At 60.7% G+C, this 57671-nt stretch carries 51 protein-coding genes and 1 pseudogene (2 of these 52 cut by a window edge); 14 read left to right on the top strand and 38 right to left on the bottom strand.

Annotated features, from left to right (window positions below):
* The 14 genes from tssM to tssB all read right to left on the bottom strand — a co-directional run.
* Positions 1-3299: the 5' portion of a type VI secretion system membrane subunit TssM gene (gene tssM, locus L861_RS21550; RefSeq protein WP_016418782.1), read on the bottom strand. 373 nt of this gene lie to the left of the window's left edge; only the first 3299 of its 3672 coding nucleotides appear in the window; it begins with the start codon at positions 3297-3299; the stop codon falls past the left edge of the window.
* Positions 3300-3360: 61 nt separating this feature from the next.
* A complete protein-coding gene (gene tssA / locus L861_RS21555; RefSeq protein ID WP_016418783.1) occupies positions 3361-4809 on the bottom strand; it encodes a type VI secretion system protein TssA in 1449 nt (482 codons plus the stop codon).
* 10 nt (positions 4810-4819) lie between these two features.
* Positions 4820-5482, bottom strand: a complete 663-nt coding sequence (vasI, locus tag L861_RS21560) for a type VI secretion system-associated protein VasI (RefSeq protein WP_027947760.1) — start codon at positions 5480-5482, stop codon at positions 4820-4822.
* Positions 5479-7080, bottom strand: coding sequence for a sigma-54 interaction domain-containing protein (locus L861_RS21565; protein WP_021029260.1), 1602 nt, complete (start codon positions 7078-7080; stop codon positions 5479-5481). Before L861_RS21565 ends, vasI begins: the two co-directional genes overlap by 4 nt.
* 4 nt (positions 7081-7084) lie before the next feature.
* Complete coding sequence (gene tssH, locus L861_RS21570) at positions 7085-9709, bottom strand: type VI secretion system ATPase TssH (RefSeq protein ID WP_016418786.1); 2625 nt, start codon at positions 9707-9709, stop codon at positions 7085-7087.
* An 8-nt stretch (positions 9710-9717) separates the two neighbouring features.
* Complete coding sequence (gene icmH, locus L861_RS21575; RefSeq protein ID WP_016418787.1) at positions 9718-10560, bottom strand: type IVB secretion system protein IcmH/DotU; 843 nt, start codon at positions 10558-10560, stop codon at positions 9718-9720.
* Positions 10561-10563: 3 nt separating this feature from the next.
* Positions 10564-11898 carry a type VI secretion system baseplate subunit TssK gene (gene tssK, locus L861_RS21580; RefSeq protein ID WP_016418788.1) on the bottom strand — a complete coding sequence of 445 codons (1335 nt, stop codon included), beginning with the start codon at positions 11896-11898 and terminating at the stop codon, positions 10564-10566.
* Positions 11898-12446 carry a type VI secretion system lipoprotein TssJ gene (gene tssJ, locus L861_RS21585; RefSeq protein WP_016418789.1) on the bottom strand — a complete coding sequence of 183 codons (549 nt, stop codon included), beginning with the start codon at positions 12444-12446 and terminating at the stop codon, positions 11898-11900. The genes tssK and tssJ overlap by 1 nt, the downstream gene beginning before the upstream one ends.
* The gene (gene tagH / locus L861_RS21590) at positions 12443-13786 is read right to left on the bottom strand and encodes a type VI secretion system-associated FHA domain protein TagH (RefSeq protein ID WP_016418790.1); all 1344 of its coding nucleotides are present in this window, start codon (positions 13784-13786) and stop codon (positions 12443-12445) included. The genes tssJ and tagH overlap by 4 nt, the downstream gene beginning before the upstream one ends.
* A gap of 5 nt (positions 13787-13791) precedes the next feature.
* Positions 13792-14811: a type VI secretion system baseplate subunit TssG gene (gene tssG, locus L861_RS21595; RefSeq protein ID WP_016418791.1), complete on the bottom strand. Its 1020-nt coding sequence runs from the start codon at positions 14809-14811 to the stop codon at positions 13792-13794.
* Complete coding sequence (tssF, locus tag L861_RS21600; protein WP_016418792.1) at positions 14775-16538, bottom strand: type VI secretion system baseplate subunit TssF; 1764 nt, start codon at positions 16536-16538, stop codon at positions 14775-14777. The genes tssG and tssF overlap by 37 nt, the downstream gene beginning before the upstream one ends.
* Before the next feature lie 38 nt (positions 16539-16576).
* Positions 16577-17008, bottom strand: coding sequence for a type VI secretion system baseplate subunit TssE (gene tssE, locus L861_RS21605; protein WP_016418793.1), 432 nt, complete (start codon positions 17006-17008; stop codon positions 16577-16579).
* 14 nt (positions 17009-17022) lie between these two features.
* The gene (gene tssC / locus L861_RS21610) at positions 17023-18504 is read right to left on the bottom strand and encodes a type VI secretion system contractile sheath large subunit (protein WP_016418794.1); all 1482 of its coding nucleotides are present in this window, start codon (positions 18502-18504) and stop codon (positions 17023-17025) included.
* Positions 18505-18536: 32 nt separating this feature from the next.
* On the bottom strand, positions 18537-19046 hold the full coding sequence (gene tssB, locus L861_RS21615) for a type VI secretion system contractile sheath small subunit (protein WP_016418795.1): 510 nt from the start codon (positions 19044-19046) through the stop codon (positions 18537-18539).
* A 459-nt stretch (positions 19047-19505) separates the two neighbouring features.
* On the opposite strand from tssB, the gene L861_RS21620 reads away from it, so the two are divergent.
* The 3 genes from L861_RS21620 (at position 19506) to fba (ending at position 22886) form a co-directional block, all read left to right on the top strand.
* Positions 19506-20546 carry a type I glyceraldehyde-3-phosphate dehydrogenase gene (locus tag L861_RS21620; RefSeq protein WP_016418796.1) on the top strand — a complete coding sequence of 347 codons (1041 nt, stop codon included), beginning with the start codon at positions 19506-19508 and terminating at the stop codon, positions 20544-20546.
* A gap of 30 nt (positions 20547-20576) precedes the next feature.
* Positions 20577-21743, top strand: coding sequence for a phosphoglycerate kinase (locus tag L861_RS21625; RefSeq protein ID WP_016418797.1), 1167 nt, complete (start codon positions 20577-20579; stop codon positions 21741-21743).
* Between the two features lie 78 nt (positions 21744-21821).
* Positions 21822-22886, top strand: a complete 1065-nt coding sequence (fba, locus tag L861_RS21630) for a class II fructose-bisphosphate aldolase (RefSeq protein WP_016418798.1) — start codon at positions 21822-21824, stop codon at positions 22884-22886.
* A gap of 169 nt (positions 22887-23055) precedes the next feature.
* Here the strand turns inward: fba and L861_RS21635 are convergent, their stop codons facing one another.
* The gene (locus L861_RS21635) at positions 23056-23268 is read right to left on the bottom strand and encodes a hypothetical protein (protein WP_016418799.1); all 213 of its coding nucleotides are present in this window, start codon (positions 23266-23268) and stop codon (positions 23056-23058) included.
* A gap of 414 nt (positions 23269-23682) precedes the next feature.
* Between L861_RS21635 and L861_RS21640 the strand changes: the two genes are divergently transcribed.
* The 5 genes from L861_RS21640 to L861_RS21660 all read left to right on the top strand — a co-directional run bounded on the left by L861_RS21640 (position 23683) and on the right by L861_RS21660 (position 28170).
* Positions 23683-24762: a LacI family DNA-binding transcriptional regulator gene (locus L861_RS21640; RefSeq protein WP_016418800.1), complete on the top strand. Its 1080-nt coding sequence runs from the start codon at positions 23683-23685 to the stop codon at positions 24760-24762.
* Positions 24759-25745: a sugar kinase gene (locus tag L861_RS21645; RefSeq protein WP_016418801.1), complete on the top strand. Its 987-nt coding sequence runs from the start codon at positions 24759-24761 to the stop codon at positions 25743-25745. Before L861_RS21640 ends, L861_RS21645 begins: the two co-directional genes overlap by 4 nt.
* A gap of 42 nt (positions 25746-25787) precedes the next feature.
* On the top strand, positions 25788-26774 hold the full coding sequence (locus L861_RS21650; RefSeq protein WP_016418802.1) for a 2-hydroxyacid dehydrogenase: 987 nt from the start codon (positions 25788-25790) through the stop codon (positions 26772-26774).
* Between the two features lie 14 nt (positions 26775-26788).
* Positions 26789-27466, top strand: a complete 678-nt coding sequence (locus L861_RS21655; RefSeq protein ID WP_016418803.1) for an HAD-IA family hydrolase — start codon at positions 26789-26791, stop codon at positions 27464-27466.
* A gap of 278 nt (positions 27467-27744) precedes the next feature.
* A complete protein-coding gene (locus L861_RS21660; protein ID WP_016418804.1) occupies positions 27745-28170 on the top strand; it encodes a universal stress protein in 426 nt (141 codons plus the stop codon).
* 160 nt (positions 28171-28330) lie between these two features.
* Here the strand turns inward: L861_RS21660 and L861_RS24365 are convergent.
* The 4 genes and pseudogenes from L861_RS24365 to dapA form a co-directional block, all read right to left on the bottom strand.
* Positions 28331-28567 (bottom strand): annotated as a pseudogene (locus L861_RS24365) (hybrid-cluster NAD(P)-dependent oxidoreductase); the annotation flags it as partial.
* 90 nt (positions 28568-28657) lie between these two features.
* The gene (locus tag L861_RS21665; RefSeq protein WP_016418806.1) at positions 28658-30163 is read right to left on the bottom strand and encodes an aldehyde dehydrogenase; all 1506 of its coding nucleotides are present in this window, start codon (positions 30161-30163) and stop codon (positions 28658-28660) included.
* A gap of 25 nt (positions 30164-30188) precedes the next feature.
* Positions 30189-31517, bottom strand: coding sequence for an NAD(P)/FAD-dependent oxidoreductase (locus L861_RS21670; RefSeq protein WP_016418807.1), 1329 nt, complete (start codon positions 31515-31517; stop codon positions 30189-30191).
* Between the two features lie 24 nt (positions 31518-31541).
* Positions 31542-32432 (bottom strand): 4-hydroxy-tetrahydrodipicolinate synthase, encoded by an 891-nt coding sequence (gene dapA / locus L861_RS21675; protein ID WP_016418808.1) that lies wholly within the window; start codon positions 32430-32432, stop codon positions 31542-31544.
* A 658-nt stretch (positions 32433-33090) separates the two neighbouring features.
* On the opposite strand from dapA, the gene L861_RS21680 reads away from it, so the two are divergent.
* The gene (locus L861_RS21680) at positions 33091-34143 is read left to right on the top strand and encodes a proline racemase family protein (RefSeq protein ID WP_016418809.1); all 1053 of its coding nucleotides are present in this window, start codon (positions 33091-33093) and stop codon (positions 34141-34143) included.
* 32 nt (positions 34144-34175) lie between these two features.
* Here L861_RS21680 and L861_RS21685 read toward each other — a convergent pair whose 3' ends face one another.
* From L861_RS21685 to L861_RS21705, 5 genes are all read right to left on the bottom strand, one after another.
* Positions 34176-35171, bottom strand: coding sequence for an Ldh family oxidoreductase (locus L861_RS21685; protein ID WP_016418810.1), 996 nt, complete (start codon positions 35169-35171; stop codon positions 34176-34178).
* Positions 35172-35202: 31 nt separating this feature from the next.
* Complete coding sequence (locus tag L861_RS21690; RefSeq protein WP_021029261.1) at positions 35203-36501, bottom strand: TRAP transporter large permease; 1299 nt, start codon at positions 36499-36501, stop codon at positions 35203-35205.
* 45 nt (positions 36502-36546) lie between these two features.
* Positions 36547-37068 carry a TRAP transporter small permease gene (locus tag L861_RS21695; protein WP_081645931.1) on the bottom strand — a complete coding sequence of 174 codons (522 nt, stop codon included), beginning with the start codon at positions 37066-37068 and terminating at the stop codon, positions 36547-36549.
* A 77-nt stretch (positions 37069-37145) separates the two neighbouring features.
* Positions 37146-38174, bottom strand: coding sequence for a TRAP transporter substrate-binding protein DctP (gene dctP / locus L861_RS21700; protein WP_021029262.1), 1029 nt, complete (start codon positions 38172-38174; stop codon positions 37146-37148).
* Between the two features lie 361 nt (positions 38175-38535).
* Entirely contained in the window at positions 38536-39570 is a 1035-nt protein-coding gene (locus L861_RS21705) for a GlxA family transcriptional regulator (RefSeq protein ID WP_236617193.1), read from the bottom strand.
* Between the two features lie 197 nt (positions 39571-39767).
* Here L861_RS21705 and L861_RS21710 point away from each other — a divergent pair, with 197 nt between their 5' ends.
* Positions 39768-40742 (top strand): LysR family transcriptional regulator, encoded by a 975-nt coding sequence (locus tag L861_RS21710; protein ID WP_016418815.1) that lies wholly within the window; start codon positions 39768-39770, stop codon positions 40740-40742.
* Positions 40743-40746: 4 nt separating this feature from the next.
* Here L861_RS21710 and uxuA read toward each other — a convergent pair whose 3' ends face one another.
* From uxuA to L861_RS21750, 8 genes are all read right to left on the bottom strand, one after another.
* Positions 40747-41943 carry a mannonate dehydratase gene (uxuA, locus tag L861_RS21715; protein ID WP_016418816.1) on the bottom strand — a complete coding sequence of 399 codons (1197 nt, stop codon included), beginning with the start codon at positions 41941-41943 and terminating at the stop codon, positions 40747-40749.
* A 9-nt stretch (positions 41944-41952) separates the two neighbouring features.
* Positions 41953-43431, bottom strand: a complete 1479-nt coding sequence (locus tag L861_RS21720) for a mannitol dehydrogenase family protein (protein WP_016418817.1) — start codon at positions 43429-43431, stop codon at positions 41953-41955.
* 13 nt (positions 43432-43444) lie between these two features.
* Positions 43445-44725 (bottom strand): TRAP transporter large permease, encoded by a 1281-nt coding sequence (locus tag L861_RS21725; RefSeq protein WP_016418818.1) that lies wholly within the window; start codon positions 44723-44725, stop codon positions 43445-43447.
* Positions 44725-45315 carry a TRAP transporter small permease gene (locus L861_RS21730; RefSeq protein WP_016418819.1) on the bottom strand — a complete coding sequence of 197 codons (591 nt, stop codon included), beginning with the start codon at positions 45313-45315 and terminating at the stop codon, positions 44725-44727. Before L861_RS21730 ends, L861_RS21725 begins: the two co-directional genes overlap by 1 nt.
* A gap of 81 nt (positions 45316-45396) precedes the next feature.
* Positions 45397-46365: a TRAP transporter substrate-binding protein gene (locus L861_RS21735; protein WP_016418820.1), complete on the bottom strand. Its 969-nt coding sequence runs from the start codon at positions 46363-46365 to the stop codon at positions 45397-45399.
* Positions 46366-46435: 70 nt separating this feature from the next.
* Positions 46436-47458: a Zn-dependent oxidoreductase gene (locus tag L861_RS21740; RefSeq protein ID WP_016418821.1), complete on the bottom strand. Its 1023-nt coding sequence runs from the start codon at positions 47456-47458 to the stop codon at positions 46436-46438.
* A 15-nt stretch (positions 47459-47473) separates the two neighbouring features.
* Complete coding sequence (gene manD / locus L861_RS21745; RefSeq protein ID WP_016418822.1) at positions 47474-48685, bottom strand: D-mannonate dehydratase ManD; 1212 nt, start codon at positions 48683-48685, stop codon at positions 47474-47476.
* Positions 48686-48755: 70 nt separating this feature from the next.
* Positions 48756-49496, bottom strand: a complete 741-nt coding sequence (locus L861_RS21750; protein ID WP_016418823.1) for a GntR family transcriptional regulator — start codon at positions 49494-49496, stop codon at positions 48756-48758.
* A gap of 276 nt (positions 49497-49772) precedes the next feature.
* Between L861_RS21750 and L861_RS21755 the strand changes: the two genes are divergently transcribed.
* From L861_RS21755 to L861_RS21765, 3 genes are all read left to right on the top strand, one after another.
* Positions 49773-50450: an HAD family hydrolase gene (locus L861_RS21755; protein WP_016418824.1), complete on the top strand. Its 678-nt coding sequence runs from the start codon at positions 49773-49775 to the stop codon at positions 50448-50450.
* Positions 50451-50566: 116 nt separating this feature from the next.
* A complete protein-coding gene (locus tag L861_RS21760) occupies positions 50567-50941 on the top strand; it encodes a translation initiation factor Sui1 (protein ID WP_016418825.1) in 375 nt (124 codons plus the stop codon).
* A 7-nt stretch (positions 50942-50948) separates the two neighbouring features.
* Positions 50949-51350: a YbaY family lipoprotein gene (locus L861_RS21765; RefSeq protein ID WP_016418826.1), complete on the top strand. Its 402-nt coding sequence runs from the start codon at positions 50949-50951 to the stop codon at positions 51348-51350.
* A gap of 2 nt (positions 51351-51352) precedes the next feature.
* Here L861_RS21765 and L861_RS21770 read toward each other — a convergent pair whose 3' ends face one another.
* Positions 51353-52261 (bottom strand): NAD-dependent protein deacetylase, encoded by a 909-nt coding sequence (locus L861_RS21770; RefSeq protein ID WP_016418827.1) that lies wholly within the window; start codon positions 52259-52261, stop codon positions 51353-51355.
* Between the two features lie 93 nt (positions 52262-52354).
* Between L861_RS21770 and L861_RS21775 the strand changes: the two genes are divergently transcribed.
* Entirely contained in the window at positions 52355-53266 is a 912-nt protein-coding gene (locus L861_RS21775) for a nuclease-related domain-containing protein (protein ID WP_016418828.1), read from the top strand.
* A 3-nt stretch (positions 53267-53269) separates the two neighbouring features.
* Here L861_RS21775 and L861_RS21780 read toward each other — a convergent pair whose 3' ends face one another.
* The 5 genes from L861_RS21780 to L861_RS21800 all read right to left on the bottom strand — a co-directional run.
* Entirely contained in the window at positions 53270-54052 is a 783-nt protein-coding gene (locus L861_RS21780) for a ribonuclease T2 family protein (protein ID WP_016418829.1), read from the bottom strand.
* Positions 54053-54055: 3 nt separating this feature from the next.
* On the bottom strand, positions 54056-55393 hold the full coding sequence (locus L861_RS21785; protein WP_016418830.1) for a deoxyguanosinetriphosphate triphosphohydrolase: 1338 nt from the start codon (positions 55391-55393) through the stop codon (positions 54056-54058).
* A 131-nt stretch (positions 55394-55524) separates the two neighbouring features.
* A complete protein-coding gene (locus tag L861_RS21790) occupies positions 55525-57018 on the bottom strand; it encodes a tripartite tricarboxylate transporter permease (RefSeq protein WP_016418831.1) in 1494 nt (497 codons plus the stop codon).
* Positions 57019-57028: 10 nt separating this feature from the next.
* Positions 57029-57502 carry a tripartite tricarboxylate transporter TctB family protein gene (locus L861_RS21795; RefSeq protein WP_021029263.1) on the bottom strand — a complete coding sequence of 158 codons (474 nt, stop codon included), beginning with the start codon at positions 57500-57502 and terminating at the stop codon, positions 57029-57031.
* 11 nt (positions 57503-57513) lie between these two features.
* On the bottom strand, positions 57514-57671 hold the final stretch of the coding sequence (locus L861_RS21800) for a Bug family tripartite tricarboxylate transporter substrate binding protein (protein ID WP_016418833.1). 838 nt of this gene lie beyond the right edge of the window; 158 of the gene's 996 nt are visible here — the last part of the coding sequence; its start codon lies off the right edge, out of view; it ends in the stop codon at positions 57514-57516.

Genomic DNA, 57671 nt, shown 5'->3' on the forward strand with positions numbered 1-57671 from the left:
ACGCTGCGCCGCTTGTCGGAACTCAGGCTCACGGGTTCGAGGCTGAATTCCACGTCGAGCACACCATCGCGATCGAAATAGGCTTCACGAATGCGCTCGGCTTGTTGCATGGCCGCGAACACGCTGTCACGCAGCAACGAGTTGCCGTTGGCGTCACGCAGTTGCTCCGGTGCGCCTTCGATGAACGGACGCAGGTTGTCCTGATAGAAGCTATCGAGAGTGCCGCCAGGGGCAAAGAAGGCCTCGAAGTCCTCGAGGGCAACCTCACGCGAGGCGTCGCGCGCCAGCGGATAACGGCCAGCCAGACGATCCTGGTAAGGGGCGACTACGTCGTCGAGCCACTGCCTTTCGAGATGGCGGATGGCACTGGCCATCAGCACCTGCCAGCTCTGGTCGGCCAGACTCTCGAGCATGCTGTCCACGGGTGCGGGCATGTCCTCGGCAATCCGTTGCAGGTTATGGATGGGATCGCCACCGCTCAACGCCAGGCGATCGCGAGCGCTGACGAAGGCGGCACGCCCCGGATCGCTGGCTCCCTGCACCTGACGCAGGTAATCGCGCAATTCAGCGATGGCGGCCTTGACCTCGACGAGGTCTGACGGTTCGTCATCACGCGACTCGAGCAATTCGTTGAGCGAGGCGAAGTGCTGCTCGATCTCACCGGCCAACTGATAGCGCGGCGATTGTTCCAACGCCCGACGCGCTACTTCGTCGTCGGCCGGAAGCTCTGGATAAAGGCGAGTATGGTGGGCTACCTCGCTCAACAGCCGATCCAGCGGTCGACTGGCACCAAGCAACGTATCCATCACCACCACCGCTTGAGCGATGTCAGGAACGGGTACTAGCTCGACATTGTCCAGCGCCTGGCGCCAGGTAATGTGATAGTCACCGACATAGCGTTCGCGAAGCGCATCACGCAGGCGACGCTGGTCGGTCTCGCTGAAGTCGATATTGTCACGCCGGCCTAGCACCCATAGATCGATCATCGCCAGTTCGGTGGCTTGATCGACCTCCTTGAGGAAGTAACCCTCGAAGCCGTTGCGAGTCACCAGGCTGGGGATGCGCACCTCAGCAGGATCGTCGTGACGCGCCATGAATACCGCACTGAAGGCTGGGCCGACTCCTTGGCGCAGGTCCAGCGTTGCTCCCCGACGTCGATCGCTACCGGCCTTGAGAGTGGCGTAAACACGCTCAGCCATCGGCTGACGACCAAGTTCTTCCTGGGCGGCCTCCAGGCTGCCACGCAACGGCGCCATGGCCACTACGGCACGCTGGTCGCCGGCGACGACATGCCCTTCCAGGTCGGTATAGGCCAGCGCGTAGTCGAGGTGATCGAGCAGACGCTGTTGCACACTGCCACGCTGGGGAAACTGGCGCTGCCAGCGATTGGCCATGAACTCGCGAACCCGTTCCGGCTGGCGGCCGCTGGCGTCGGACATCATGCGCAGGATGCGCAGCAATGCCAGTTTCTCGTTACTCTCCGCCTCGGCACGGTTCATGTCGTCCATGATCCCGACCATCAACGCTGGCAGGAAGTGATACTCGAGCACCGCCAGATAGGCGCCTTCCACCTGACGCCCCACCGAGCGCCCCTGATAGAGCCCCATGTCAGCAAGCACAGGCAGATGCTCACGATAATCACCGAACTCCAAGGTGGCGTTGCGCAGTCGATCCAGCGGCTCGAGCAATGCATACCCGGTGGGGTCGTCACTCTGCAATTCGGCAGGTCGAGCGGCAAGGAAGCCTTCTGCCTTTTCCTCCACCGCCGCCAAGGCAGTGGCGTTCTTCTGGTAGAAATGGCTCCAACCACCGACCACGACTGCGCCGCCAAACAGGCAAGCCAGGACACTGACACGCCGCAGGTGACGCCGGCGTCGTGCGGCACGGGCGTTATCACCGGCCAACCCCGCTTCGGGGTAGATCACCTTGTCGAACAGTTCCTCGGTGAAGTAGAGCGCGCTACGCGCGGCACGATGCGCCGGCTGCACGCTTTCTTCCATGCCATAGCGACGCGCGGCGGCATCGACGAAGGGGTCTTCGGGCACCCCCTGCTGATAGACGGAGGTGAAATAGGTACCGCGTACCATCGCCGCAGTCGAGTAGCGGTCGCTGGCGAGCGCTTCGTGCAGGAAACCAAGCAACACGTCACGCAGGCCGGCCAGCTGACGTACGAAGCGGAATACCGATTCGCGCTCTTCACGGTCGCGGCATTCGGCAAGCAGTGACGGCAGGCTGCGGTTGAGGCGCTCGAGCATGGTGTCGAAGGAGGTCGTGAACTCCTCTTCCCACTGCCCGGGACGGTCAAGCGAGGCAGCGCTGAAGGTGAAGCCCAGGGGAGCGCGGCGCGCAGCACGCGAATAGTGCCGGAAGAAGTCGTCGAAGCCATGCAGCAGGTCCATCTTGCTGAAGGTGATGTAAACCGGCAAGCGCGCGGCATGGCGCTCCATCAACTCACGCAAGCGTGCTCGCAGCAGGGTGGCATAGGCCTTGCGCACCGCCACTCGAGCATCGCTCAAGCGCGCCAGATCGAGGACCAGGATCACGCCATCCAGCGGACGCTGCGGCCGGCGGTTCTCCAGCCACTCGACGAAATGATCCCACAACCGGCTCTGCCGTTCCTGAGGCTTGCCATCGTCAGTTTCCAGCGCGCCTTGTGTCAGCAGCTCGCCATCCGGGTCGATCAATACCGCCTTGTCACCGATCCACCAGTCGAAGCCAAGACTTCCATTCTTGCCGTGACCGGAGGCCTTCATCACATGGGTAAGGGTGAATTCCTGACCTGAGCGGTTGATCAGGCTGGTCTTGCCTGCATTCTCGACCCCCATCACCAGATACCAGGGCAAGCGATAGCGGGCCCCAGGGCCGCCACCCAGACTATTGATCAGCTCGCTCAGGGTAGCGTCGAGAGTGGCCTCCTGCCGCTCGACCTCGGCTTGAATCGGGTCGAGTTGCATCTGTTCGGCCTGCCGACGCTCCGCATCCATCTCACGCAGCCGGCGAGCCAGGCGAATCCCCCACACCAGAGCCACCACCGTAGCCAGTGCCAAGGTCGCCAGCAGGCGGTTGAGCCAGGGGCCGAGCGGATGGCTGTCACGGATTTCCCACATCGGCCCCAGCCACCAGATGGCGACCACCGCAGCCACCACCAGCAAGCCCCACATCACACCTGTCAGCTTGGAACTCTTCTTGCGTAACCCCTGAGCCTTGTTGGCGTGTGCCTTGGCCAGATTGGCGTTGCCTTGTAGACGCGATGCACCGGGCACCACACGGCCCAGCGCGGCCTTGAGTCCTCTCCACATGAGCCTTATCCCTCGTCCCTGTCGATGTCATTGATGAGCGCGATATCGTGCATAACCGGTTTCATGCCTTGAGCGATGCCTCGAGTCGTGCCAGCAGCGCCGGCTCCCACTGGGATAGATCGATGTTGATGACGCTCTGGTGCACGGCTCTATAGTGCTGACGGGCCAGTGCCTCGAGCCCCGCTTCGTGCAGTAAGTCGGCACTTGCCAACCGCCAATAGGTGCTGTCGCGTGGCGAGCGGGCTGCGGCCAGGCCTTGGTCAAGTATCTTCAAGGCCACTTCCAACCCCTGCTCGGCCAGGCACTCGCGAGCCTCTTCCAAGCCCGCCTGCCAGGGATCGCCGCCTATGTGGCTGCCACCCGTGGCGCTGGCCGGAACACTGTGCAACCAACGCTGGGTCTCGCCATCGACAAAGGGAGTGCCATCGTTGAAGGTCAATGCCTCGATGCCGGGCAGGCGCGTCACGAAGCGTGCCGTTTCGTCGCGAATGCTATCGGCGCAGCGGATATGGCCCAGCCGTTTGGCAAGCGTGGCGCTGAGACGGTGCCCTTCCAACCAGTAGGGGCTGACCGCCAGGCTGTTCTCGATACGCCGCCACAAGGCGGTATCGCCTCCCCGTTCCACGGCCTCGCGGTAGTCAGCGGCACGATCGGCGGATACCGGCGCCAACTCGGTACGCTCGCCATCCCGGGTGGCCGGCAGCACCTGGATACCGCTCCAGGTGGCATGACGACGTAGGCGGTAACCCAGCACTTCGCCCGGCGACTGCTCGTTGAGAAAATCCGCCAGTTTCAGCAATGTCTGGCGATTGCCACGCTCATTGCCGGCTTCCAGCCGTAACTCCGGCATTTTCGCCATGCCCCCGGAAGAGGTGGGCGAGGCGCTGCCGTTGTCAGAAACCGTCTCGGCAGTGGAAGCCGAACTGGTTTCAGCAGGTGCCGGGGCGTCGTCCCGGGAACGAGCGTCAACCAGGCAACGCCGCAGTTCGTCCAACTCGCCTTGGGGCAGGCCATGCTCCCGCGCCAGCGATGCCAAGGCATCGAGCGATGCCTGACAAGCCTGGTACTCGTCATCGGCTCCCTTGAAATCCAAGGCCGAAGCCAGCTTCACTGCACGTTGGCTGAACTGCTGGAACAAGCGCGGTCGCATCTTCTCGCCACGTGGCCCCTGGAAGGGGTAGGCCTGGTGCCACCACTGCTCGAGGCTGCCGGCCAACAGCCGCAACGACAGCGCAAAACGCACGCCATCCCCGCTGCGCTGCAGACAGTGCAACAAGTGGCCGAGTACCTTGAGATCCTTACCAGTCTCGCTGAGTAGCCGAACGGCACGGGCTTCGGCCCCTTGCCAATCGACCTCCCCGTGTTGCAGCGAGCCAATCTTCATCATTTCCTCGTCCAGCCAGGCATAGTCGGCGCTATCGGCGACTGGCTGTCCCACTCCCCGGCCTTCCTCCTCCTCCTTCAGAGGCTCCAACAGAGGGGCCAGATGCGCATCGGCAGTGATTTGCATGTGTCCCTCCTTACCAGCGGCAGGTGTCGCGCAGTGGCTGAATCTTCTGGCGCAACCCCGTCAGATCGAAGCGCAGACCGTCGAGCACCTCGAGATCACTGCTCAGCGTCAGTTCCTGGGCATCCAGCAGTTGTCGCAGAGTCGCGATAGCCGGTAACCCGCGGCCACCACTGACCACATGGCCGCCATCACGAATCCGCCACTCCTGTGTCAGCTCGCGGCCGGCACCGATCAGGTGCAGCCGGGTACGCGGCTCACTGGAAGCCTCCGGCAAATGCAGTTGGAAACGAGTGATGGCTTTCTCGCATGCGATCACCAGTCGCGGCCGGGGCGGCGTGGTACCGAGCGCCGGGGCGCTCATCAACACATCGCCGCCCCGTTCCCCCACCAGAAAGCCGAAATCCTCGCCATGGCGAGTCCGCTCCTGGGCCTGAATGGCGTGCCACAGTGCGGGGAGCGGATCGTCGACGCTTACCCCGTTCCCATCGGAGGAGAAGCGAAACAGCGCGTCATAGCATTCCAGGCGTTCCAGGCGCGACTGTCGCTCGGCACAGGCTTGCGCGCGTTCCACCACGCTGGCGGCGCTGTCCGCCTGCGACGCGGCACTTGTCAGACCTAGTCCGATGACCAAGGTCATGGCGATCATCGGGCGAATTACGAACATCGGGCTCATTTGGCATCCAGTTCCAACAGTCGGCACTTGTGTGCCAGGGTCCGCTTGGGTAGGCCGAGACTTTCGGCGGCCAACGCACGATTGCCGTCGAAATACAGCAGGCGCTGACGAATCAGCTCGGCTTCGAAATCACGCAGTGCCTGACGTAGATCGCTAACTGGCCCAGTGACACGGCTCTCACCATCGACACTTGGATCGCTAGCGGGCGACTCGGCCTGACCGGGTAGGGCCGCCAGATCGATATCCACTCCCGGCCGGGTCATGGCGCAGGCATAGTCGACCAGGTTCTTCAACTCGCGCACGTTGCCTGGGTAGTCGCGCTCACGAAGCTGGCGCAAGGCCGCCGGGGTAATGCCCACTTCCTTGCGGCCTTCACGGGCACAGAAATCGGTGACGAAGGCCTCGGCCAACTCGGCGATGTCCTCACGTCGTTCGCGTAGCGGCGGCAAGGTCAATGGGAACTGCCCTAGGCGGTAATAGAGATCGGCACGAAAGCGCTGGTCGCGAATCCGCTCACGCAGCGGTTGATGGGTGGCCGCCACCAGGCGCAGATCGGCACGCAGCTCTTCGTTGGCTCCCAGCGGACGATAGCGGCCGCTCTCGAGGACTCGCAGCAATTTGGCCTGCAAGGCCAGCGGCATGTCGCCGATCTCGTCGAGGAACAAGGTGCCGCCATCAGCCTGGCCGATCAGCCCTTCGCGCGCCTGGTCGGCGCCAGAGAAAGCACCACGAACATGGCCAAACAGCTCCGACTCGAGCAGCGTTTCGGGGATCGCCGCACAGTTGATCGCCATGAACGGACCATCGCAACGCGTCGAGAAACGGTGGATGGCACGTGCCACGCAATCCTTGCCGGTACCGGTCTCCCCCTGCAGCAACACGGCCAGGCCGGTCTCGGCGGCGCGCACGACTTGGCTACGCAGTGTCTGCATGGCTGGCGAGTCACCCAGGAGATCGGCGGCCAAGCGATCGGAGAGGGCCTGGCGGCGGGTGCCGTCACTGAGCTTGGTCAACGATGCGCGTAGCTGTTCCTCGCGCTGGCGTTCTCCCCGATGCCGCGCCAGTCGTGCCCATAGCCGACATAACAATGCTTCGAAGGCCTTGAAATCACTATCACGACGTAGCCACTCGAGTGCAGCCGGGGAAGCACCAAGCGCCAGCACCCCCAACCATTCATGTTTGCCATCGACAGCACGCAGCGGGTGCACCGCCAGTTGCCAATCGCCAGGTAGAGCGGAGACCTGAGCCTGAAAGCCTTCGTGATCGAGTCGCGAACGGGCTTCGGCGATGCCCAGAATCAACGGTTTGCCGGAGCGGATGGCGTGAGCATAAGGATGGCGGAAGTCGTCGCAAGCCAAGCGTGTCTCGTCATCGTCGCTACCCAACCAGCGCCCGCTGCCCTCCAGATACAGGCACTGCGCCCATCCCGTCTTACCTGTGCCACCCAGCGCCTCACACAATATCGCGCTGCTCCGCGAGCGCAGTTCGCGCGGAGACTCGCTCTCGACCATGGACAGAGCCGTGGCCATGCCCGCAAGGTGCGTTGCCCTCGCATGCCCGCCTGTACCCTGCCCCATGTCGATCGCCCTGGCGCTCATAGCCTTACGCCACCTCCGCGGTGAAGGCACCACTATCGGTATCAACCCCCAGCGCCACGCGAGTCACCGGCTCACGCCGTGCCATGCGCTCCAGCAAGGCTTGCGACACCGGTGGCAATAGCTCGCCGTCGATCACCGACTCGAGCATGCGCGCCCCGTTCTCGCTGCGCGTGGCGCGGGTACAGATCGCCTCCGCCAACGCTTCGTCGAGAACCACCTCGGCATGACGATGGCGACGGCGAATACGCTCGGCCAAGGTGGCGAGTTTGGCGCGCACGATACTGCGCAGCGTCTCCGCTCCCAGGGGGAAATAGGGCACCACTTCCATGCGTGCCAACAGCGCCGGCTTGAAGAAATCCGCCAGCACCGGGTAGAGCGCATCATCCAGCGCCTCAGGATCCTTGGCATGGGCGACGATCGCTTCATAGCCCAGGTTCGAGGTCAAAAAGAACACCACGTTCTTGCAATCGATCAGGCGTCCCTCACCATCGGCCAGTTCCCCCTTGTCGAACGCCTGGTAGAAGAGATTGAGCACGTCCGGGTGCGCCTTCTCGACTTCGTCGAGCAGCACCACTGAATAGGGGCGCTGACGAATGGCCTCGGTCAGCAGGCCCCCTTCGCCAAACCCCACATAGCCAGGAGGTGAGCCGATCAGCCGCGATACCGTGTGTTTTTCCTGATACTCGGACATGTTGATGGTGGTCAGGAACTGGCGCCCGCCATACAGCCGCTCGGCGATCTGTACTACGGTTTCTGTCTTGCCCACACCACTGGGGCCGACCAGCAGGAAGGCGCCCAACGGACGACCGGGGCGACGCAGGTCGGCGCGCGCCGTGAGCAGGTGCCGGTGCAAGCGCTCGATGGCCATATCCTGCCCCTGCACCAGTTGACCGAGGTGCTCGGGCAGTTCGGTCAGCCGAGTCAGTTCATCGCTGGTCATGCGCTCCACCGGCACACCGGTCCAGTCGCCGATGACCTGTGCGATCTGAGCCTCCTCGACACTGGCATTGACCAACGCGAACTCCTGCTGCAGCTCGGTCAAGCGTGACTCGTGCTCAGCCAGAGTCTCCCGCTGCCGGGTTCTCTCGTCCTCCGTGATCTCCGCTTCAGAATCATCGTCGAGAAGATCGCGATGCAGGGCGAGAATGGCATCGACGCATTCACGTTGGGCCTGCCAAGCGGCTTCCAGGGTTTCGAGTTCGCTACTGAGTTGCCCCAGACGCTCGTCGAGTTCGGCGTTTCGCGTGCTGTCTCCGGTGCGCCCGAGCAATGTCTCGCGGTCGAGCTGCTCGCGTTCACGCAAGGCTGCCAGGTGCTCACTCTTGAGATGGCTGAGCCGACGTGGCGGGGTATCCAGTGCCTGGGAGAGCCTGGCACAGGCGGTATCGAGCACGTCGATGGCCTTGTCGGGCAACTGACGACCTGCCAGGTAACGGGCAGAAAGTTCGGCGGCGGCGCGCAACCCACTGTCGCCGACCAGCACGCCATGGGCCCCTTCATAGACGTCGCGCAGTCCGCGCACGATCACCAGCGCCTGCTCGACACTGGGCTCGGCCAAGCTAACCGGTTGAAAACGCCGTGACAGAGCCGGGTCCTTCTCGAAGTATTTCTTGTACTCGCGCCAGGTGGTGGCGGCGATGGTGCGTAACTCGCCACGCGCCAGTGCCGGCTTGAGCAGGTTGGCGGCATCGCCTCCCCCCTCCGGGTTGCCAGCACCGATCAAGGTATGCGCCTCGTCGATGAACAGCAGGGTCGGTCGAGGCGCATTCTTCACTTCGTCGATCACCGCCTTGAGGCGCTTCTCGAACTCTCCTTTCACCGCGGCCCCAGCCTGCAAAGCGCCGAGATCGAGCGAGAGCAGTTCGACATCGGCCAACGCCGCCGGCACTTCACCGGCCACGATACGCGCCGCCAGCCCTTCGACCACGGCACTCTTGCCGACCCCGGCATCGCCGATGACGATGGGATTGTTCTTGCGCCGGCGACCGAGGATATCCAGCATCTGGTCGATTTCCGGATCGCGGCACAGTACGGGATCGAGTTCACCGCGCCGTGCCTGATCGGTAAGCGAGGTGGCAAAACGCGCCAAGGCACTGTCGTCACTCTGTGCGGACGGTGCGCGACGCGTCGAGGTGCCATTGTCAGAGCGGCGGGCCTCGGCGGAGTCCGCGGTCAGACGCTCGAAGTCACGACGCAAGCTCTCGCGATTGATGCCTGCCAGCAGTGCCACGCTGCGCGGGCCCAGGTAACGCGAGGCATTGTGCAGCAAGGCGGTGAAAATCATACCGCTACGCAGCTCGCCATGATCGAACTCGGTGGATGCCAGCAGCCAGGCATCCTGAAGCAATTCGATCAGCAGCGGTGAAAAGCTCGGTGTGGTCACTTCGAGATCACGCGGAGGGAGCGACTCATCAGCAAGTCGGGCGCGCAGTTCTCTAGTATCGATCTCCTGCCTCTCCAACAGGCAGCGCAGGTCACATAACGGCTGGTCGATCAATGCCTGCAACAGGTGGCCGGCGGTAACCTCCGGGGCCTGTTGCTCGGCACACAGCACCGCAGCCTGTTCCAGCCCTTGACGGGCGATGGCGTTGAGTCGGCCGATGAGTGCCGGAAGCTCTACCCTGAGCATGACGTCTCCTAACGGAAAATTTGATCGAGTAAGGCACTGACTTGCTCGGCTTGCTGATCCAGCGACCAGGACAGGCCCGCATAGATCGCCACCAGGGCTGCGCCGAACAAGGCAAACACGGCCCATACTGGGAGACTTTGCCCACCCCGGCGGTGCCCGGGCATCACGTTGTCGAGCGGTTGGGTCAACTGGTCATCCGGTGTATCGCTGAGCGCCGCCAATTGATCGCCCAAAGTGCGCACCACGTTTTCGTACTCCTCGCGCCCATCGGTCATGACCCGGTAACGCCCCTCGAAGCCCAGGCAAAGACACAGGTAGATGAAGGCCAGCATGTCGCGATAGCGCTGCGGTTCCTGCTGCAAGCGGGCCAGGATCGAGAACACCTTCTCGCCACCCCAGGTCTCGTTGTGGAAACGCGTCAGCAGCGAGTGCTCCGCCCACTTGCTCTGCTGCCCCCATGGAGTGAGCATCACCGCCTCGTCGATGAACGAGCACAGTACGTAGCGATAGGCGAGCAGGGTCGGCCGGTCGTAACCCTGCTCGGTGAGTTCGATCTCGATCGCCGAGATCTCGTCGACGACCTGTTGGTAGAGCCGCTCGATATCGTCCACGTCGCCAAGCTGGCGCACACGCACGACCATGCCCAGCAACGAACTCGCGGCGTCGACCAGCGGGTTGAGGTTATGGCCGCGAAGACGGAACCAGTAATCCTCGTCGGCATCCAGATGGTCGACGCCGCTGTGAATCAGTTGGTTCAAGCCCTGTGCGTCGATACGGTCCTCATGGCGCAGCGGCGCGTGGGGATTGGTATCGCGAGCGTTGGCATCGTGGCTGATGGCAATGTCTTGCATGGCTTAGCTCCTGATCGCCCAGAACTGCATTTCCAGCCCGGGAAACTCGCCCGCCACATGGAAGGCGAAACCACTGGCACCCGAGAGCATGCTCCAGGCCTGGCTCTGACGGTCGAGCTGGAAGTAGCTGTAACCGGCGTGATAGGGCAACTCGCGAGGCGCCACCGGCAGTGGCTCCAATGGCACCCCGGGTAGCTGCAAGCTGATGAGATCGCGGATGCGTTCGACGCTGGCGACCTTGGTCTGCTGCAGAAACAACTTGCGCAGCCGCTCATGAGGCATGTCGGCACGCACCGCGAGGATGAAGTCGGCTTCATCGAGCAAGCTGGTGTCCGATAGCGGCGCGACCAGCAACCCATAGCGACGCGACTGCAGTTGAATGGCCAGGGCACGCGGCTCGAGCACCGTCGACAAGGCCTGACGCAGGCGCTGCATCAACGGTCGGAAGCCACGTTCAGGATGTTCGTGATCGTAGGCTGGCGTCTCGGGCGGCAGGCGCGACTCGTCGGTGAAGGTGACCAACTCACAAGCCGTCTCGAGCATGGTGGCATAGAGCCGCTCGGGGTGGAGCTGGCCGAGACGTGCCAGGTGCTGGAAACGCGGCTGGGCCCGATTGAGCAGCTGTAACAGCATGAAATCGGACACATCGGCCACGCCGGCCTGGTGCGGGGTCGAGAGGCGCTGCGCGATGTTGCGTGCCCGCTCGCGCATCAAGCCTGCCATTTCGCCGACGAAGCGCTGTAGAAGCGGCGCGGCCTGCACATTGAGCAGAGTGGGAATGAACTGATCGTCGAGGACCAGACTTCCATCCGGACGCCGTTCGACGATGCGTGCCACCGCCAGACAAGCGTAGGCGCTGCGATCATCGCGCTCGAGCATCAACCGCGGGGCAACCCTGGCCACATCCAGATCGGTCGTGTCACCTTCGCGAGAGTGCAGGTCACGCACCGCCCGCTGAGTCGCACGGAAGCGAGCCGGCAGCTCATCGCCGGGCCAGCGCACCTCACCCACCGCATCAGTGGCCAGAGGCAGTCCCAGATAGACGATCTGGTTGGTGATACTGGAGTCATCGATCTCCAGTGGCTGCGGCTCGATATCGTCATCGGGCAACTGGAAGGCGGTACCGTCGGGCATCACACCACTGGCGCGGCTGAGGGCAACGCGCCCGAAACTCAGAAACTCGGCATTCAGCTCCAGGGTCAGAAAGCCATACAGATAATGGCTGACGCCACGCAGGCGCGTATCTATCAACCCTTCAAGGCTGCGTTGCTGCTGCTGGAAGTGCTGCGGCTTGATGAACAGCCCTTCGCTCCATACCACTCGATTGCGACTGGCCATCAGTTTTCCTTCCTCAGCTCGACTTCGTGCTCGCGTAAGTGCACCAGCAGGTGATAGTCATTCCCTTGCGCATCGACCTTGACGACCTTCTTCCATTGCGCCTGATCGGGGTCGGCATAGAAGGCGACGATACCGATATAGCGGGTGTCCTCGTCGATATCGAAGGGCTCGTAGAACTTGAATTGCCCCGGCAACAGCGTGAAGTCGTCGTGGGCCAGGTAGTTGGTACCGAGCGCCTCCTCCAAATCGTCACTCAACTGATCGTGGACGGCGGCCATCAGCATCGAGTCGTCCTTGAGCTGCAGAACCTGGAACATCAGGGGGGTACCCTCGCCCTCGGCATTGGGATTGACGTCGGACTCAGCGACCATGCTCAGATCCACCCGGCTAGGCCGGTCCTCGGGATAGCCCACCGGAATCGAGGGGTCGAGCATGACCTGCCAGCTCTTGCTGGCCACCTCGCGGGTCGAGGCACAACCACCAAGTGTCAGCGCGAGCAACACAATACCCAGCCATGGCAGCACGCCCTGGAGCTGGCGTCCGTTCATGCCCCCTCCCGCTGCTGGCGACGCACCGATTGGTCGTAAGCCTGCTCGAACACTTCCCAGAACAGCTTCTCGAAGCCCTGCTGACGCCCTGAATTGAGCTCCTGGTAGTAATGGCGATACATCTCCCAGGCCCAGCCGTTCTCGTCGGTGACGCGGTTACTGGCACCGCGATACGCATGGAAGCGCTTGAGCAACGCTTGCGGGGCGAAGGCATCGAGGATCGCCGCCAGTGCCTGACCAATCGCCTCCTCGATAGCCGCCTGGTGCTGCCCTTGGTGCGACAGACACTCGGCAACCGCGGCCGGCGCCGACAGGTGTACCGGGCTGCGATTCGTGGAGAACAGTGTCTCGACAGTCGCTTGGTAGGGCTGGCCCAAACGTAGCGGGTTGTCTTCGATCGGCTGCAGTCGCCGATCGCGCAACGGATAGCGACTATCGTCCTGGTTCTGATGCAGAGCCTGCAGTCCCTCGATGGTGGTGCGCAGGGTATGACCGGCTTCCTCGAGGAAGGCCTGCTGCTCCTCACTGTCGCGGAAGCGCAGCTCGGCTCCCAAAGCACGCAGCAAGGGGTCGGCCCCTACATGCCCCGACGCGCTCGATGCCGACTCCTGCCAGCGGTCCTCGAGTTGCTCACCGACCGAGCGTTCCAGATCGTTCAACAGCCGTTCGTCCATGTTCAATTCCTCGTGTCGTCGAATCTCCGGCATGCGCATCGCCGCTTCGCGCCGGTCGTGTAAGTCGTAGCCCGCCACCGGAGCACGGTGCCCTTCCAGTTCGTCGAGCAGTGGCTCGATGACGGAGCTGTCTTCGTCTTCGGGATGTGCCAACGCCGTCAACGGGTCACGCTGACTTGCCCCAGGCACCGCTTCGCCCAGCGCCTCGAGTGGGTCGTCCTGGCGTCGTACGGCTGCCCGCATCAGTGGAACGCCTTGGCCGTCCAGCACTTCCTGCTCTTCGCTGACCAATGCCGCCAGCGGCTGGGCGCCGGGTTGCGCCGCCTGGCGATTGCCCAGATGCACTCGCAGGTGATAGTCGCCAACGCACAGTTCGTCGCCATCACGCAGCGCGACTCCACGATCTCGGCCGATCGGCAGGCTGGCGTGATTGACGAAAGTGAGACCGCTGCGGTCGATCAGGCAGAAACGTCCATCGCGGCGCTGAATTTCCGCATGACCGGCGTGGATCCGCCCGGCATGGTCCTGGAGCAGCCAATCGTCGCCGGTACCGCTACCCAAGGTACCGCCGTCCTCGTGGAAGACATGGCTGCCGGTGGAGCGTCCCTCGAGACGTTCGCTATTGGTGATCACGAAGGTAATGGCAGAATGAGACATGGAATGCATTGGCGTTACCCGGTCATCTGAATGCGCACCCGGCGCCGCTGCGAGGCGTTGCCGGTATCGGGGTTGACGAAGGTGGTCCAGCCGAGCTGACAACTACCCGCTTCACCGAGTCGCATCGGGAGCACGGCACTGGGTAGCAGTTCGAGCTCCAGGTCGTAGGCCATGGGCTCACGCAGCACGAAGGCCACCAGCGTTCTTAGCGGTGCATGCTCGACACCATCGGGAAGGAAATCGCGAAAGCGAGAAAGACTCAGGCCACGCAGGCAGAGTGCGAACTTGCCGCCAACATCGGCAACGCGTTCGCCGGCCACCACGTCGCTGCCCAGGGTCATGGCCGCACGCCCGGCTCGGCTGCGCTGATCGTCAGGAATGGTGACCCAACGCTGAACCCACTGTTCGATCTCGACGTCATCGAGGTCAAAACAATGGCCAACGATGCTGCACACCACTTCGGGCGAACGCGAGCGTCCCGCCAGCAGACCGGCGTAGGCGAGCATCTTGCTCCAGTTGATGGGCGTCTCGCCGCGCAGCTCGCCGTCGGCCAACCCCACCAAGGCGAAGACCGTGGCGGAAAAACCATCGCTGGCACCATTCTGGTAGCGGACGTAATGGCGATACTTGCGCCAAGCCCGATGCACCAGGGTCAGCAGGCGATGATTGAAGAAGTCGAGGAAGTCGTTGGCCGCCCCTTCATGATGTGCCGCGCCATGGGCCAGCGACTCGAGATAATAGCCGGGCAGTGGCGACTGGGCGCCTTGCAGACCGAAGAAGCTAACCTCCAGTGCATAGCGCTCGGGCGAGTGCGGCTCGAGAGCCACCACGTCGCTACCGGGAAAGCCCAGTGATGCCGTGGCCTTGAAACGCACACGTTCGAAGTGCTCACGACCATCCATGCCGAGTTCGAGATCATCGTCATGATGCCGGTGCAGCAACTCGACGAGTTGGAAGAAATCGTAGCGACGCGCTCCCCGAAGCAAGGGGGCGAGCGCTACATCAGGGGCTGTTGGCCTGACTGCAAGGTCCATGTGTAGCGCTCGCGATTGTGACGGTTGATGACATGCAATTCGTGGAACGAATTGATGCTGGCATACAGCGAAAAGAAACGTGCCAATACGCTGCCAAACAGATACAGACTTCCCTCGTCGCCAAAGGCCTCCTGGTCGAGGGTCATGACCGAGCGCAGGCCGCGTACCGGCAAACCGCGACGCAAGCGATCGATCGACTGGGTTTCGATGTCGACGATGCCTGCCAGGCGCTTCTGCGACACGCGTTCCGCCTGGCGGTCGACAAGGGCGCGGAAGTCGTAGGCGCGCAGCACAGAGCAAAGTGCATCACGCTTGAGCAGCGACAGGTAGTTGAGCGACAGGTTGGAGATCAGTGTCCACAACAGGCTGCCGTCCAGCGTGGGACGCAGCGACGGAGTCGGCCGCGTGATATTGCGGAATCCGGTATAGGCCGGGCTTTCCTCAGTGGACTCACAGATATCGCCCACCGTGAGCTGCTCGGGCAGTTGGCGATTGCTGCAGGTCAAGCGCAGCGATACTGTCTCGCGCATTCCCAGGCAAGCCTGCTCGTCGCCACGCACGAAGGCGATATCATGGTCGAAGCCATCGCCGCGCAGACTGTCGCGCACTCGCACTCGGTAATACAGCGCCTGGCGGTCGCGGTCCCGCTCGATCTGGTGCTGGAAGCTCTCGAAGGGCACATAGGTGCGCGGCTCACCACGCAGCTTGCCGGTCTCGTTTTCCAGCCAGCCCTGCACGGCATCGACGCAGAACACCTCGTAGTGCGAAGGATTGCGGCTGCTGGGGTGAATACGGTATTCGCTGCGTTCACCGCTTAGGTCGATGGGGTCGGCATCATGGGAGAACAGATTGATGGCCGGCGTACAGTAAAGTGCCAGGTGTTCATCACGCACTTTTGCATCCGCTGGCAACGTGCGCGAGCAGACGAAGCGTAGCGTGAGCCGTTCGGCTTGTACGTTCGGTAGATAGCGCCCCAGCGATTCCAGGTCGAAAAAGTGGAAGGCTTCGGGAAAACACAGGTATTCCTGCAGGATGCGATAGCCTTGATAGGCATTGCGCGGATACGGCAACAAGGCATGCTCGCGCTCGAAGCCAACCGGTTTCAGCATCGACTTTGGCAACGCCAGCGGCTTGCCATCGATCTCCAGCTCGATACGCTCGAGATAGTGGGAAAGCCATAGATACAAGCTGCGTGCCGTATAGCCATCGCCGCCAAGATGCAGGCGCAGATTGTCGATCCCCATCTCACCTAGCAACTGGTCGCTGTGCACGTCGAGCGCCAGTTCGATGACCGAGGCCTCACGCGAATGACGTGCCTCGACTCCGGCATGCTTGAAAGGATAGAGCGACACATCATGGCAAGTGCGGAACCGGCAGGTGGTCTTCTCCACCAGAAGGCTGGCCAGCGCGGTGCCTTTCGGCACGCACTGAGAAATACTGAGCGCATCCCATTTGGGCGTGAACTGCACCACCGTCATGCTCGGTACCGGGCGCAGATAGTTGGGCCACAACATACCGATCATCGAGTGGGTCAGCTCGGGAAATTCGTCCTCGACCTTTTCACGCATGCGCCCAGTCAGGAAGGCAAAGCCCTCCAGCAACCGCTCGACGTCAGGGTCGGTGCTGCGCTCCGAAAGAAAGCGGCTGAGGCCGGGATTGCTCTCGGCAAACTCCCTTCCCTGACGCTTCAGAAAATTGAGCTCGTCCCGGTAATAGCGATTGAGCATACGGGCCTCGTTCCCTGGGTGCTACGGTGCTTAGGCGCTCAGTTCAAGCACTGGTAGCGTTTGTTGTTGAGCAACAGGTCAATGGTGGTCTCGGCACTTTCCCGACCGATATCCAAGGTGGCATGAACCTGAAACCGCAGTTGCAAGGGGTCGCCGTTATGGGGCAACGGTTCGACCTCCACACTTCGCACGCGCGGTTCAAAGCGTTCGATGCACTGACGAATGGCACGCTGGATGTTGAGTTTCAGGTCGAGCACGCCGAGCGTGGCATCGTTGAAGTCGAGCAGCCCCAACCCCGGCGCACATTCGCTGTGTCCCGGATGGCTGTTGAGCAGCTCGACCAGATGCCGCTTGATGGACTCGACGCTTTCGACAAAGGGAGACTCGTCATCCTGGGAGTCCGGCTGCTCAGTCGCCGTCAGGCGCTCGAACAGCCGACCACCCTGCGTGCCACCACGATAATCCGTCATGGCGGCGGACTCCCTTACTCCTTGTCGAGGCGACCCACCAGCGACAGCTCGAAGTTGGCACCCATGTACTTGAAGTGCGGGCGCACCGCCATGGAGACCTGATACCAGCCCGGATCACCCTCGACATCCGAGACCTGGATCGATGCCGCGCGCAGCGGACGGCGACTGCGCACATCGGACGGCGGATTTTCCTGATCGGCGACGTACTGGCGAATCCAGGTGTTCAGCTCGCGCTCGAGATCCTGGCGCTCTTTCCAGGCGCCGATCTGCTCGCGCTGCAACACCTTGATGTAGTGCGCCAGGCGATTGATGATGAACATGTAAGGCAGTTGGGTGCCGAGCTTGTAGTTGGTCTCGGCGGCCTTGCCCTCAGGCGTGTTGGGGAAGACCTTGGGCTTCTGCACCGAGTTGGCGGAGAAGAAAGCAGCGTTGTCGCTACCCTTGCGCATGGTCAGCGAGATGAAGCCCTCCTCGGCTATCTCGAACTCACGGCGGTCGGTGACCAGCACCTCGGTGGGAATCTTGGCCTGCAGTTGGCCCAGCGCCTCGTAGGTATGTACCGGCAGGTTCTCGACGGCACCACCACTTTGCGGGCCGATGATGTTGGGACACCAACGGTACTTGGCGAAACTGTCGGTGAGTCGTTCGGCGAGCAGATAGGCGGTATTGCCCCACAAGTAGTGCTCGTGATCCTCGTTGACCGTCTCACGATAATTGAAGGTCTTGACCGGATTCTCGACCGGATCGTAGGGCATGCGCAGCAGGAAGCGCGGCGCGGTCAAGCCCAGGTAGCGCGCATCCTCGGACTCGCGCAGGCTACGCCAGCGCGCATACTTTGGCCCTTCGAAGATGGCCTTGAAGTCCTTGATGTTGGGCAGCTCCTCGAAACTGTCGACACCAAAGAAGCTCGGTGCCACCGATGACAGGAAGGGGGCATGGGCCATGGCGCCGACGGCGGAGGTATATTGCAGCAGCTTGATGTCCGGAGTCGAAGGCGAGAAAGCGTACTGGCCGATGATCCCGCCCACCGGCTCACCACCGAACTGACCATAGCCAGAAGCATAGACATGCTGGTACAGGCCACTCTGACCGAGTTCGGGAGCGAACTCGAAGTCCTCCAGCAGCTCTTCCTTGGTGGCGTGAAGCACATCCAGCTTGATGTTTTCGCGGAAGTCGGTGCGATCGACCAGTAACTTGAGACCACGCCAGGCGGACTCGAGTTGCTGGAAGCTCTGGTCATGTAGAACCTCATCGACCTGCTGACCGATCTTGCGATCCAGTTCGACGATCATGCGGTCGACTACGGCCTTGTTGACCTGAGGAGCCTCGTTGTCGCTTTGCAGTAGTTCGGCGATGAAAGCCGCCACGCCCTGCCTGGCGATGTCGTAGCCATCTTCGCTCGGCGACAGGCGCGTCTGCGCCATTACCTGATCGAGAAGGGATTCTTCGGCCCGAGCCTCGGCGGCCTGGCCTTGCTGTTGTACCGTATCGCTCATGAGAGTGCCTCGATGCGTTGCAGTGCGGAGAATCAGGCGTCGCCTTGGTCGTTCTTGTCGAGCAGATCGAGTTCGGCCAGCAACTGCTGACGCGCCTCGTCGCTTTCGAGCAACTTCTGTAGCCGGTCGCGGAAGGCCGGCACATTGCCCAACGGCCCTTTCAGAGCCACCAGGGCTTCACGCAGCTCGATCAGCTTGCGTAGCTCAGGCACTTGAGAGGCAACGCTGTCAGGCGCGAAATCGTCGAGCGACTTGAACTCCAGATTCACCGCCAAATCGGAAGGCTCGTCACCTTCTTCGAGGCGATTGGGTACCGCGGTCTGCAGGCTGAGTCCTGCTTCACGCATGACCGAACGGAAATTGTTCTTGTCGACCGAGACCGCGTCCCGCGATTCGATCGGCGTCTCTTCGGTACCACCCTTGAAATCTCCCACCACCAACAGTTTGAGCGGCAGTTCGGTCTCCGCCTGTTGATCGCCGGTGGCCGGTACGTACTTGATATTGATGCGCTCTTTCGGCGCAACCGTTCCCTCTTTCGACATCGTCATCGCTCCCTGGCATCGCAAATAGCAGCAAGTTCATTGCTGCTTGCAGCTTTTAGCCGTTGACCCCATGTTTCATCGTCAGATCTAGACGGTTATCCCTAGCGGCTCTCCGACCTAAGCGAATCGACATGGGCACAGCCCTGTAATTTTCGGCGGAGGGTAGCAGCTACAACGATAAAGAAAAGGCAGGTAATTACGTCTTGCCTTGAGCATGGACTACAAACCAACTTTCGACATTTTGTTGCCAAAATCACGAAACCAGCAGGCAAAATAACAAAAAATCACATATTTAAATATTGTCTAAAGTAGTAAAATAGGAAATGACTTACAAGCTTTGTCAGAGATCTCTTACAAGAATAGGAGACTTTGCCAACACCCTGGTTCTGCCTTTCTTGGTCAAGCACACCGCTTATACGCTAGAATCGCCCCTTTCCCCAGATTGTCCGAGCCCTGTTCATGGCCTATCGCATCGCCATCAATGGTTACGGCCGTATCGGCCAATGCGTACTGCGCGCGCTGATGGAGCGTGCGCCACACATGGCTGCCCCAGAGTTACAGGTGGTAGCGATCAACGAGCTTTCCGATCTCGATACCATCGCCTACCTGACTCGCTATGACACCACCCATGGTCGCTTCCCGGGCCGAGTCGAAACCGAGGGCAGCCGCCTGATCGTCAATGGCCAAGCCATCGAGATACTTTCCGAGTCCGATCCCGAGCGCCTGCCATGGCGGGAGCTGGGTATCGATCTGGTACTGGAGTGTTCAGGCAGCTTCAAGGACCGGGCAACCGCGACACGACATCTCGACGCCGGTGCCGAGCGCCTGCTGTTCTCCCAGCCTGCCGAAAGCGATGTCGATGCCACCATTGTCTGCGGCATCAACGAAACCAGCCTTGCCCCCCATCACCGCATCGTCTCGGCAGCATCATGCACCACTAACTGCCTGATCCCGGTACTCACCGTGCTCGACAACGCCCTCGGCGTAGAACACGGGGTTACCACCACCATTCACTCGGCAATGAACGATCAGCCGGTAATCGATGCCTATCACCGTAGCGATTTGCGTCTGACCCGTTCGGCCATGCATTCCATCGTACCGGTGGATACCGGGTTGGCTCGCGGTATCAACCGCCTGATGCCGCACCTGGCCGAGCGTTTCCAGTGCCTTCACGTACGCGTGCCGACGATCAACGTCTCGGCCATGGATCTATCGATCTGCGTACGCCGTGATACGACGGCTGCCGAGGTGAACGCTCTGCTCGCCCAGGCCTCGCGCGAGCGCCTCGCCGGACTGCTCGGCTATACCGAGGAGCCGATGGCCTCGGTCGACTTCAACCATGATCCCCGCTCGGGTATCGTGGATGCCACTCAGACCCGAGTGGCCGGTGATCGGCTGATCAAAATGCTGTGCTGGTTCGACAACGAGTGGGGCTTCGCCAATCGTATGCTCGACGTCGCCCTGCATCTGGCGTGTCTGGACCACCCCTCCACTTCTTAATCTGGCTTGCAACTTCGAGGACCACGACCGATGAACGTACGCAAGATGACCGACCTCGACCTCGCGGGACAGCGCGTGCTGATCCGTGAAGACTTGAACGTACCGATCAAGAATGGCCGTGTGACCAGCGATGCTCGCCTGCGCGCCAGCCTGCCGACCATTCAGGCCGCCGTGGACGCAGGTGCCAAGGTGATGCTGATGAGCCACCTGGGCCGCCCGACCGAAGGCGAACCGGCGGAGGAGTTTTCGCTGGCGCCGGTGGCCGAACATCTGGGTGAGTTGCTGGAACGCCCGGTACGCCTGGTCAAAGACTATCTCGATGTCAACGTCGACCTTGCCGATGGCGAGGTGGTGCTGCTCGAGAACGTGCGCTTCAACGCGGGCGAGAAGAAAGACGCCGAAGAATTGGCCAAACAGTACGCCGCGCTGTGCGACATCTTCGTAATGGACGCCTTCGGCACCGCTCATCGCGCCCAGGCCTCGACTCACGGGGTGGCGCGTTTCGCCCCCATCGCGTGTGCCGGCCCCCTGTTGGCTGGCGAACTCGAAGCCCTGGAGAAGGCACTGGCCACCCCGGCGCGCCCCATGGTCGCCATCGTCGGCGGTTCCAAGGTTTCCACCAAACTCGAAGTGCTCAACGCCCTGGCCGAGAAATGCGATCAGTTGATCGTTGGTGGCGGTATCGCCAACACCTTTATCGCCGCCGCCGGTTACAACGTCGGCAAGTCGCTCTATGAAGCCGATCTGGTCGACCAGGCATTGGCGCTGATGGAGAAGGTCGACATCCCGTTACCCACGGACGTAGTCGTGGCGACCGAGTTTTCGGAGTCCGCCGAGGCCGTGGTCAAAGGCGTCGAGCATGTCGCCGACGATGAGATGATTCTCGATATCGGACCAACGACTGCCGAGCGTTTCGCGGCGCTGCTCAAGGATGCCGGCACCATTTTGTGGAATGGCCCGGTCGGCGTGTTCGAGATCGATCAGTTCGGCCAGGGCACCGAAGCGCTGTCCCAGGCCATTGCCGCGAGTCCGGCGTTCTCGATCGCCGGCGGTGGTGACACCCTCGCTGCCATCGACAAATATGGCATCGTCGAGCAGGTTTCCTACATCTCCACCGGAGGTGGAGCCTTCCTCGAATATGTGGAAGGCAAGACCCTGCCTGCCGTAGCGGCCCTGGAAGCTGCGGCCGAGGCCTAATCCTAACCCCACCATCCCCAACCCGACTCACGGTGTGGCCCTTGCGGTCACGCCGTCATTACGTAAACAGGTAAGTTCATGGCACTGATTAGCATGCGCCAACTGCTGGACCACGCCGCCGAGTATGGCTACGGCGTTCCGGCCTTCAACGTCAACAACCTCGAGCAGATGCGCGCCATCATGGAGGCCGCCGACAAGACCGACTCACCGGTCATCGTCCAGGCCTCCGCCGGTGCACGAAAATATGCCGGCGCGCCCTTCCTGCGTCACCTGATCCTGGCCGCCGTCGAAGAGTTTCCGCATATTCCGGTGGTCATGCATCAGGACCATGGCACCAGCCCCGCAGTGTGCCAGCGCTCGATCCAGCTTGGTTTCTCTTCGGTGATGATGGACGGCTCACTCGGCGAGGACGGCAAGACTCCGACCAACTACGAGTACAACGTCGACGTCACCCGCCGCACCGTCGAAATGGCACATGCCTGCGGCGTATCGGTGGAAGGCGAACTGGGTTGCCTGGGCAGCCTGGAAACCGGCATGGCCGGTGAGGAAGATGGCATCGGTGCCGAAGGCAAGCTGTCTCACGAGCAACTGCTGACCGACCCGGAAGAAGCTGCCGACTTCGTCAAGGCGACTCATGTCGATGCCCTGGCCATTGCCATCGGTACCAGCCATGGTGCCTACAAGTTCACCAAGCCGCCCACCGGTGACACCCTGTCGATCTCACGCATCAAGGCGATCCACGAACGCATCCCCAACACCCACTTGGTGATGCATGGCTCCTCCTCGGTACCTCAGGAGTGGCTGGAGATCATCAACGAGTTCGGCGGCAAGATCCCTGAAACCTATGGCGTGCCGGTCGAGGAAATCGTCGAAGGTATCAAGCACGGGGTGCGCAAGGTCAACATCGATACCGACCTGCGCCTGGCCTCGACCGGTGCGGTACGCCGCTTCCTGGCCCAGAACCCGGCCGAATTCGACCCACGCAAGTTCCTCAAGGAAACCGTCAGCGCCATGCGCGACGTGTGCATCGCTCGCTACGAAGCCTTCGGCACCGCCGGCCAGGCCAGCAAGATCAAACCGATCAGCCTGGAAGCCATGGTCGATCGTTACGACAGCGGCGAGCTGGATCCCAAAGTGAACTGATCAAGTCTTATGGCTGCCACAAAAAACCGCCCCGAGCCGTAGCCCGGGGCGGTGCCTTGTACAAGCCGACGCTAATGACACTTACTGTGCGTTGAGTAAGGGGCAGCGTCCCCTTCCTTGATGGACCTCATGAGAAGGCGCCAACAGAGGTTGCCGTCGTCCTCTTCTCCTACTCCTCCTCACCTTCTTCCCAGTCTTCCTCATCATTCCCGTACACGATGCCTGGCCCGACATCGACGTGACCCTTGGTGATCAACTCTTCCTGAGCCGGGTGCGCCTCTTCTGCTTCCTTAGGGAAGTCGCCAAACGCCAATGGGCTGGCGAGAAGGCCAAAAGAGACGCCGAGAATACCAATCCTCTTGAGGAATTCCTTGGACATCATGCATGCACCTCCATCATTAGCGGGGCTTGCAACCTTCCTTGACGAAGCTTCCTGCTTCCAATCTTCCTTAACGAAGCTTCCTGCTTCGATCTCACTGTCATCCGTACGAGCCGTGGAGACGACGAAAGGACCCGAAACGAGATGCTTCTCATGCACTCAACCTGTTGCAGACAGCAGGCCAAATCATGACAAATATGGACAAATACATTCAAAAACAACTGAGTATAGAAATCCTCACCATACCATCAGAAGTCATGACAGGCCGTTTTCGGCTCATCGGGGTGGCGACATATGACACATGAGTCACCCAGTACCATCTGAATGACCCAGCACGACCTATGTCTAACATCGGTACATTGTTCATCCATGCGTTAACAACTACGATGGGAACGGTTCCATAACCCTGAATCGCCCATGTCCGAATCGATACCCGCAGCCCACCACGCCACCATTCTCGAAGTGGCCAAAGAGGCCGGCGTCTCCAAGACCAGTGTCTCCCGCTACTTCGGTGACGAGCGCGAACGGCTGTCGCGACAGATGCAAGCACGCATCGCGGCGGCGGCCAAGCGCCTCGGTTACCGTCCCAACCAAATGGCCCGTGGCCTCAAGGGCGGTCGCTCGCAGCTGATCGGCATGCTGGTGGCGGATATCCGCAACCCCTTTTCGGTAGCCGTGATGCACGGTGTGGAGCAAGCTTGCCGAGAAAAGGGCTATTCGCTGCTGGTATGCAATACCGACAACGACCCGGCTCAGGAACGCGACCACCTGAACCTGCTGGCGTCCTATCGAATCGAGGGATTGGTGATCAATGCTGCTGGGCAGCCAAGTCGCGAGCTACGGGCTTTCGCCCGCCAGGGCACGCCACTGGTGTTGCTCGACCGGCTGCTGAGCGACTTTGAGGCCGACGTAGTAGGACTCGACAACGCTCAAGCCATCGACATGGCCATCGACCATCTTCAGCATCAGGGCTACGACGATGTCCTGTACCTCAGCGAACCTGTGGCTCAGGCGAGTTCTAGGCAAGCTCGCCTACAACGATTCCAGCAACGGATGGCAAACGAACCAGCGCTGAATGGCGAAGCCCACAGTCTGGACCTCGACAACGAGACCCAGCGCTTGCCTGACATCATCACTGCCTTTCTGGCACGTGCGTCACATTCCGCTCCCGCAATACTCTGCGGTAATGGCAATGTCACCCTGACGGTCGCCCATGTCTTGCAAGACCAGCGGATCCCTCTTGGTAGCGTCGGGCTGCTGGGTATCGACGAGTTGGAATGGTGCTCACTGGTTGGCCCTGGCATCACCACCCTGGCACAGCCCACCGACGCCATCGGCCGTGCTGCCGTGCAAAGCCTGCTGCAGCGGCTGGAGAAGCCTCAGCGCCAGACGCCACCACGTCGCACACACTACCAGCCACGCTTGACCCCCCGTGGCTCGACATGTCGTCCGGACACTACCAACCAGTGCGATCCAGTTTCTCAGGAGCGGCCATGACGCAACCCACCTCTTCCCCCGAGATTCTCGCCTTTGGCGAGGCCATGACCCTGTTCATCGCCGATTCCCCCGGAGACATGGCCGACGTCGAACACTTCGAAAGACGTATCGCCGGTGCCGACACCAATGTTGCCATCGGCCTGGCACGGCTCGGCTTTCGGGTTGGTTGGCTAAGTCGCGTCGGCGACGACAGCTTTGGCACCTACATTCGTCGCACTCTGGAAGCCGAAGGTCTGGATTGTCGCCACTTGGTGGCCGACCCAGAACATCCCACCGGCCTGATGTTCAAGGAGCGCGCCACTGACGGCACCGACCCGCGCATCGAATACTTTCGACGCGGCAGCGCCGCCAGCCATTTGTCGCCGGCCGATGCTGAGCGGGTGGATTTCGACGCCGCCCGCCACCTGCACGCCACCGGCATTCCACCAGCGGTTTCCGCCACCTGTCGTGAGCTATCCTGGCACATGCTGGAACAGGCGCGGGACGGGGGTGCCAGCATTTCCTTCGACCCCAACCTGCGCCCCAGCCTATGGGCCAGTGAAAGTGAGATGCGCGATACCCTCAATGCCATGGCCGGTAAAGCCGACTGGGTGCTGCCGGGCCTTGAGGAAGGGCGTCGGCTGACTGGGCTGGAAACGCCCCATGACATCGCGGGTTTCTATCTCGACCGAGGGGTTAAGGCGGTGATCCTCAAGCTTGGCCCGGAAGGCAGTTACTACCGTGGTACGCTCGGGGGGCAAGAGCAGAGCTTCACCGTGCCAGGCTTCCCGGTCACCGAGGTGATCGACACCGTGGGTGCCGGCGACGGCTTCGCGGTGGGTGTGGTCAGTGCGCTACTCGACGGGCTATCGCCACAGTCGGCAGTACGACGCGGCAACCTGATCGGCGCCCAGGCGATACAAGTCGTCGGCGACATGGAAGGCCTGCCCAGCCGTGCACGGTTGAATGAGTTGGAAGCCACCCTTCCCAGCCTCGGCGATTGAAGCCCAACCATGAAGAAGGGCCCGACTATGAAGGAAAGCGACATGACCAAGCGCATCGTGGCGTTCAGCCGCCTCAAGGACTCGCATCTCGAACAACTGCGGCAAGAGTTCCACGTCGACTACTTCGAACGCCTCGACAATACCGACGATCCAGACTTCCGAGCCGCACTCGCACAAGCCCATGGCATGGTCGGCTCAGGCCTCAGGATTACACCTGAGCTGCTCGACGAAGCCCCTCATCTGGAAGCCATCGCCACGATTTCGGTGGGCTACGACAATTACCCGGTCGACGAGCTGACCCGACGCGGCATCCTGTTGTGCAATACTCCCGACGTGCTCACCGAGACCACAGCCGACACCGGCTTCCTGCTGATCATGACGGCGGCACGCCGCGCGGTGGAACTCGCCGAATTCGTCAAGCGTGGCGACTGGCAAGAGAGCATAGGCGAGTCACACTTCGGTAGCGACGTTCATGGCAAGACCCTGGGCATGATCGGTCTTGGCCGTATCGGGGCTGCCATCGCGCGTCGTGGTGCCCTGGGTTTCGGGATGCCGGTGCTGTATTCCAACGCCTCGCCCAAGCCAGCGCTCGAGAAAGAACTGGGTGCAAAGCGCTGTGAAATGGACGAATTGCTGGCGCAGTCCGACTTCGTGTGCGTGACCGTGCCCCTCTCCGCCGACACCGAGCACCTGATCGGCGCCCGCGAGTTCAAGCTGATGAAGCCTTCAGCGATCTTCGTCAATATCGCGCGCGGCAAGGTGGTCGATGAAGCGGCACTAATCGCGGCGTTGGAGATGGGCGAAATACACGCCGCGGGTCTCGACGTCTTCGAACAAGAGCCCCTCTCGCCAGAATCCCCCTTGCCATACATGCCCAACGTCGTGGCCCTGCCGCACATAGGCTCGGCAACTCATGAGACACGTGATGCCATGGCGCAACGCTCAGTGGACAACATCACCCTGGCGCTGAAGGGCAAGCGGCCCATCAGCCTGGTCAATCAAGACGCCTGGCAGCACCGTCATCAATAAGATTCGAGGTCCTTATGTCGTCACCTCTCTGCCTGCTTTTCGACTCCGACGGCACTCTGGTCGACAGCGAAATCCTGCTGGCCCAGGTGATGGCGGAAGTACTGCCAAGCTTCGGTTTGCCCTTCACCGCCGAGCAGTATATGGAGGAATTTCGTGGCGTGCGCTTTTTGACCATCGTGTTGACACTGGAAGAGCGCCACGACGCGCTCGATGACGAGCGGCGCCAGCACTTGGAACAACAGATGCGCCGTCGCATGGAGGAGCGCATGCGTGAGGAGCTGCAGGCCATCGCCGGCATGGCGGAAGCACTAGATGTCCTGGGTGTTCACCCCAAGGCCGTGGTCTCCAACGGCCCCGAACGCAAGATCCGCTGCGCCATGGAAAGCACCGGCCTGGGCCGGCACTTCGGTGACAACCTGTTCAGCGCCTATTCTCTCGGCGTATGGAAACCGGACCCCGCGCTCTACCTCATCGCCGCCGAGAGCATGGGCCATGCCCCCGAGCACTGCGTGGTAATCGACGACGCAGCGGTGGGTGTGGCCGCCGGCTTGGAAGCCGGTATGCAGGTGATCCACCTCAACCATTTCCCCGACACTGAAATGACACCCGAAGGCGCCATCGCCATCCACCATGCCAGCGAACTGCCGGCAGCGATCGCCCGGTTGGCGCAGGGCAGTCCCGTGACCGCCTGATACCCCCAGCATGTCGGCCAACCGGCTGGGGTCCTGGCCAGTGGCCAGCTCGGCGAGAAGCTTGCTGGAGATGGCACCCCAGGCAACGCCTGAACGGCCCACCAACCGATCGGCACGAGGTCCGGCGAGCACCAGGCCTCGGTCACCCCGTCTCGATCACCTGCTGGACCATGGCCTCTACCGACTTTGGCCCAAAAGAAGGACAAGCATCATGATCGTCAAGGGACCACACTAGTCAGGGTAAATAGCCAATACCACAAGTCAGGAGGAATGCAGGCATGTTCAACAAGATCATAGTTCCGGTGGACCTGGCGCACTTCGATGTGATCGAGCCCTCGCTTCAGGTGGTGGCGGACCAAGCCAGGCACTATGGTGCCGAGGTCTGCTATGTAGCGGTCACGGCCACCGCTCCCAGCAGCGTTGCGCACACCCCAAAAGAGTATCAGCAGAAGCTGGAAGCCTTCGCCCAGGAGCGGGCCAAGGTGCATGGCCAGCCGGTCAGTGCCCGAGTCATCACTAGCCCCGACCCTGTCGCCGACCTGGACGACGTGCTGATCAAGGTCATCCAGGAGGTCGGTGCCGACCTAGTGATCATGGCCACCCATCCGCCGTCGCATCTGGACGTCGTCATCCCATCCCATGGCGGCAAGATCGCTACTCATACCAAGGCTTCGGTGTTCCTGGTGCGTCCCAGGCAAGGATGACGCCTACATTTTCCATCTCGGCGTCGACAAAGCGGGGTTCCCGCAACGAAAATTCGCGAAATCTCGCTAGCGTGAGTGGATCGCCTTCAATCACAGTAGGCTCGGCATCATGCTGCGATAGACGTTATCGGCCCCGCTGGTGGCCGCCGTGACGTAGTAGTGGTCTTCGTCGATGCGACAAGGAGCGCATCACCTGCTCGCCGTCAATTTCCAGCTCCAGGGGCACGAACTGTCCCGGCTTGAAGAAGAACAATACCGGCTACTGCATGCTAAAACAGTAGGTTCGGGCGTCCTGAGTTTCCTGAGTGATCTTGAGGCAGCGCACCAAGTGGCGACCATTGGTCCAGGTCTGGGTGTTGATAGGGTTGAGAAATTCGGAACTGGTGAAGCTGGTCATGAGGCACTTCCTACAGGCAAACCGCCATCCCCGGCCGGCGGCAGGGGATGGCGAGTCAGGGTCTTGTCATGTTATCGACGGATAGCTGGATCAGGACAGCTGGATCCAGGTCGTCTTCAATTCGCAGTACTGGTCATGGGCATAGATCGACTTGTCCCGCCCACCGAAGCCGGACTGCTTGTACCCGCCGAATGGCGTGGTGATATCGCCCTCCGAGAAGCAATTGACAGAGACGGTGCCAGCCCGAATCGCCGCAGCCATGCGATGCACGGTATTGAGGTCATCGCTCCATAGCGAGGCCGCCAGGCCATAGCAAGTATCGTTGGCAATGGCGATGGCCTCCTCCTCGGTATCGAACGGAATGACCGCCAGCACTGGTCCGAAGATCTCCTCCCGAGCCACCGCGGCATCCTTCGGCACGTCGTCAAAGATGGTCGGGGCGACGAAATAGCCACCGCTCTCTTCACGGATACGGCTACCGCCCGTTATCAGCTTCAGCCCGTCGGCCTTGGCCTGATCGATATGGGACAGCACCTTGTCCATGTGATCTTTCTCGATCAGGGCACCAAGCTGCACACTGGGATCCAGGGGATCGCCCGTGATCCACTCCTCCTCGAGCTGGCGCTGGATCTCGTCGACCAACGCCTCCTTCACCGAGCGATGCACGATCAGGCGCGAACCCGCCGAGCAGTTCTCCCCCATGTTCCAGAACGCGGCAGCCAGGACATTGCTCGCGACAGTCTTGAGGTCACTGACATCGGGCATCACTACCTGCGGATTCTTGCCTCCGCACTCCAGCACCACGCGCTTGAGGTTGCTCGCTGCCGAGTATTCGAGAAAGCGGCGCCCTACCTCGGTGGAACCGGTGAAGGCGGCCAGGTCGATGTCGGGATGCAGACCGATGGCCTTGCCGGCCACATGACCAAGTCCCGGCACTACGTTCAACACACCGGCCGGGATGCCGGCCTCATGGGCCAGCTCGGCGAGTCGCAGCGTGCTAAGTGACGTCAGCTCCGCGGGCTTGAGCACCACGCTGTTGCCGGTAATCAGGGCCGGTCCCAGCTTCCAGCCAGCCATCATGGCGGGGAAGTTCCACGGCAGCACGGCGCCGACGACCCCGATCGGCTCACGGCTGATCGTCGCCACCACGTCCTTGGCGGTCGGCGACACAGCATCGTAGAGCTTGTCGGCGGCTTCAGCGTGCCAGCGGATGGCATTGGCGGTATCGGGGATATCGACATTGAAGCATTCGCCGATCGGCTTGCCCGCTTCCAGGGCCTCCAGCACAGCCAGTTCGAGACAGTGTTCTTCGATCAGGTCAGCGAAGCGCTGCATGATGGCCTTGCGGTCGGCGGGGGCGAGTCCCGACCAGCCCCCGGTCTCGAAGGCCCGGCGGGCGGCCTGGACAGCGAGGTCCACATCAGTGTCGTCACAGGCGGCTACCTGAGTCAGGGTCTCCTCGGTGGCGGGGTTCAGGGTGTCGAACGTTTCGCCTGAACTCGCGGGAACGAAGCGGCCGTCGATGAAGGCCAGGTTGCGATATTCGAGTTGCTCGATCTGACGCGCAATGGCATTCGGAGTCAGAGTATCGGACATTGTTGTTCTCCTCGTGTCGGATGGTTCAGAGTTCGGTTCCGGCTTGCCACTCCTTCCAGGCAAGGGTCGAACGCACCCCCATACCGAGCAGTGGCTCGGGGGGATTTAACTGCGGCTTTGGCTGTTCCAGCATGATGTCGAGCAGTTCGCTCTCGACGCCGAGCGCATACTCGGCGATCAACTTTCCAGAGATCGTGCCGCGCGTCAGGCCCAGCCCGTTCTGACAGACGGCACTAAAAACGCCCGGGGCGATCTCGCCGAACGGCGTGCCGCCGTTACGGGTCAGGCACAGCGCGCCACCCCAGGTGTATTCCAGCTCGACTCCCCGCAGCATGGGGAAGCGCCTGTCGAACGAGCGTTGATGGGCGACGAGCGCACGCTTCAGCCTGCTCTCACCGGTGCTGACATTCGGGTTGTAGGTGAACGTATTGCGGATGCAGATACGTCCGTCTCCCATGCGACGCACCGTCGTGCCCATTGGGTCGGCCGGAATCAGCCCCCAGCTCTCCTCTCCACCCAGGTCCGCCAGCTCTTGCTCGTTTAGGGGCCGAGTCAGGCTGCCGTAGGTATAGACGGGCAGGAGGCGCCCCTTGAGTCCAAGCTGGCCGAACTGTGCGGCATAAGCGTTGTTGGCGAGCACCAGCCGGGGCGCCTTGAGCCGCCCCTTGTCGGTGACCAGCGTATGAGGATTGCCGACGTTGATCTCGCGGACGGGGGTGTCCTCGAAGAGGCGGACGTTCTCCGGCAAGGTGGCACCGAGTCCGCGTACCAGCGCCGCCGGCTGGACCAGCACCGCTCCTGGCGAATGCAGTCCGGCGCGATAGAAGCCAGTTCCGGTCACCGCCTTCATCTCCCGGGCATCGAGTTCCCGACAAGGCTCGCCCAGAGCAGCGAGCCCCTTGGCGAAGGCCTCCAGCGCGCGGAGGCCATGAGTCTCGACCGCCCCATGCAACTTGCCTTGCTCGCGCCAATCGCACTCGATCGCATGGCGCTGCACGATTTCGCGCATGTAGTCGATCGCCCCCCGGTTGAGCTGGATGAGCTTGCGATCGGCCGACTGATCGCCTGTGTAGCTATGCGAATTCAGGTTATGCGGCAAATCCACCATGAAACCGGAATTGCGCCCGGAGGCGCCGAAACCGACACGCCGGGCATCCACCAGGGCGATGGCAGCGTTCGGTTGCAGCTCGGCCAGCCGCCGAGCGGCGGCCAGGCCGGCCAGTCCCGCCCCCAACACCACCCAGTCGGCCTTCACTTCCCCGTGAAGTGGTGTCGACGCGGGCGGCGGAGGCAGTGTCTCGTACCAGCCACAACGCCCGTCGTTCTGGGGCAGGAAATGGCATGTCAACTGCATGGGGCGAATCTCCAGCGTAAGAGGTCAGCCGCGGTGCTGAACCAGTGCGTCATAGGTACGCCGGAAGCTGGTCTTCTCGGCTTCGCTCAGCGGTAGCAGCGGGGCCCGCGCAGGCCCAACAGACAGACCCGCCAGTTCACAGCCGTGCTTGATGTACTGGCAGAACTTGCCGCCCTGCTCGAGCAGGTTCAGCATCGGCAACAGACGCATGGCGAGCTCGCGGCCGGCGACGAAGTCCTGGTCGACGACACAGGCCTGGTACAGCGCCACATGCTCGGGAGCCAGGAAGTTGGAGGCGCCGCAGACCCAGCTCCGCGCCCCCCAGACGAAGAACTCCAGCACCTGGTCGTCCATGCCGCAACTCAGCTGCAGCTGATCACGGAACTCGGTCGCCAGTGAATGCATCCGCTCGATGGAGCCGGTGCTTTCCTTGATCGCCTGGAAGTTCGGGCGGTCACGCAAGGCCTCGATGAACTCGAGGCTCATGGGTGTACCGGTGCGGTCGGGAAAGTTGTAGAGCATGATCGGCATGTCGAGGGCATCGTCGACACGGCGGACATGAGTCAACAGCTCTTCCTGGGTCGGCTGGCAATAGTAGGGAGCGGCCACGAGAATGGCATCGAAACCGGCAGCCTTGGCATGCTGGCCAAGCTCCAGGCTGTCTTCTGTCGTGGTGGCATTGATGCCCGCCATGATCGGGATACGGCCCTTGGCATGGCCTGCCACGGCGTCGAAGACCTGCTTGCGTTCTTCCTTGCTGAGGGCATAGTACTCGCCGGTGGTGCCGCCGATGATGAGGCCATGCACCCCTTGGTCGATCAGCGTGTCGACCACATTCTTCAGCGTGTCGAGCTGGATGGAGCCGTCCTCGCCGAAAGGGGTTACGACGGGTGTCCAGATACCATCGAAATTCATATCGTCACCTAGTTATATGGCATTAGTTGTATGGAATGTTGTGAGGCAGCCACATCGGCCGTGGACTCAGAATAAACAGCGATCAGGAGTCGCAAAAGAAACCTTTTTTGCCACCAAACAATAACCAGTTGTTATGGTTTCCATCATGCTATTTTTGTCGAACTTAATCGCCTGGCTTCCACTGAGACAGTGGAGAAAACTGTCTTCATATATGCGAGAAACTGGTTCCTGTAAGGTGCGGGTGGCAGACTAGATCAACGGGTGATCTCCAGCTCGACAAGTTCGCTGCAATTCCGAGACAACTCGAGTGTATCGACGGTCTCGCTACTACCCACTCATTCACAGCCATCGATGGTCACGATCACAGCATCTTGCGACATTCTTCGGGTTCCTCTTGTCTTAGTCTGGCATCCTGCGGCAATAGATCTCATCGCTACACGAAGACCTATCGACATCTAATATCTTTTTACTTATGTACAATGATGAACATTAAGTTGACAGTCATGTACATCTGCCATTAACTTCGTCAAGTACACAACAAGGTGGAGGCCTGTTCATGACCAAGGACATCCCGCCAGCGTTCAACAACAAGTCAGGCCGCTAGGAAAGATATCGAAGTTGTCTTGGCGGTTTTTAGAAAGATTCAAAGGGGGAGAAAATGTCATTTAAAAGAACCATTCATGCTATAGATACGCACGCAGGCGAACCAATGCGCGTTGTCACTGGCGGTGTTCCCAACATCCCCGGCAAGACGGTGCATGAGAAGATGGTATGGCTGAGAGAAAATGACGACCAGCTGCGTAAGCTAATGCTACGTGAACCTCGTGGTTATCCCCCTCTCTGCTGCAATGTCATCGTTCCTCCATGTCATCCCGATGCTGATGCCGGCTATGTGATCATGGAACAGATCGAGTATCCGGTCATGTCTGGTGGCAACACCATTTCCGTGGCGACGGTGCTGCTAGAAATGGGAATGCTACCGATGCAAGAACCCGTTACGGAGCTTGTTCTTGAGGCGCCGGCTGGGCTCATTCGCATCAGGGCCGAATGCAAGGATGGCAAGGTTAAAAGCGTCACTTTCAAGAATGTACCTGCGTTTGCAGCCTACCTCGATACAGAAATAGACGTTCCCCATCTCGGCAAGGTAAAAGTAGACGTAGGGTGGGGAGGGATGTTCTATGTTATTGCGGATGTCCGACAGTTTCCCGGAGTGGAACTAATACCCGAGCATGGGGCGGAGATAGCACGGATTTCAGCCATGATCAGGCAAGCAGCTATTGAGCAGTTGCCCGTTGAGCACCCTGATTACCCTGGGGTTGGGATCACGATATCACAACTTTCCGGGCCGGCAAGTAGCCCAGATGCTGATTGGAAGAATGCGGTGACAGTGGCGTCTGGTGATTTTGATTGGGACAAGCCCAGTACGTGGACGGGTGCCATCGACAGATGTCCATGCGGAACGGGAACATGCGCAAAAATGGCAGTGCTTCACGCCAAAGGCGAGCTGCCGTTGAACCAGGATTTTCGCCACCAGGGCATCCTTGGCAACGTGTTTACGGGGAGACTTGTCGAGGAAACGAAAGTTGGTGAAAAGACAGCGGTAATACCGACTATCTCCGGAACAAGTTGGATTTACGGAATCAATACCTATGTGTTGGATAATGATGATCCATTCACAGAAGGATTTTGCGTGCAGGACATCTGGGCCTGAGGACAGGGGCGACGTACGCCCCTATCCGCCGCTCACAAGAAGCGGCGGATCTCCTCAAGCACCACCGTGTCGATTGCAATGCACTCCTCTTCCGACATATTGCTTCGTACCGGGCGGCGGTTGGGCACGTAGGTACCACCACGTTCGGCGATTCGGTCAAGATGCTGGGTCAGTCGAGTGGAAAAACGGTCGTCAATAATGGTGGGGTGAATCGCAATGATCGTCATCCCTGCGTCGATCACCTGATCTCCGCCCTGGAAATCCGGCATATCGAGCGACCATGAGGCACCGGATAATCCGGCCGCAAGGCACTCGACCATCAGCGCCACATTCGCGCCTTTCGTGCCGCCGAATGTCAACAGCGCACCGCGCAGGCCGGCCGCTGCATCGGTGGTCGCGTTACCCTGCTCGTCGATGGCCCAACCTTCGGGAATCTTGCGCCCTTCTTCCGCTGCCTTTACCAGGTTGACGAAGGCCGTCGCACTGGACGCCTGGTCAATGACCAGCGGCGCGTTGACGTCGGCCAGGGGCGCGGCGAACGCCATTGGGTTGGTGCCGAAAACGATCTTGCCACTGGGCGAGCCCGCCACCACGGCCGGACTGTTGGACACGGCAAAGGCGATCACGCCTTCCAGGGCAAGACGGCGAACATAGTAGCCCAGTTCACCGGTGGTATAGCTGTTGCCTTGGGTGAAGATCGTAACGCCCAGTTCCCGGGTTTTTTCGACAAGCGTCGGCATTGCCCGGTCGAAACCGAGCTGCGCTATGCCTCCATCCGCGTCCGAGTGGATGATAGCGGCCAGGGGCGACGTGATTTTCGGCTCGGCTTCTCCATTGATGCGTCCTTCACGGAAACTGGATAGATAATCCAGAAGATGCGGGAACCCGACACTGGGGTGTCCGAAAAGCGCCGCCGAAACCGTCGCCCTTGCCAGGGAACGCGCGGTGGCAGGGTTGGCGCCCGCAGCGAGACAGGCCTGTTCAGCCAATGCCTCTGCATCGTGGGAGGAAAGTGTTTGCTGACTCAAGGAAAGATACCTCTCATGTTCTTAATGCTGATTAATTCACGTATCCGAGCAGCCTTGGCAGGAACAGCGACAGCGACGGCCAGTAAGTCGTGATCAACATCACAGGCAGAGCGCCAAGCAGCATGAAGCTGAAGGCCGGCCGAAGGACCTGCGACATCCCAACCTTGCCGATCCGACAGCTCATAAACAGGATGGGTGCCATGGGCGGGCTATTGCAGCCGATGACGACGCTGGTGCCCACGATGGCGGCAAAATGCACCGGATGAATGCCGATGCTCTCCATCACTGGCAACAGCAGCGGGCTGAGGATGGCCACGACACTCACGTCGTCCATGATCATTCCCATCAAGATCAAGAAGATATTGACCATGAGGAGAATCAGCAGTTTGTTCTGGAACACCTCGAGCAACAGCTCGGTCAGCTCCTGCGGCACTCGCTCGAAGGTGAAGATACGGCTGGCCACGAAGGAAAAGAGCAGAATGATCATGATGACGCCAGTGGTCGTGGCGGCGTGGATGAAACTCTGTGCCAGGGCCTTCAGGTTGAGGTCGCGATAAACGAACAGTCCGACGGGGATGGCATAGACGACGGCAATGGCGGCCGCCTCGGTGGGGGTAAAGATGCCACCGTAGATGCCCCCCAGGATGATGACCGGGAGCATCAAGGCAGGGAAGGCCTTCCAGCCGGTACTGCCGATATTCCGGAACCGGTTACTCAGTGTGAGCGTCTCTGGGCTGTAGGCGGGATTCTTGCGCATCTTGATAGCGTTGATCACGCACAGGAATACGATCAGCAAAATGCCCGGCCCGATGGTAGCCAAGAACACAGCGGCGACGGATTGCCGGGTTACCACCGCGTACAGGATCATGGTGATGCTGGGCGGAATCAGCAGGCCGAGCAGCGAAGATATCCCGACCAGAGCGGTGGAATATGGTCGGCTGTAGCCGTGTTTTTCCATCGGATCGATCATGATAGTGCCGATCGAGGCCACCGCGGCCGAGGCCGTTCCCGAAATGGCACCAAACACCCCGCAGGCCATCACCATCGAGGTCCCCATCCCGCTGCGGGATGAGCCGACGATTGCCTCGACAAAGCGTATGAGCCTGGCTGCAATCCCCCCTGACTGCATCAAATACCCTGTCATGATAAATAACGGGAGGGCCAGCAAGATAATGGAATTGATCGACCAAAAGCCTGTCGTCATTAGTGACGATATATCGACATCATAGGCAAACGAGAGTACGAGAGTCATGGCAGCGAACGAGAATACGACCGGCACGCCTATGATCATTAATAGTATGACTGCACCTATCGCTAATAAGGCACCCATATTTTTCTCCGATTATTGTCAGGAAGTCTCTTGAGGAGAGACGTCTTATTGGGCTACAGCTTTAGCTCTTCTGAATAGCTTGCTGACATCATGAATGAGGTCGCGGAGCACGTAGAGCAACAGCAAAATGCTCGCAATGAGGAGGCTTCCTTGCGAAATGTACTGCGGAATACCGAACACCGGCGTGACTTGCCCCTTATCGAAACCCCAGGAAAAAAGGCTATAGCTCCAATTAACGAAAAAGGCCGCCATCACCACCGACAGGGCGGTGGCAATAAGTCTCATTGCGTCGTGCAATGCCTCGTTATCGGAAAAAGCTTGAAAGAAATCAGCACTGAGATGGGACCTCTCCCGTGAGGCCAAGGCCGCTCCGAGCATGTACAGCCACATGGCAGCTATCAACACCAGCTCCTCAAGGCCAAATACCTGCACATCAAGCAGCGCCCTAAACACTATGCCGCCTACCATGGCAAAAGAAATGAAAAGGCCCAGCACCGTAACCGCAACTTTTATAATAAACGCGAGTGCATTATCGATGCGGGTTAAGTGATCCATAATGATTTTCATGATATTACCCCAAAGGTATCGAACACAGAGTGGCCCTCACTAGCAGGAACCACTCCGTGTCACCCGGCAGGTATTATTTATTTAGGCTCTGATGCATGCTCGCGGACGGCGCTCATGACATCCTCCCCGAGGGACTCCTCCGCCTCGACCCACACTGTCTCGCGGACCCGCTCGATCCAATCTTTCATTTCTTCATCGGACGGCTCGATATATTCCATTCCATCTTCCTGGGCCTGCTGGATCCACTTTTCATCCTCGGCCTTGGCGTTCTCGAACTGCTCATTGATGACGACTTCCACGGCATCCGCGATGATCCCGCGATCTTCCTCGTCGAGTGCATCCCAGGCATCCTGGTTCATCAGGAACGTATAGAAGGAGAAGTTATGCTTGGAGTGGACGAAATAATCGAGCAGGTCGTTGAAATAGGTATAGTCCCAGTAAATTACATTACTCGAATCGCCATCGACGACCCCGGTCTGGATGGACGTGTAAACCTCGGACCAGTCGATCGGCACGGCCTGGAAGCCCATGGCCTGTATCGTCTGAGGCAGCGGGAAGATCGGCTGGGAGCGGAGCTTGATCCCCTGCGCATCTTCATAGTTGGTAGCATAGGTATCCGCTGTCGCTATACCGCCAAAGCCTTCCGGAAAGGGCCCCAGATATTCCAGACCAATATCCGAAAGGATGGGATCAATGGTCTCCGAAATCCAGCCACCCTTGCCATAGGCATCTAGTGCTTCATCCCAACCCAAGGTCAGATAGGGCAGCGTCAGTACGCCAAGTCGCTCATCGTAGGAAGTTTGCGGCCAGCCCAGAAAGAGGTCGATGTTACCCCTGACCAACTGGTCGAAAAGCTCCTGAGGCCCACCGATCTCCCCTTGATAGAAGACGTTCATGGTGATTCTGCCATCAGATTGCTCTTCGACAATATCAGAGATTCTTTTTACTGCCAGGCCTTGGGGCGATTCCCGGTCGCCTGCCTCCGTTGCTATCGTCAGCTTTAATTCCTCATCGCTTGCCCAAGTGGAAGCTGAGAAACCAAGAGCGGCGAGAACCGATACTGCGGCTATGCTTGAGCTAACTTTTATTGAGCTTTTTAATGTCATAACACCTTCTCCAGGCAGGCTATTGTAGTTGGAATTCATCTCGTGATTAACCACTAGTCAAGCACGAATGACATATATCTAATGCACCTCATGACATACATGTAATGCTATTTTTATGATGGAGGTAATGGAAACGATTTTTCATCAGTGCAAAACATAACCTGAGGTTATCGTTGCCATGTCTTATGGAGTAGACATTCATCGACACATGCTGATATCTGCTGTCGGTGATCAAGCCGCCATCCGCGGGACCGCGAATGGCGTGGTTATATCGCCTTCAGAAAAGCAATTGACGGAGACGGTGCTGACAGGACGAGGTGGGTGGAACGCTCATCCCTTACGAAAAGTCAGGCCAAAGACTTCAGGACTGGCGCTGCCTGCGGAACTTCGCGGGGGCGATATCAAAGAATTGGCGGAAGCAATGGCGGAAGTGGGTAATACTGGTAAAGCCACTGGCCACCGCGATATCGGCGATGGGCTTGTTGGTCTGCTGCAGCAATTGCCGAGCGTAAGTCACGCGGAGTTCAATGTAGTAGCGAGACGGGGAGGCATCGACATAACGGCTGAAGAGCCGTTCGAGTTGGCGACGGGATATATTGACCCAGCGGGCTATCTCGTCCACCGAAAGAGGCTCATCGATATTGTTATGCATCAGCTCCAGTGCCAATTTCAGGGCTTGCGGCAGGGTAGGATCACGATCAAGGCTCAAGACGGAAACATCCATCACCTCTTGGGCCTTGTCACAATTGAGTATTTCCTCAATCGCATCGACGAAGCTCGGGTCATGATCACGCCTCAACCAGTCCAGCATCATGGAGAGCGAGCTATTGGCACCGGCGCAACTGATCCGTTTCCTGTCCAGCACATAGGAATGTCTGGACAGGTGTACGCTGGGAAATGATTCGAGCAGCATGGCGCGGGAATCGGGATGTATGGCACAGTCGTGGCCATTCAGCACTCCAGCATCGGCAAGAAAGAAGGAGCCGTTCCACAGCCCTCCCAAGGTCGTGCCTGCGGCATCGAAGCCGCGTAGCGTGGAGCGGATCAATGGCGAACTCTGCAAGCGCACACGGAAGCCGCCACACATGATGAGCAGGTCCAGCCGTTGTTCCTGCAGCACCGATAGCTGGCAATCCGTCGAGATGGCAGTGCCCAGATCGCTGACGACCAAATCGTTCGTTGCACCGACCACCAGTACCTCGACCAGCGGCTCCCGAGTCATCAGGTTGGCGGTTACCAAGGCATCCACCGCTCCAGCGAAGGCCATCAAAGAGAAGTTATCCAGGAGCACGAACGCCACTCGTCGCTGCAAAGGCTGCGATCTTGAGTCTTCCCCTGCGTTGAGGTGTGCCATGTTCTTGCGTTTCAACAAGCTCTTGAAGGAGGCGCTCATCATGTCACTCCAGGGGCCTGACAGCCTTGCATGTCAAGCATGCATCAATGGTTGAGGGCGAATTACGACTGTTGTCCTGTGTCGCTTTTGGATAACCTGAAAGATGCGGGTGCAGCGTCTTTTCCATGTTCCGTAGTCTATGTTCCGGCCAATTATCCTCGACATCGACTTTTTTTCCAGGATGTTGATAACTTTTCATTATGACAACACACACCGATCCCGATCAGAGGCTGCTCAAGATGCCATCGCTGCGCGCGGTGAGATCCTTCGTGGCGGCGGCCAAGTATCAGAACTTCACCCGAGCCGCCGAGGCACTGTGCGTCACCCAAGCGGCCATCAGCCGGCAGATCCGCGAGCTCGAGAGCTACCTGGGCACCGAGCTGTTCAAGCGCACGGGGCGGTCAATAGAACTGACCAAGGCTGGTTCGATCTTCTTCGATGCGGCGCAACTGTCGTTCATCAATATCGCCCAGGCCGCGGAACGCATTCGTCAGGACCACGGCAATACCGGCAAGCGAGTCCTCACACTCTGTTGCTCTCCCGCTTTCTCGGCACTGTGGATGTCGCGTCGGCTGCCGAGCTTCTTCAGTGCCAACCCGGATATCGACCTCAACCTGATCACTACCCAGAATTTCCACTCCATGGAGCCTGGGGTACTGCCTGATATCTTCATCACCAAGATGGCCAAAGTGCGGGAGGGGTATCACAGTCATCCTCTGTTTCACGATGTCATTTATCCGATCTGCACCCCACGTTACCTCGAGCAGCATCCCGAGATACGTAGCCTTGAAGGACTGCGAGATGGAGTGCTGTTAAATCTCAGCCCCTATGGCCGCTCGCAGGTCGCCGAGCACGTGGACTGGGGGGTCTGGCTGGCCATCCATGATATCGACATCGAGAGCCGTTCCCGGGACAGCCTTCATTTCTTCAATGCCAACGACTACAACATGTTGGTGCAGATGGTCCTCAGTGATCAGGGGGTGGCCCTCGGCTGGGATCACCTCATCGGCCCCCTGGTCGACCAGGGCCTGTTGGTCAGGCCGGTCGAACAGAAGGTCGTACTGGAGGACACGCACCATTACATGGCCTACCGCGAGGACAAGGAGGATGACGAGGCGCTGAGCCGCTTCCGGAAATGGTTCCTGGACCAAAACGGCGTGCCGATAACCACCTGAGGCCTTAGGCTGTGGCTAGCGGGTGATGCACCAAGCGCCTGACCGCCAGCTCCACCCCGCGTAACTCGGCCAATCCTTTGAGGCGGCCGTAGAGCGGATAGCCGGGCCGAGTATCGCGGTGCTGGTCATCAAGGATGTGGTGGCCGTGATCGGGACGCAACGGCAGGCGTGGTCCGCCCTCGTGTTCGCGGCGCCGCTCTTCGTTCACCAATGCCTGGATCACGCCGACCATATCGACATCACCACTTAGGTGATGAGCCTCGTGAAAGGTGCGCGGGTCCGACGATTCACGCCGCGTCGAGCGGAGATGGGCGAAGTAAATATGCGGCCCGAAGCGACGGGCCATCTCGACCAGATCAATGGATTCGCTAACCCCGTAAGAACCGGTACACAGGGTCAGGCCGTTGGCAGGGCTAGGGGCAACATCGAGGATCCACTGGGCATCCTCGGGGCTGGATACCACCCGTGGCAGACCCAGCATTGGTCGCGGTGGATCGTCGGGATGGATTGCCAGGCGAATGCCGACCTCCTCGGCTACCGGCACGACTGCCTTGAGGAAATTGCCCAGGTGAGCCCGCAGCCGTTCGGCGTCGATACCATCATATTCGGCCAGCACCTCGCGGAACCGCACCAAGGTGTAGTGCTCCTCGGCACCAGGTAGGCCGGCAATGATGTTGTTGATCAGTCGCTGACGCGCTACCTCGTCCAAGCCATCCAGATAGCGCCGTGCCTCGGCCTGCTCGGCATCGTCATACTCCTGCTCGGCACCAGGGCGCGCGAGTAGATAGAGATCGAAAGCGGCGAAGGCGGACTGTTCGAAACGCAGCGCCAGGCCGCCATCGGGGAGCTGCCAGGTCAGATCGGTACGTGTCCAGTCGAGCACCGGCATGAAGTTGTAGCACACGGTGTCGATGCCGCAGATTGCCAGATTACGAAGCGTCTGCTGGTAGTTGGCAATATAGAGCGAGCAGTCGCCACTTTGCTTCTTGATGTCTTCATGCACCGGTACGCTCTCGACCACCGACCAGGTAAGCCCACTAGCCTCGATGAGGTGTTTGCGCTCGCTGATCGCTTCCACCGGCCATACCTCACCATTGGGGATCTCGTGCAGCGCGGTGACGATGCCGGTGGCTCCGGTCTGGCGAATCTCGTCGAGTGTGATGGGATCGTCAGGACCGAACCAGCGCCAAGTATGTTCCATAGGGCTCTCCTAAGGTGACGGACGTTCGATATGCTGCAAGGCGCCCGACAGGCCTTCTTCCGTCAACGTCCGATAGACCGCCGTCACCACCTCGGCAAAGCCAGGCCACTGGGCCAGCGCTGGCGGGAAAACGGCATCCACCGCGAGGAAGGCATCGACCAGTTGCGCGGGGGAATCGCCATGCTGCTCATGCAGTTTGGCAAAGGTGGCCGCCAGCGGGTCGTCCACGGGGTAAGCCGTGCCGTGTAGATCACGACCAGCGGTATAGCGGATCCAGGCCGCCACACCCAACGCCGTGCAAGGAATCTCGGCGCCAACCTCAAGACGTGCCAGCGCGCCAAGCAGCCAACGTTGGGGCAACTTCTGGGAGCCGTCCATAGCGATCTGCTGCAGTCGATGGCGCAGACTGTCATTGGCGAATCGCTCGAGCAGCGACTCGGCATAGGCGGCAAGGTCGGTGCCTGCAGGCATCTTGAGGGTTGGTGCGGCCTCCTCGAGCATATAACGACGCAGCAGCGCCACCAGGTCCTCACGACTCACTGCCTCGAAGACCGTCTCGATACCCGCCAGGGAGCCCAGGTAGGCCAGCAGCGAATGGCTGCCATTGAGCATGCGCAGTTTCATGGTCTCGAAGGGCGCCACGCCGGTGACCATCTCCACACCATCGCCTTCCCAGGAAGGACGTCCCAGCGGGAAGTCGTCCTCGATCACCCACTGCGAGAAGGCCTCGCCAACCACGGCATTGGGATCCTCTACCCCCAATTCGGTCAGTCGGTCGAAGTCGTCCTCGGTCATGGCCGGCACGATGCGATCGACCATGCTGCAGGGAAAGGCCACTTCACGCTCGATCCACTCGGCAAGCTCGGCATCGCGGCATGCCGCCAGTTGAGTCACAGCGATCCGGGTGCGCTTGCCGTTGTCGGGCATGTTGTCGCAGCTAAGCACGGTGAATGGTGGAACTCCTGCAACTCGGCGGCGTGCCAACGCCTCGACCACGAGGCCCGGTGCGGTGCGAGGTGCCTCGGGATTGTCGATATCGGCGGCGATGGCTGGGTCGCTGCGCAGCAGCTGGCCCTCGGCCGGGCTCAGGAAATACCCCTTCTCGGTCACCGTCAGGGTGACGATATGCACGGCGGGGTCGGTCATCCGCGCCAGTAGTGCTTCAAGATCGCGCCCCCATCGGCCCGAACCGTTACGGCCGCTGAACATGACCTCTTCGATGACGCCGATCTCACGCAGGGTGACATGCTGGCTGCCGGCGTATTCAGCGACATGGTAGCGATAGCCAGCTTCGCGCAGCCCATCGACCAACGCCACGCCCCCGCGCAGGTTGGCGCTGCACACGCCCCACCCCAAGTCGCCACTACGCTGTCGATAGCGTTCCAGGTAGACCGCCTGATGGGCACGGTGGAAGGCGCCAAGCCCCAGATGAACGATGCCAATACGGCCGCTTCCCTCGGCCGCCGGCACATGTTGAATATCACTCATCGATATGTCTCTCTCATTGGCCCATCAACAGATTGGGAAGCCATAGCGAGACCGCCGGCACATAGGCCACCAGCAGCAGCACAGCGATATTGCAGACCAGAAACGGCAGAATCGCATACGCTACCCGCAACATCGGTAGATTGCCGATCCCCGAGACCACGAACAGGCACACCCCCACCGGAGGTGTGGTCAGGCCAATCATCAGATTGAGTACCGCCATCACCGCGAAGTGCACCGGGTCCATGCCAACCCCGGTGGCCACGCCCAGCAACGCCGGAAACAGGATGATCAGTGCCGCGATGGTCTCCATGAACATGCCGACGAACAGCAGGATCAGATTAAGGATCAGGATCACCACGATGGGGTTATCGCTGATGGTCAGAATGGCATCGGCCACCATCTGTGGAATCTGCTGGCTGGTCAGGATCCAGCCAAACAAATTGGCCAGGCCGACCAACAGCAACAACGCTGAGGAGGTCAGTACGGTATCGGTCAGAATTCCCGGCAACTTGCGCCAGGAGAGCCCTTTATAGATGTACATGCCGACCACCAGGGCATAAAGACTGGCGACGATCGATGCCTCGGTGGGGGTGAAGAAGCCGCCGATGATGCCGTAGAGGATGATCGCCGTCATCAACAGTGCCCAGAAGGCGGTTCGCGCTTCGCGCAGCAGTTGCAGGAAGGGAACGCGCTCTTCCTTGGGGTAGCGGCGGCGCACGGCCAGCAGATAGGTGGTGATCATCATCGCCACCCCCAGCAGCAGCCCGGGGATAGCACCAGCCAGGAACATGCGCCCCACCGACACGCCGGTAAGAGAGCCAGCAATGATCATCGGCACGCTGGGGGGAATGATCGGGCCGATGGTCGAAGAAGCGGCCGTGACAGCGGCGGCAAACGGTTTGTCGTAACCGGACTTTGACATGCCCGGGATCATCACGGCGCCGATGCTGGCAGCATCGGCCACCGCCGTTCCCGAGATACCACCGAAGATCATCGAGCCCCCCACGTTGGCCAGCCCCAGGCCTCCGCGAATATGACCCATCAGCGCATTGCAGAAACGCACGATGTATTCAGTGATGTTGCCGACGTTCATCAGATTGCCGGCCAGTACGAAACCGGGAATGCACAACAACACGAAGGTGTCGATGCCTGCGTACATGCGCTGCGGCACGATGGTCAGCGAAATGCCTTCCAATAGCAGGTAGGCCAATGAGGAGATGCCTAGAGAGAAAGCGATCGGCACCCCGACAAGCAGCAATACCAGAAAGACGCTAAACAGTACGATCACTTCCATTATCGCGTCTCCGTTTCGGCGGCCAGGGATTCCCCACGCCACAGGGCAACCAGCCCTTCAATGAACCCGATGGCGCTATACAGCAGTACCAGAGCGAACAGCACCACAGTGGAAAGGAAGATATACAGCATCGGCACCTTCAGTGTGGGTGAGGTCTGCCAGGCACCAATCTGGGCGTACTGCCAGGCATAGGGCAGCACGATGAAAGCGAAGCCACCGACCAGCAAGCTCACCAACACCTGAAAACCGGCTCGCCCCCGTAGCCCCAACCAATGATGGAAAAGCTCGACATTGACGTGGCGATTCTTGCGGATCACCACACCCGCCGATAGAGCCACCATGTAGATGAACAGGTAGCGCGAAAGCTCTTCGGTCCAAGCCGGCGAGAACGGCAGGAACAAGCGTCCCGCGATCTGCAGCAACACAGCGCCGGCGATGCCCACTAGTGCCAGAGTGGCAAGCCAGGTGAACAGCGTGTCGATCCAGCCAATCACGCGGCCGATTACCCCGCCAAGTTTGGGGACCGTCGACATGGCTTCCAGGCCTTCGACGACCTGCTCGACATGCGGTTCTTGATCGGGAGATCCCATACACGATCCTCATGCAGGACGCTCAGCCGTCCGATGGTGGAAAATGGAGCGGATACGAGTACCCGCTCCGTCGGCTGAGGACTATAGGTTCTGAATGGCCTCGAACAATTCCTTCTGTTCCTCGTTCAAGGATTCGAGGACGGCCGGTCGCGCCTTTTCGGCGAAGGCCTCGGTATCGACCTCGATGAACTCCATGCCACGCTCCTGCAGATCCTGCCTGAGACGCTGCTCATCCTTCTTGAACAACTCGGCCTCATAGGTCTGCATTGTTTCGGCAGCATTGAAGATCACCTGCTGCAAGTCCTCGGGCATGCTCTCGAGCTTATCCTTGCCGATCACCACATAGATCCAGCTACGCACGTGGCTGGTAAGGTTCACGTAATCCTGGACCTCGTAGAAGCTGGCGCTCTCGATCAGGCTCAAGGGGTTCTCCTGGGCCTGGATGGTGTTCTGTTGCAGCGCCGTAAATACCTCGCTGAAGGCCATTGGCGTAGGGCGTGCACCGAGTGCTTCCCAGGTATCGACGAACAACGGCACATTGGGTACGCGCAGGCGCAGGCCATCGAGATCAGCAGGCTGACGAACCGACCGGTTGGAGGTCAGATGGCGCGGGCCGCGCTCGAACCAGGCCAGAGGCACCAGGTTGGTGCGCTCGGTAATCTGGGCCTCGATCTCATCGCCGATCTCTCCCTCCACTGCCTTATGCAGGTGTTCGGAGTCTCGGAAGGCATAAGGCACCGCCATCATTGCTGCCTTGGGCGCCCAATTCTGCAGGCTCTCACCGGTGATGGTCATGTCGGCGGTGCCTAGCTGGATGCTATTGATGACATCCATTTCGGCGCCAAGCTGCTCGTTGGGATAGATCTGTACCTCGACACGACCATCGGAGTTGGCCTCGACCTCTTCCTTGAACTTCACCGCGGCCTGGTGCCAGATGTTCTCCTGGTTGGCGAGGTGGCCGAATTTCAGTGTGAAATCAGCGGCCAACAGGGCCTGGCTACTGAGGATGGCCGCCCCGAGGACGGTGCTGGTAATGAGCTGCTTGATCATGGCGTTCTCTCCTGGCACTTGCTGTTGTGGGTATCAGTCAGTGAGGTCTTGCGAGCATGGGAGTGGCGCCTCAGGTGCCGATCTGGATCAGCACCTTGCGCGCCCTTTCAGGATGGTGATCGAGCATATCGATGGCGCCTGGCATCTCGTCGAATGACAGCCGGTGGCTGACCAGCGCCAGCGGATCGAGCCGCCCCGATGCCATCAACTCGAGCACCTCCGGAAACTTGCGGTTATTGAGCCGGGAACCGACCAAGGTCAGCTCCTTCTTGATCACTTCCAATTGCACCAGATCGCTGGGCGTGGGGTTGAAGCCAAGCAGGCCGATGCGCCCAGCCGGCGACGCCATTCTCAACATCTGCGGCAATAACGCCGGCACACAGGCAGCATCAGCGATCAGCGGTATGCCTTCCCCATCGGTCAGTTCGCTCACCGCGGCCTCGATATCGTCCCTCTGGCCATGCAGGGTACGGCTGGCGCCCAACTCGCGGGCGGTATCCAGACGCGCGTCGATCACGTCGGTGACGGTGATGTCCTCGATGCCCAAGGCACGGGCCATCTGCAGAATGGTCAGGCCGATCACTCCGGCACCGAAGATCAGTAGCCGATCGCCCGGATGGGGTTGCATGCGGCCGAGCACATTGGCAGCGATCGAGTAGGGCTCGACCAGTGCGGCAGCGTCCAGCCCCACTCCTTCCGGCAGATGGTGGACATTGGCGGCCGGCACGTTGACGCGCTCCTCGAAGCCGCCATTGCGGTGCACACCGATCACCTCCAAAGCGGAGCAGACATTGGGCCGGCCAATGCGGCAGGGATAACAATGACCACAACTGATCACCGGATCGATGCATACCTTGTCGCCAATGGCGATGCCGTCGACGCCCTCGCCCACGGCCTCGACGAGACCGGCGAATTCATGACCGGTGATGCGCGGGAAGCGCACGAAGGCGTTGTCGCCGTGAATGATGTGCATGTCCGAGCCACAGATGCCGGCAAAGGCCACTCGTACCAGCACTTCGCCAGGCGCGGCCTGCGGCACATCGATATCGGTGATGCGGTAATTCAGCGGTGCACTTACCTGAAAGGCTTTCATCGTTGGTTCACCTCGTTACCAGTGCCAGAGCGTGCCGTCCTCGAGCCGGTTGACCGGCAAGCTGGCACGTTTGTAGGGGTATTTCCTTGCCAGGTCCTCGTCGATATCGACGCCGTGCCCCGGCGTTTCACCGACCAGGAAATGGCCATCCTCGAAGCGGTAGTCGTGGGGAAAGACCTGATCGGTGATGGCTTCATGCGGCATGTGCTCCTGGATACCGAAATTGGGCACCCAGGTATCGAAGTGGATCGCTGCCCCCAGGCACACCGGCGACAGGTCGGTCGGTCCATGAAAGCCGGTGCGAATGTGGTAGAGCGCCGCGAAGTCGGCGACGCGTCGCATGTGGGTAATGCCGCCACCGTGGCTCAGCGGGGTGCGGATATAGTCGATCCACTGATTCTCGATCAGCTCGCGGTAGTCGTGGATAGAATTGAACACCTCGCCAATCGCCAACGGCGTGGTGGTGTGCTCGCGAACCAGCTTCAGGCTCTGCTGGTTCTCGGCCGGTACACAATCCTCCAGCCAGAACAGGTGGAAGGGCTCGACCGCCTTGCCCAGGCGTGCCGCCTCGATGGGGGTCAGCCGGTGATGGACGTCGTGAAGCACATGCAAGTCGTCGCCAAAACGCTCGCGTACCGCAGTAAACAGCTTGGGCACATGATTGAGGTACTTTTCAGTGCTCCACACGTGCTCAGCGGGGAGTTCCGAGTCAGCCGGCTCGTAGCGCTCGCCTTCACGCTTGGCCACGCCATAGATAGTGGCGATGCCAGGCACCCCGCTCTGAACCCTGACCGCTCGGTAACCCTGCTTGACGTGCTTGTCGACCTCCGTGAGGCAGGACTCGATGTCCTTGCCGGTGCAATGCGCATAGGTCATCACCCGCTCACGGCTCTTGCCGCCGAGTAACTGATAAAGCGGCATGCCAGCCGCCTTGGCTTTGATGTCCCATAACGCCAGGTCCACGGCACCGATAGCGGCCATGGTCACCGGCCCCCGGCGCCAGTAGGCACCGCGGTAAAGGTAGTGCCAGATATCCTCGATACGGCTGGCATCGCGCCCGATCAAGGTGGGAATCACATGCTCCTCGAGATAGGCGACCACGGCCATCTCCCGGCCATTGAGCGTGGCGTCCCCAATCCCGTAGATACCCGACTCGGTGACGATCTTCAGGGTGACGAAGTTGCGCCCCGGCGAGGTGACGATGAGATAGGCATCACTGATTATCATGGCTGTTCCATCGCGGTGAAATGATGTGGAGACATGGCTGTTATTTTCCGAGCTCGAATGGAAAAGCAATTCATGCCGACTTCTCGTCGCCCGTGATGGGCAAGACCGACGAGCCATCGAACATGTCCGGGAAACGGCCTACCAAATCAGGCAGCGATTGCAGGATCTCGCGTTGATGAACGCGCATTGCCTGTGCTGCCGCGTCGGAGTCCCGGCTGGCGATGGCATCGACGATCATCTGGTGCTGATCGGTGAGCTTGGGAATGGGGGTCGACTCGGGAATGCTCAGGTAACGCACCCGGTCCAACTGTGCCTTGACTTCCTCGGTGACCCGCCATGCCGCGGTATGCCCCACCCCCAATGACAAGGCGCGATGAAAGTCTTCATCGAGCAGGAAGAAACGGTCGTAATCCCCCGTCTGCTCACAGCGCCGCTGACGCTCGATCAATTCGTTGAGTTCGGCCAATACGCGAGGCTCGAGCCCCTGCTCAGCGGCAGCCTTGGCCACCGCGACCTCGATTGCCTCGCGCACGAAGCGAGCTTCGAGCACTGCCTGTTGCGAGATCTTCACCACATAGGTGCCACGCTGCGGGCGCACCTCGACCAGGCCCGCCTCCGATAGCCGAATGAAGGCCTCACGCACCGGCTGCCGACTCACCGAGAAGATGTCGGCCAGCTCCTTCTCGGACAACGCCTGCCCAGGCGCCAGCACCATACGAATGATCGACTGCCGCAACACACGGTAAAGCCGTTGGCGCACGGAGCCCTCGTCGCGGGTGTCGTGCCACAAGGATTGCAAGGTGGTGTTCATGACGCGCTCATCCTGAATAGCGGTTGTCGACGCACTGGCGCCGGCACCCTGATATGACTAGTATGGTAGTATGGTAAAAAAAGAAAGCTACGCAAGCATAGATCGGCTTTTTCGCCTACGACCTTGGTATACCTGGGGATATCGATTACACTGCAAGGAAAGGTTAAAGAACACTGTTCAAAAAAGAAGGAAATTGGGACTCAACTATGGGCGCAGGGAGCCGATAACTGTAACACTGGGTTTATAAGCCCGTGAGTTGACCCGAGAGGTCCGGCGATGAAGAAACCACATTGTCTGTTGTTCGACTGTGACGGTACCCTAGTCGATAGTGAGCCCCTTCTGGCTGCTGAAATGGCCACCAGCCTGACAAGGCTTGGCCTACCCTTCGCCCCCAGCGACTACATGGGCGAATTCCGCGGCGCCCGTTTCGTCAATATCGTTACCGAGTTGCAGCGCCGTCATGGCGACGTCGACCCACAACGACTCAGGGACTCCGAAGCCGACATGCGTCGCAAGCTGGCCAAGCGCCTCGCCACCGAGTTGCAACCCCTCGAAGGTGTGCGCGATGCCCTCGATGCGCTGGCCCCCTATCCCCGCGCGGTGGTTTCCAACGGTCCCGAGAACAAGATACGTGCCGGTCTTCTGGCCACCGGCCTCAGCGACTATTTCGGCGACAAGCTGTTCAGCGGCTACACTGCCAACTGCTGGAAGCCCGACCCCTGCCTCTATCTGCATGCGGCCAGTATCATGGGGTTCCGCCCCGATGAGTGTGTGGCCATCGATGATTCCATCGTCGGCGTCAAGGCTGCCTTGGCCGCCGGCATGATCGTGATTCACCTCAACCGCTTTCCCGATGCCGAGATGACTCCCGATGGCGCCGTTGCCATCAGCAGCATGTATCAGCTCCCTACGATCGTCGCCAACCTGACACGAGAGCCGGCCCTCTTGTCGTGAGACCGGCATAGCTTATCCACAGCATCTTACGCGATAGGAGGCTGTGGATATCTAGAACGATGAGACCTTTGCCTGACTGCGCTATGATGGAGCCACACTTACCTCAGGAGCGCAGTATGGCCTCCCTACAGGACCAATTACGCGGCCTGGTCTATTCCACCGAGCATGGCCAGACCTGCCCCGATTGCCGAGAGCCCGTCGATGCGTGCCGCTGTGCCAAACAGGCCGAAAACGAGCGCCTGGCAGCGTTGGATGGCATCGTACGTATCCGTCGCGAAACCAGTGGCCGCAAGGGTAAGGGCGTGACCACTATCACAGGGGTACCGCTGGCCACTACAGAACTCAAGACGTTAGCCACGGAACTCAAGAAACGCTGCGGTACTGGTGGGGCCGTCAAGGAAGGCGTCATCGAGATCCAGGGCGACCATCGCGATGTCCTCAAGGCTGAACTGGAACGCCGTGGCTTTCGGGTCAAGCTGGCAGGAGGCTGAGCGAAGGATGATTCCCCCTCGTACATTGTCGTTGCTACCACTACTGATGGTGTTGGCACTGCTCAGCGCCTGTGCCAGTTCGCCGCGCTTCGCCACTCTCGATGCTCAGGTGGTGGCCGATTCCCCTTTCGAGTTACCCGACAATGCCGAACTACGCGTGACTCTGGAAGATCTTTCGGAAACCACGGTAATCGCCGTAAGCACCTATACCCGCTTGCAAAGCGTCCCGGTTCCCGTCTCGCTGCGCTACGACGCCAATGCCATCGATGAAGACCACGCCTATGCCCTGCGTGCTCGAGTGCGTGCCAACGGTCGTTCGACGCACATCAACCGCGAACCGGTACCAGTGCTGACCGGTAATGCCAGTGAAGGGGCTATCGAAATCCCTCTGGAAGCCACACACCGCTAACCTCAACTCCAGCCCATGCCAAGATCAGGGCCCGGCTTGCCGGGTCCCTCCTGTCGCTCCCCATCCAGGTTCGCCGTCAGGGCCGTCAATGCTTCACCAATCGATTGTTCACACTTCAGTGCATAGAGGTCATCGGCTCTTGTTCGACCGCGGTTGAGGCAGGCAATGGGCTTGCCCTGGCGCGCGGCTTCACGGGCGAAGCGGTAACCGGAATAGACCATCAGTGACGAGCCCACCACCAACAACGCCTCGGCAGCCTGAAGTGCAGCCAGCGCCGCCGTCACACGCTCGCCCGGTACACTGTCACCGAAGAACACCACATCCGGCTTGAGGATACCCTCGCCACAGCGTTGGCAAGCGGGAACCCGGAAGCTGGAGAAGTCAGCGGCTTCCAGATCGGCATCACCATCCGGTCCGACAGCCGCTTCCCGTTCCAGCCAGTGCGGATTGAGCATTTCGAGCTCAGCGTGCAAGTCGTGGCGCATGCGCCGCCCCTGGCAGGTCATACAACGCACGATCTCGGCTCGACCGTGCAGATCGATCACGCGCTGAGAACCGGCCCGTTGGTGCAAGCCATCGACATTCTGCGTTACCAGCGCGCTCACATAGCCCATGGTTTCCAGATGCGCCAACGCATGATGTGCCGACCCCGGCCGGGCTTCACTGAGCGCCCGGAAGCCGACCAGTGCCCGAGCCCAGTAGCGTTGGCGAGCGGCATGGCTGGCCATGAACTCCTGATGACGCATGGGAGGAGAACGTTTCCACGCGCCTTGATCGTCACGATAGTCCGGGATGCCACTGGCAGTGCTAACCCCAGCGCCGGTCAATACCAGCAAGCGCGGATAACGCCTGACGAAGGCCGCCAATGCTTCTTGATCGGCCGCCAGCAAACGCTCACTACGAGGGTACATGTCACGCTCCCGAACAAGGATTCATGGCCCTTGATGGCCAGGGTTGGCTAGAATGGGGCGGCACCGACATCATATGGGCAAGGACTCCTCTCGATGGCCTGGCTGGAATACCTGTTACCGCTGATCTTCCTGTTTCCCCTGGGGGCTACGGCGGTCATCGTCATCGCCCTGCGCAACCTACACGACGCCCGCGTGCGTTCGCCCTTCGACGCCCACCCGCTACGCGAACCCGGCCAGGTCCTGCGCGACCGCCTCGATCGGGCCTTCGCCAGCCTGTTTCTCAACGGCGCTCTAGGGCCTATCGTTACCATGGCGCCATTGGTCTACGGCATGGGCCGCATGATATTCGCCAACGAGCAGAACTGGATCGAATGGACACTGTATGGCCTGCTATGCACCGCACTGGTCCTGGTATTCTGCTTTCTGTTGATCCGTGATTTCCAGCGTATCCGACGTCTGAAACTCGGCCTGGCCTGTGAGCTCGCCGTGGGCCAGGAACTCGAGCGCTTGATTCATCCCGATGCCCATCCCTACCACGTCTTTCATGACATCCCCGCCGACACCTATACCATCGACCATATCGCAGTCACACCGCACGGGGTCTTCGTCATCGAGACCCGCGCCCGCACCCCTCCATTCGATGCCAGCGGCCAGGAACAGAACCAAGTGGCAGTGGAGCGCGAGCGTCTGCGCTTCCCAGGCTGGAGCGAGCGTGTCCCGCTGCGCAAGACCCGCCAAGCGGTTCAGTGGCTGCGCCACTGGCTAGCCCGTGAGTGCCAGGGTGAGGTGCCGATTCGCGGTGTGCTGGTCTTGCCTGGCTGGGAGATCGATACCAGCCACGCCGCTGGCGATCTGCTCGTCGTCAGCGGCGAAGGCCTGGCTGATCTGCTCGATACCATGTCCTTGGGGCGCTTCAACGAACAGGCCCATGACCGAGCGATCCGCGCACTGATGACGCGCAGCACGCTGATGGAATCGAGGGATCTGCAACGCCCTTCTGTATAGACCTCAGAAGGTGGGAATAGTGACTCGCGGATGACAACGCCCCCGGCCCTGCCTTGCCAGGCTCTCGGCGGCCGGGAAGTCGCCCAGCCGCTGGGCATCGATACCGATGCGTACCTCAGTCAACACCCGATTACCCCGTCCACGGCACTCCAGACGCAAGGCACGCCCGGTACCTTCTCCGAAGGCCGCCTCGAAGGCTGCGATCAGATCGTTGCGACCCACCTCGCTCCCTTGATTGAGCGCCACGAACGCGCTGAAGGCGCTCTCGTTGACCGCCTCCAGCAGGGCCAGCGACGCTGCGAAATAGTTCTCTTCCGGCAGATCCAGGCAAGCCGCGTGCTTGGCATACTGGTAGCGGTCCAGGCAGCTGGCGCGCCCGGGCATGGCGTCGTCCAGAGTGTCGGCAAGCTCGGTAGGGAGGTCGAAGGGGGGATGCGCACGGCAGAAGCTCCCATCGGCGCGAGGCTCCTCGAGGAAGCAGCCTTCGCGCCACCACTTGGGCCGGTCGACGCCACGCTCGGCGAAGCGCTGCGGTAACGACGGCCACAATCCATGCAATACGAAGCCTTGTTCGGCGCCCTCGCGCAGCGACGGCTCGCGACACTCACGCGGGGGGCGCGATTGCGTGGCACAAAAGCCGGGGTGCCAGGTCAGCGCCAGGGTAAAGTGGTCGAAGCCCCGGCTTTCGAGCGACGGTGCAGCCACCGAGGGAGTCATCCAGCCGAGCAGGAGCACCACCATCGCTGACAGAACCACCACACGGAGTCGCCACTTACCGTCGTTCATCACTCAATCGCCCTTGAGCCGGCCTCCCATTTCTTGAGCCAAATCCACCGCATAGTGGTCGGTCATGCCACCGATGAAGTCGAGCATGCGCCGATAGCTGTCGTAGAGCGACCACGAGGGCCGTGGCGTATTCTCGCCGATCAGTGCTAGCACGCGCTGGTGCTTGAAGGTCGAGCGTCCATAGTAATGCAGCTCATGAGCGGCGCCGATGAACGCTTCCAGTAGAATGCCCAGCGTGGTGTAGGCGCCGATCTCCAGCTTGGCCTTGCGCTCGTTCTGGAAGATCCGCTCACGGGCCAGTTGCTTGGCTGCCTTCACCCCCCAGTCCAGGTCCGGGTGGCAAAGCTCGAGCAAGTCGTTACGCAAGTTGCCGTTCAGTAGCTCCTGCTCGTGCTCGACGAACACTGCGCCCACATCGTTGACCGCACGCTCCATGGCCGCTCCGCGCAGGGCAGCGATGCGCCGTCGCTGGGAGACACCGTCACGCTGCATGTCGTGATACTCCGGCGGCACCTCGCCGGCGATCTGGGTCAGCACCTCGGCCACCTCGTCGAAGCGCAGGATACCCATTTCCAGGCCATCCTCGAGATCCAGCAGTGCATAGCAGATGTCATCGGCAGCCTCGACCAGCCAGGCCAAGGGGTGGCGGCACCAGGTCCACTCACCGCGTGACTTCAAACCCAGGCGGCTGGCAACTTCGGCCAGCTGCCGCTTCTCCGACTGGTAGCAGCCGAACTTGCCGGCCATGCCACCGTGCTCCACTGTCCAGGGGTACTTGAGCATGGTGCCCAAGGTAGCCGTCGTCAGGCGCATACCACCCTTGAACTGGTTGTATTCGATCTGGGTGACGATGCGAAACCCCTGGGCATTGCCTTCATAAGTCAGCAGATCGGCACGCTCGGGTTCGGAGAGACCGTCGAGCAAACCACTGCCATCACTCTCGGCGCGCTTGAACCAGTCGCGAATGGCATATTCACCGGCATGGCCGAAGGGCGGGTTGCCGATATCGTGGCCTAGGCAGGCGGCCTGGACGATCACGCCAAGATCAGCCGGCGTGATCCACTCGGGCAGGCGATCGCGTAATCGCTCACCGACGATCATCCCCAGCGAGCGCCCCACGCAGCCGACTTCCAGCGAGTGTGTCAGGCGGGTATGGATATGATCGTTGTCGGTCAGCGGATGGACCTGGGTCTTGCGTCCAAGGCGACGGAACGAACCGGCGAAAACGATCCGATCGTGATCCTTGTGGAAGGGACTGCGACCGATCTCGCCGCGCGCTTCGCGCGGCTTGTCGTTGAGTCGATCAGGCGAAAGCAGTCGCTCCCAGTGCATCTGCGTCATGGGCATTTCTCCTTGATACTCCATTCTGGCACCCTCGACGCTAGCCGACCAGAGATCCCTCCAGGCAGGCTCTGGCACTGGCTGTGTACACCATCAAGCATGTTCGTCCTCGGCCCACATCTGCAGCCCAGCTACATCCGCTGCTTGACCATCCAACCGAACACCAGTCCAGCGACGATCAGTGTGATGGCGAAGGCATAGATCCCGATGGAAATACCACTGTTCCACAGGATGCTCCAGTCACCGCCGGAGATCGACATCGCTCGCCTCATGTTGTATTCCATCTGGCCGCCCAGCAGCAGCCCGAGCACCACCGGCACCGTGGGGATCTCGAGTTTGCGCAGCACATAGCCGAGCACGCCGAAGGCCAGCATCAGGTACAGGTCGAAAGCACTGTTACTGAGCGAGTAGACGCCGACGAAGGCCACCATCACGACCATCGGCATCAGGAACCAGCCGGGCGCCTGAAGCACCTTGGCGAAGAACCCCACCAGCGGAATATTGAGCACCAGCAGCATGACGTTGCCGATGAACAATGCCGCCACCAGCCCCCAGACCATCTCCGGCTGCTGGGCGAACAGCAGCGGCCCCGGGGTGATGTTCATCGACAGCAGCAGCGCCAGCAGGACCGCCGTGGTGCCGCTACCGGGAATCCCTAGCGACAGCATGGGGATCAGTGCACCGCCGGCGGCGGCATTGTTGCCCGCTTCGGGTGCCGCAACGCCGCGCGGATCGCCACGGCCGAAGTCGCCGCGACGCCCCAGCCAGCGCTTCTCCAGCGTGTAGGAGAGGAAGCTGCCCAGCGCCGCGCCGGCGCCGGGCAGCACGCCGGCAATGAAACCGATCAGCGAACTGCGAGCGATGGTGGGGCTGCATTGCCAGGCGCTACGCATGCCCGGAATGGCCGAGCCGAGCTTCATGGTGGGCTTGCTGCCATGGCGGGTATCCTCGAGGAAGACCAGGCATTCGGAGATTGCGAACAGGCCGACCAGGGCCACGATGAAATCGATGCCGTCGTAGAGTTCGAACCAGCCGAAGGTGTAGCGCGGTACGCTGCTGACCGCGTCGATCCCCACGGTGCCCAGCAGCAGCCCCAGGCAGGCGGCGATGAAGCTCTTGGTCAAGCTACCACTGGTCACGCCGCCGATCGTGGCGAAGGCCAGCACGAACAGGGCGAAGTACTCGGCCGGCCCGAAGCGAATCGCGAAGCCCACCAGCAAGGGCGCGAACAGTGTCAGGCCGATGGTGGCGACGGTGGCACCGATGAAGGACGCCACACCGGAGAGCCCCAGCGCCTCGCCCCCTCGCCCCTTGAGCGCCATGGGATAACCGTCGAGCGTGGTCATCATGGCCGGTTCGTCGCCCGGAATATTGAGCAGGATGGAACTGATGCGCCCCCCGTACATGCAGCCATAATAGATGCTGACCAACAGGATCAGGGCCGCGGTGGGCGTCAACCCGAAGTTGAAGGTCAAGGGAATCATCAGCGCCACGCCGTTGACCGGCCCCAACCCGGGCAGGGCACCGATCAGCGTACCCAAGGCACAGCCGATGAGGGCCAGAAACAGATGCTGAGGCTCGAGCGCTACGGCGAACCCCTGGGCGAGGAAGGTGAGAATATCCATAGCGAAGGGGTTACCAACTCAGGCCGGGCATGTTGGGAAGCGGCATGCCCAGGGCGAATTCGAACAGGGCGTAGAGCCCCACTGTGAGGATGGTGCCGCTGGCCAGCGACGGCTTCCAGGGCGCCCCGAACAGCCGGACCAACACGATGACGGTGACCAGGGACGCCGGCAGAAAGCCCCACGGCTCGAGAAAGACCGCATAGCCCCCCAGCAACAGCAACGCCCCCACCTGACGCAACAGGGCGGCGCGGTGCGGCCAGCGCTGGTTGAAGCCGGGACGCAGGATCAGATACAGCGCCAGCAGGCCCAGCGGCACGCTGACCAGGCGCGGAAACGCGCCCGGCCCCACCGGCTGCATGAAGCCGGTGGCGAAGCTGTGTGAATGCCACCAGGCGCCTGCCGCCAACACCGCCAGCACGACACCGGCGATGCGGTCACCGATGACACCGGGGATACGCCCGGCGTCCATGCCGGGTTCATGCATACCGGACTCGCTCACTGAATGACCCCGATCTCCCGGGAAACCGTCTCGACCTCGTCGATCGACTGGCGCACGAAGTCGTTAAACTCTTCACCACCGCGCCACAACGGTACCAGCCCGTTCTGCTGAGCAACGTCCTTCCACTCATCACTCTCATACAGCGTCTGCAGGG

The organism is Litchfieldella anticariensis FP35 = DSM 16096 (genome assembly GCF_000409775.1).
Lineage (GTDB): Bacteria > Pseudomonadota > Gammaproteobacteria > Pseudomonadales > Halomonadaceae > Litchfieldella > Litchfieldella anticariensis.

Excerpts from the sequence above, each read along its gene's own strand:
- tssA (WP_016418783.1), bottom strand. The coding sequence starts at position 4,809 with ATGCAAATCACTGCCGATGCGCATCTGGCCCCTCTGTTGGAGCCTCTG.
- vasI (WP_027947760.1), bottom strand. The coding sequence starts at position 5,482 with ATGAGCCCGATGTTCGTAATTCGCCCGATGATCGCCATGACCTTGGTC.
- L861_RS21565 (WP_021029260.1), bottom strand. The coding sequence starts at position 7,080 with ATGAGCGCCAGGGCGATCGACATGGGGCAGGGTACAGGCGGGCATGCG.
- tssH (WP_016418786.1), bottom strand. The coding sequence starts at position 9,709 with ATGCTCAGGGTAGAGCTTCCGGCACTCATCGGCCGACTCAACGCCATC.
- icmH (WP_016418787.1), bottom strand. The coding sequence starts at position 10,560 with ATGCAAGACATTGCCATCAGCCACGATGCCAACGCTCGCGATACCAAT.
- tssK (WP_016418788.1), bottom strand. The coding sequence starts at position 11,898 with ATGGCCAGTCGCAATCGAGTGGTATGGAGCGAAGGGCTGTTCATCAAG.
- tssJ (WP_016418789.1), bottom strand. The coding sequence starts at position 12,446 with ATGAACGGACGCCAGCTCCAGGGCGTGCTGCCATGGCTGGGTATTGTG.
- tagH (WP_016418790.1), bottom strand. The coding sequence starts at position 13,786 with ATGCATTCCATGTCTCATTCTGCCATTACCTTCGTGATCACCAATAGC.
- tssG (WP_016418791.1), bottom strand. The coding sequence starts at position 14,811 with ATGGACCTTGCAGTCAGGCCAACAGCCCCTGATGTAGCGCTCGCCCCC.
- tssF (WP_016418792.1), bottom strand. The coding sequence starts at position 16,538 with ATGCTCAATCGCTATTACCGGGACGAGCTCAATTTTCTGAAGCGTCAG.
- tssE (WP_016418793.1), bottom strand. The coding sequence starts at position 17,008 with ATGACGGATTATCGTGGTGGCACGCAGGGTGGTCGGCTGTTCGAGCGC.
- tssC (WP_016418794.1), bottom strand. The coding sequence starts at position 18,504 with ATGAGCGATACGGTACAACAGCAAGGCCAGGCCGCCGAGGCTCGGGCC.
- tssB (WP_016418795.1), bottom strand. The coding sequence starts at position 19,046 with ATGTCGAAAGAGGGAACGGTTGCGCCGAAAGAGCGCATCAATATCAAG.
- L861_RS21620 (WP_016418796.1), top strand. The coding sequence starts at position 19,506 with ATGGCCTATCGCATCGCCATCAATGGTTACGGCCGTATCGGCCAATGC.
- L861_RS21625 (WP_016418797.1), top strand. The coding sequence starts at position 20,577 with ATGAACGTACGCAAGATGACCGACCTCGACCTCGCGGGACAGCGCGTG.
- fba (WP_016418798.1), top strand. The coding sequence starts at position 21,822 with ATGGCACTGATTAGCATGCGCCAACTGCTGGACCACGCCGCCGAGTAT.
- L861_RS21635 (WP_016418799.1), bottom strand. The coding sequence starts at position 23,268 with ATGATGTCCAAGGAATTCCTCAAGAGGATTGGTATTCTCGGCGTCTCT.
- L861_RS21640 (WP_016418800.1), top strand. The coding sequence starts at position 23,683 with ATGTCCGAATCGATACCCGCAGCCCACCACGCCACCATTCTCGAAGTG.
- L861_RS21645 (WP_016418801.1), top strand. The coding sequence starts at position 24,759 with ATGACGCAACCCACCTCTTCCCCCGAGATTCTCGCCTTTGGCGAGGCC.
- L861_RS21650 (WP_016418802.1), top strand. The coding sequence starts at position 25,788 with ATGACCAAGCGCATCGTGGCGTTCAGCCGCCTCAAGGACTCGCATCTC.
- L861_RS21655 (WP_016418803.1), top strand. The coding sequence starts at position 26,789 with ATGTCGTCACCTCTCTGCCTGCTTTTCGACTCCGACGGCACTCTGGTC.
- L861_RS21660 (WP_016418804.1), top strand. The coding sequence starts at position 27,745 with ATGTTCAACAAGATCATAGTTCCGGTGGACCTGGCGCACTTCGATGTG.
- L861_RS21665 (WP_016418806.1), bottom strand. The coding sequence starts at position 30,163 with ATGTCCGATACTCTGACTCCGAATGCCATTGCGCGTCAGATCGAGCAA.
- L861_RS21670 (WP_016418807.1), bottom strand. The coding sequence starts at position 31,517 with ATGCAGTTGACATGCCATTTCCTGCCCCAGAACGACGGGCGTTGTGGC.
- dapA (WP_016418808.1), bottom strand. The coding sequence starts at position 32,432 with ATGAATTTCGATGGTATCTGGACACCCGTCGTAACCCCTTTCGGCGAG.
- L861_RS21680 (WP_016418809.1), top strand. The coding sequence starts at position 33,091 with ATGTCATTTAAAAGAACCATTCATGCTATAGATACGCACGCAGGCGAA.
- L861_RS21690 (WP_021029261.1), bottom strand. The coding sequence starts at position 36,501 with ATGGGTGCCTTATTAGCGATAGGTGCAGTCATACTATTAATGATCATA.
- L861_RS21695 (WP_081645931.1), bottom strand. The coding sequence starts at position 37,068 with ATGAAAATCATTATGGATCACTTAACCCGCATCGATAATGCACTCGCG.
- dctP (WP_021029262.1), bottom strand. The coding sequence starts at position 38,174 with ATGACATTAAAAAGCTCAATAAAAGTTAGCTCAAGCATAGCCGCAGTA.
- L861_RS21705 (WP_236617193.1), bottom strand. The coding sequence starts at position 39,570 with ATGATGAGCGCCTCCTTCAAGAGCTTGTTGAAACGCAAGAACATGGCA.
- L861_RS21710 (WP_016418815.1), top strand. The coding sequence starts at position 39,768 with ATGACAACACACACCGATCCCGATCAGAGGCTGCTCAAGATGCCATCG.
- uxuA (WP_016418816.1), bottom strand. The coding sequence starts at position 41,943 with ATGGAACATACTTGGCGCTGGTTCGGTCCTGACGATCCCATCACACTC.
- L861_RS21720 (WP_016418817.1), bottom strand. The coding sequence starts at position 43,431 with ATGAGTGATATTCAACATGTGCCGGCGGCCGAGGGAAGCGGCCGTATT.
- L861_RS21725 (WP_016418818.1), bottom strand. The coding sequence starts at position 44,725 with ATGGAAGTGATCGTACTGTTTAGCGTCTTTCTGGTATTGCTGCTTGTC.
- L861_RS21730 (WP_016418819.1), bottom strand. The coding sequence starts at position 45,315 with ATGGGATCTCCCGATCAAGAACCGCATGTCGAGCAGGTCGTCGAAGGC.
- L861_RS21735 (WP_016418820.1), bottom strand. The coding sequence starts at position 46,365 with ATGATCAAGCAGCTCATTACCAGCACCGTCCTCGGGGCGGCCATCCTC.
- L861_RS21740 (WP_016418821.1), bottom strand. The coding sequence starts at position 47,458 with ATGAAAGCCTTTCAGGTAAGTGCACCGCTGAATTACCGCATCACCGAT.
- manD (WP_016418822.1), bottom strand. The coding sequence starts at position 48,685 with ATGATAATCAGTGATGCCTATCTCATCGTCACCTCGCCGGGGCGCAAC.
- L861_RS21750 (WP_016418823.1), bottom strand. The coding sequence starts at position 49,496 with ATGAACACCACCTTGCAATCCTTGTGGCACGACACCCGCGACGAGGGC.
- L861_RS21755 (WP_016418824.1), top strand. The coding sequence starts at position 49,773 with ATGAAGAAACCACATTGTCTGTTGTTCGACTGTGACGGTACCCTAGTC.
- L861_RS21760 (WP_016418825.1), top strand. The coding sequence starts at position 50,567 with ATGGCCTCCCTACAGGACCAATTACGCGGCCTGGTCTATTCCACCGAG.
- L861_RS21765 (WP_016418826.1), top strand. The coding sequence starts at position 50,949 with ATGATTCCCCCTCGTACATTGTCGTTGCTACCACTACTGATGGTGTTG.
- L861_RS21770 (WP_016418827.1), bottom strand. The coding sequence starts at position 52,261 with ATGTACCCTCGTAGTGAGCGTTTGCTGGCGGCCGATCAAGAAGCATTG.
- L861_RS21775 (WP_016418828.1), top strand. The coding sequence starts at position 52,355 with ATGGCCTGGCTGGAATACCTGTTACCGCTGATCTTCCTGTTTCCCCTG.
- L861_RS21780 (WP_016418829.1), bottom strand. The coding sequence starts at position 54,052 with ATGAACGACGGTAAGTGGCGACTCCGTGTGGTGGTTCTGTCAGCGATG.
- L861_RS21785 (WP_016418830.1), bottom strand. The coding sequence starts at position 55,393 with ATGACGCAGATGCACTGGGAGCGACTGCTTTCGCCTGATCGACTCAAC.
- L861_RS21790 (WP_016418831.1), bottom strand. The coding sequence starts at position 57,018 with ATGGATATTCTCACCTTCCTCGCCCAGGGGTTCGCCGTAGCGCTCGAG.
- L861_RS21795 (WP_021029263.1), bottom strand. The coding sequence starts at position 57,502 with ATGCATGAACCCGGCATGGACGCCGGGCGTATCCCCGGTGTCATCGGT.